51 protein-coding genes and 1 tRNA gene (1 of these 52 running past the window's edge) are annotated in these 57,671 nt (G+C 39.4%); 25 read left to right on the top strand and 27 right to left on the bottom strand.

Going from position 1 to position 57,671, the window contains the following annotated elements; all coding sequences use genetic code 11:
• The 4 genes from IL356_RS16180 to IL356_RS16165 all read left to right on the top strand — a co-directional run.
• Positions 1-2,156: the 3' portion of a SusC/RagA family TonB-linked outer membrane protein gene (locus tag IL356_RS16180; protein WP_205601251.1), read on the top strand. It extends 1,252 nt beyond the left edge of the window; only the last 2,156 of its 3,408 coding nucleotides appear in the window; its start codon lies off the left edge, out of view; its stop codon occupies positions 2,154-2,156.
• A gap of 16 nt (positions 2,157-2,172) precedes the next feature.
• The gene (locus IL356_RS16175; RefSeq protein ID WP_205601250.1) at positions 2,173-3,831 is read left to right on the top strand and encodes a SusD/RagB family nutrient-binding outer membrane lipoprotein; all 1,659 of its coding nucleotides are present in this window, start codon (positions 2,173-2,175) and stop codon (positions 3,829-3,831) included.
• Positions 3,832-3,969: 138 nt separating this feature from the next.
• Positions 3,970-4,866: a dihydrodipicolinate synthase family protein gene (locus IL356_RS16170; protein WP_121849619.1), complete on the top strand. Its 897-nt coding sequence runs from the start codon at positions 3,970-3,972 to the stop codon at positions 4,864-4,866.
• Positions 4,867-4,900: 34 nt separating this feature from the next.
• Positions 4,901-6,163 (top strand): hypothetical protein, encoded by a 1,263-nt coding sequence (locus tag IL356_RS16165; protein ID WP_121849618.1) that lies wholly within the window; start codon positions 4,901-4,903, stop codon positions 6,161-6,163.
• 2 nt (positions 6,164-6,165) lie between these two features.
• Here the strand turns inward: IL356_RS16165 and IL356_RS16160 are convergent, their stop codons facing one another.
• Positions 6,166-7,014 (bottom strand): AraC family transcriptional regulator, encoded by an 849-nt coding sequence (locus tag IL356_RS16160; RefSeq protein ID WP_121849617.1) that lies wholly within the window; start codon positions 7,012-7,014, stop codon positions 6,166-6,168.
• Positions 7,015-7,153: 139 nt separating this feature from the next.
• On the opposite strand from IL356_RS16160, the gene IL356_RS16155 reads away from it, so the two are divergent.
• Genes IL356_RS16155 through IL356_RS16145 form a run of 3 tightly spaced genes read left to right on the top strand, consistent with a single transcriptional unit; the run spans position 7,154 to position 10,573 of the window.
• On the top strand, positions 7,154-8,065 hold the full coding sequence (locus tag IL356_RS16155) for a dihydrodipicolinate synthase family protein (RefSeq protein ID WP_121849616.1): 912 nt from the start codon (positions 7,154-7,156) through the stop codon (positions 8,063-8,065).
• A gap of 11 nt (positions 8,066-8,076) precedes the next feature.
• Positions 8,077-9,579: a sodium:solute symporter family transporter gene (locus IL356_RS16150; RefSeq protein ID WP_121849615.1), complete on the top strand. Its 1,503-nt coding sequence runs from the start codon at positions 8,077-8,079 to the stop codon at positions 9,577-9,579.
• Complete coding sequence (locus IL356_RS16145) at positions 9,566-10,573, top strand: Gfo/Idh/MocA family protein (protein ID WP_121849614.1); 1,008 nt, start codon at positions 9,566-9,568, stop codon at positions 10,571-10,573. Before IL356_RS16150 ends, IL356_RS16145 begins: the two co-directional genes overlap by 14 nt.
• Before the next feature lie 12 nt (positions 10,574-10,585).
• Here the strand turns inward: IL356_RS16145 and IL356_RS16140 are convergent, their stop codons facing one another.
• Entirely contained in the window at positions 10,586-12,502 is a 1,917-nt protein-coding gene (locus IL356_RS16140) for an FG-GAP repeat domain-containing protein (RefSeq protein ID WP_225621531.1), read from the bottom strand.
• Between the two features lie 396 nt (positions 12,503-12,898).
• Here IL356_RS16140 and IL356_RS16135 point away from each other — a divergent pair, with 396 nt between their 5' ends.
• Both IL356_RS16135 and IL356_RS16130 read left to right on the top strand, forming a co-directional pair.
• Positions 12,899-15,100, top strand: coding sequence for a hypothetical protein (locus IL356_RS16135; protein ID WP_162987919.1), 2,202 nt, complete (start codon positions 12,899-12,901; stop codon positions 15,098-15,100).
• 29 nt (positions 15,101-15,129) lie between these two features.
• Positions 15,130-15,993: a glycerophosphodiester phosphodiesterase family protein gene (locus tag IL356_RS16130; protein ID WP_192466567.1), complete on the top strand. Its 864-nt coding sequence runs from the start codon at positions 15,130-15,132 to the stop codon at positions 15,991-15,993.
• Positions 15,994-15,998: 5 nt separating this feature from the next.
• Here IL356_RS16130 and IL356_RS16125 read toward each other — a convergent pair whose 3' ends face one another.
• Positions 15,999-17,954, bottom strand: a complete 1,956-nt coding sequence (locus IL356_RS16125) for a heavy metal translocating P-type ATPase (protein ID WP_121849610.1) — start codon at positions 17,952-17,954, stop codon at positions 15,999-16,001.
• Between the two features lie 42 nt (positions 17,955-17,996).
• On the bottom strand, positions 17,997-18,413 hold the full coding sequence (locus tag IL356_RS16120) for a Fur family transcriptional regulator (protein WP_121849609.1): 417 nt from the start codon (positions 18,411-18,413) through the stop codon (positions 17,997-17,999).
• Positions 18,414-19,151: 738 nt separating this feature from the next.
• On the opposite strand from IL356_RS16120, the gene IL356_RS16115 reads away from it, so the two are divergent.
• Both IL356_RS16115 and IL356_RS16110 read left to right on the top strand, forming a co-directional pair.
• Positions 19,152-20,279: a fatty acid desaturase family protein gene (locus IL356_RS16115; RefSeq protein WP_121849608.1), complete on the top strand. Its 1,128-nt coding sequence runs from the start codon at positions 19,152-19,154 to the stop codon at positions 20,277-20,279.
• A gap of 51 nt (positions 20,280-20,330) precedes the next feature.
• Positions 20,331-20,528 (top strand): cold-shock protein, encoded by a 198-nt coding sequence (locus IL356_RS16110; protein WP_121849607.1) that lies wholly within the window; start codon positions 20,331-20,333, stop codon positions 20,526-20,528.
• 222 nt (positions 20,529-20,750) lie between these two features.
• On the opposite strand, the gene IL356_RS16105 is transcribed toward IL356_RS16110, so the two are convergent.
• From IL356_RS16105 to IL356_RS16080, 6 genes are all read right to left on the bottom strand, one after another.
• Entirely contained in the window at positions 20,751-21,614 is an 864-nt protein-coding gene (locus tag IL356_RS16105; RefSeq protein WP_121849606.1) for a sigma-70 family RNA polymerase sigma factor, read from the bottom strand.
• Positions 21,615-21,706: 92 nt separating this feature from the next.
• A complete protein-coding gene (locus IL356_RS16100; RefSeq protein WP_121849605.1) occupies positions 21,707-21,901 on the bottom strand; it encodes a small ribosomal subunit protein bS21 in 195 nt (64 codons plus the stop codon).
• 363 nt (positions 21,902-22,264) lie between these two features.
• Complete coding sequence (locus tag IL356_RS16095) at positions 22,265-23,023, bottom strand: NYN domain-containing protein (protein WP_192466566.1); 759 nt, start codon at positions 23,021-23,023, stop codon at positions 22,265-22,267.
• Between the two features lie 53 nt (positions 23,024-23,076).
• Entirely contained in the window at positions 23,077-23,394 is a 318-nt protein-coding gene (locus tag IL356_RS16090; protein ID WP_121849603.1) for a hypothetical protein, read from the bottom strand.
• Between the two features lie 152 nt (positions 23,395-23,546).
• Entirely contained in the window at positions 23,547-23,726 is a 180-nt protein-coding gene (locus tag IL356_RS16085) for a hypothetical protein (protein ID WP_121849602.1), read from the bottom strand.
• A 1,786-nt stretch (positions 23,727-25,512) separates the two neighbouring features.
• A complete protein-coding gene (locus tag IL356_RS16080; RefSeq protein ID WP_121849600.1) occupies positions 25,513-26,499 on the bottom strand; it encodes a HEPN domain-containing protein in 987 nt (328 codons plus the stop codon).
• A gap of 144 nt (positions 26,500-26,643) precedes the next feature.
• Here IL356_RS16080 and IL356_RS16075 point away from each other — a divergent pair, with 144 nt between their 5' ends.
• The 3 genes from IL356_RS16075 (at position 26,644) to IL356_RS16065 (ending at position 27,796) form a co-directional block, all read left to right on the top strand.
• The gene (locus IL356_RS16075; RefSeq protein WP_121849599.1) at positions 26,644-27,051 is read left to right on the top strand and encodes a helix-turn-helix domain-containing protein; all 408 of its coding nucleotides are present in this window, start codon (positions 26,644-26,646) and stop codon (positions 27,049-27,051) included.
• Between the two features lie 89 nt (positions 27,052-27,140).
• A complete protein-coding gene (locus tag IL356_RS16070) occupies positions 27,141-27,323 on the top strand; it encodes a hypothetical protein (protein ID WP_121849598.1) in 183 nt (60 codons plus the stop codon).
• Positions 27,320-27,796, top strand: coding sequence for a nucleotidyl transferase AbiEii/AbiGii toxin family protein (locus IL356_RS16065; RefSeq protein WP_121849597.1), 477 nt, complete (start codon positions 27,320-27,322; stop codon positions 27,794-27,796). Before IL356_RS16070 ends, IL356_RS16065 begins: the two co-directional genes overlap by 4 nt.
• A 410-nt stretch (positions 27,797-28,206) precedes the next feature.
• Here the strand turns inward: IL356_RS16065 and IL356_RS16060 are convergent, their stop codons facing one another.
• Together IL356_RS16060 and IL356_RS16055 are read right to left on the bottom strand one after the other, a co-directional pair.
• Complete coding sequence (locus IL356_RS16060) at positions 28,207-29,460, bottom strand: site-specific integrase (RefSeq protein ID WP_121849596.1); 1,254 nt, start codon at positions 29,458-29,460, stop codon at positions 28,207-28,209.
• A 231-nt stretch (positions 29,461-29,691) separates the two neighbouring features.
• Positions 29,692-29,764 (bottom strand) — tRNA-Lys (locus IL356_RS16055).
• A gap of 120 nt (positions 29,765-29,884) precedes the next feature.
• Here IL356_RS16055 and IL356_RS16050 point away from each other — a divergent pair.
• Entirely contained in the window at positions 29,885-30,400 is a 516-nt protein-coding gene (locus IL356_RS16050; RefSeq protein WP_121849595.1) for a shikimate kinase, read from the top strand.
• On the opposite strand, the gene IL356_RS16045 is transcribed toward IL356_RS16050, so the two are convergent.
• Positions 30,392-30,889 (bottom strand): phosphoribosyltransferase family protein, encoded by a 498-nt coding sequence (locus tag IL356_RS16045; protein WP_121849594.1) that lies wholly within the window; start codon positions 30,887-30,889, stop codon positions 30,392-30,394. The genes IL356_RS16050 and IL356_RS16045 overlap by 9 nt on opposite strands.
• 56 nt (positions 30,890-30,945) lie before the next feature.
• Entirely contained in the window at positions 30,946-31,347 is a 402-nt protein-coding gene (locus tag IL356_RS16040; RefSeq protein ID WP_121849593.1) for an RNA-binding S4 domain-containing protein, read from the bottom strand.
• A gap of 74 nt (positions 31,348-31,421) precedes the next feature.
• On the opposite strand from IL356_RS16040, the gene IL356_RS16035 reads away from it, so the two are divergent.
• Positions 31,422-32,279 carry an FKBP-type peptidyl-prolyl cis-trans isomerase gene (locus tag IL356_RS16035; RefSeq protein WP_121849592.1) on the top strand — a complete coding sequence of 286 codons (858 nt, stop codon included), beginning with the start codon at positions 31,422-31,424 and terminating at the stop codon, positions 32,277-32,279.
• Between the two features lie 74 nt (positions 32,280-32,353).
• On the opposite strand, the gene IL356_RS16030 is transcribed toward IL356_RS16035, so the two are convergent.
• The 3 genes from IL356_RS16030 to IL356_RS16020 form a co-directional block, all read right to left on the bottom strand.
• Positions 32,354-32,944 carry an outer membrane beta-barrel protein gene (locus tag IL356_RS16030; RefSeq protein WP_121849591.1) on the bottom strand — a complete coding sequence of 197 codons (591 nt, stop codon included), beginning with the start codon at positions 32,942-32,944 and terminating at the stop codon, positions 32,354-32,356.
• Positions 32,945-32,991: 47 nt separating this feature from the next.
• Positions 32,992-33,945, bottom strand: a complete 954-nt coding sequence (locus tag IL356_RS16025; RefSeq protein WP_121849590.1) for a transketolase family protein — start codon at positions 33,943-33,945, stop codon at positions 32,992-32,994.
• A 78-nt stretch (positions 33,946-34,023) separates the two neighbouring features.
• A complete protein-coding gene (locus IL356_RS16020) occupies positions 34,024-34,899 on the bottom strand; it encodes a transketolase (protein ID WP_225621530.1) in 876 nt (291 codons plus the stop codon).
• Positions 34,900-35,111: 212 nt separating this feature from the next.
• Between IL356_RS16020 and tgt the strand changes: the two genes are divergently transcribed.
• The 7 genes from tgt (at position 35,112) to IL356_RS15985 (ending at position 43,212) form a co-directional block, all read left to right on the top strand.
• Positions 35,112-36,242, top strand: a complete 1,131-nt coding sequence (gene tgt / locus IL356_RS16015; protein WP_121850753.1) for a tRNA guanosine(34) transglycosylase Tgt — start codon at positions 35,112-35,114, stop codon at positions 36,240-36,242.
• The gene (locus IL356_RS16010) at positions 36,242-37,324 is read left to right on the top strand and encodes an LptF/LptG family permease (RefSeq protein ID WP_121849588.1); all 1,083 of its coding nucleotides are present in this window, start codon (positions 36,242-36,244) and stop codon (positions 37,322-37,324) included. Before tgt ends, IL356_RS16010 begins: the two co-directional genes overlap by 1 nt.
• Positions 37,325-37,351: 27 nt before the next feature.
• Positions 37,352-38,245 carry a DMT family transporter gene (locus tag IL356_RS16005; protein WP_121849587.1) on the top strand — a complete coding sequence of 298 codons (894 nt, stop codon included), beginning with the start codon at positions 37,352-37,354 and terminating at the stop codon, positions 38,243-38,245.
• Between the two features lie 49 nt (positions 38,246-38,294).
• Positions 38,295-39,248: an acetyl-CoA carboxylase carboxyltransferase subunit alpha gene (locus tag IL356_RS16000; RefSeq protein WP_121849586.1), complete on the top strand. Its 954-nt coding sequence runs from the start codon at positions 38,295-38,297 to the stop codon at positions 39,246-39,248.
• A 156-nt stretch (positions 39,249-39,404) separates the two neighbouring features.
• Positions 39,405-40,952, top strand: coding sequence for a replicative DNA helicase (gene dnaB, locus IL356_RS15995; protein WP_121849585.1), 1,548 nt, complete (start codon positions 39,405-39,407; stop codon positions 40,950-40,952).
• Positions 40,953-41,062: 110 nt separating this feature from the next.
• The gene (locus IL356_RS15990; protein ID WP_225621529.1) at positions 41,063-42,328 is read left to right on the top strand and encodes an asparagine synthetase B; all 1,266 of its coding nucleotides are present in this window, start codon (positions 41,063-41,065) and stop codon (positions 42,326-42,328) included.
• 83 nt (positions 42,329-42,411) lie between these two features.
• Entirely contained in the window at positions 42,412-43,212 is an 801-nt protein-coding gene (locus tag IL356_RS15985) for a hypothetical protein (RefSeq protein ID WP_121849583.1), read from the top strand.
• A gap of 54 nt (positions 43,213-43,266) precedes the next feature.
• Here IL356_RS15985 and IL356_RS15980 read toward each other — a convergent pair whose 3' ends face one another.
• The 5 genes from IL356_RS15980 to IL356_RS15960 form a co-directional block, all read right to left on the bottom strand.
• The gene (locus IL356_RS15980) at positions 43,267-45,462 is read right to left on the bottom strand and encodes a PepSY domain-containing protein (RefSeq protein ID WP_121849582.1); all 2,196 of its coding nucleotides are present in this window, start codon (positions 45,460-45,462) and stop codon (positions 43,267-43,269) included.
• Positions 45,463-45,468: 6 nt separating this feature from the next.
• Positions 45,469-45,966, bottom strand: a complete 498-nt coding sequence (locus tag IL356_RS15975) for a DUF2271 domain-containing protein (protein ID WP_121850752.1) — start codon at positions 45,964-45,966, stop codon at positions 45,469-45,471.
• A gap of 7 nt (positions 45,967-45,973) precedes the next feature.
• Complete coding sequence (locus tag IL356_RS15970) at positions 45,974-47,482, bottom strand: ankyrin repeat domain-containing protein (protein ID WP_205601249.1); 1,509 nt, start codon at positions 47,480-47,482, stop codon at positions 45,974-45,976.
• Between the two features lie 149 nt (positions 47,483-47,631).
• The gene (locus IL356_RS15965; protein ID WP_121849580.1) at positions 47,632-49,023 is read right to left on the bottom strand and encodes a hypothetical protein; all 1,392 of its coding nucleotides are present in this window, start codon (positions 49,021-49,023) and stop codon (positions 47,632-47,634) included.
• 19 nt (positions 49,024-49,042) lie between these two features.
• Positions 49,043-51,460, bottom strand: a complete 2,418-nt coding sequence (locus IL356_RS15960; protein WP_121849579.1) for a TonB-dependent receptor — start codon at positions 51,458-51,460, stop codon at positions 49,043-49,045.
• A 116-nt stretch (positions 51,461-51,576) separates the two neighbouring features.
• On the opposite strand from IL356_RS15960, the gene IL356_RS15955 reads away from it, so the two are divergent.
• A complete protein-coding gene (locus IL356_RS15955; protein WP_162987918.1) occupies positions 51,577-52,581 on the top strand; it encodes a helix-turn-helix domain-containing protein in 1,005 nt (334 codons plus the stop codon).
• On the opposite strand, the gene IL356_RS15950 is transcribed toward IL356_RS15955, so the two are convergent.
• Positions 52,578-53,375, bottom strand: a complete 798-nt coding sequence (locus IL356_RS15950) for an HAD family hydrolase (RefSeq protein WP_121849577.1) — start codon at positions 53,373-53,375, stop codon at positions 52,578-52,580. The two genes, IL356_RS15955 and IL356_RS15950, sit on opposite strands and share 4 nt — an antisense overlap.
• 102 nt (positions 53,376-53,477) lie before the next feature.
• Here IL356_RS15950 and IL356_RS15945 point away from each other — a divergent pair, with 102 nt between their 5' ends.
• The gene (locus IL356_RS15945) at positions 53,478-53,900 is read left to right on the top strand and encodes a secondary thiamine-phosphate synthase enzyme YjbQ (protein WP_121850751.1); all 423 of its coding nucleotides are present in this window, start codon (positions 53,478-53,480) and stop codon (positions 53,898-53,900) included.
• A 52-nt stretch (positions 53,901-53,952) separates the two neighbouring features.
• Here IL356_RS15945 and rplT read toward each other — a convergent pair whose 3' ends face one another.
• The 4 genes from rplT to thrS all read right to left on the bottom strand — a co-directional run bounded on the left by rplT (position 53,953) and on the right by thrS (position 57,207).
• Positions 53,953-54,297: a 50S ribosomal protein L20 gene (gene rplT / locus IL356_RS15940; RefSeq protein WP_121849576.1), complete on the bottom strand. Its 345-nt coding sequence runs from the start codon at positions 54,295-54,297 to the stop codon at positions 53,953-53,955.
• 85 nt (positions 54,298-54,382) lie between these two features.
• On the bottom strand, positions 54,383-54,580 hold the full coding sequence (gene rpmI / locus IL356_RS15935; protein ID WP_121849575.1) for a 50S ribosomal protein L35: 198 nt from the start codon (positions 54,578-54,580) through the stop codon (positions 54,383-54,385).
• 101 nt (positions 54,581-54,681) lie between these two features.
• Positions 54,682-55,230, bottom strand: a complete 549-nt coding sequence (gene infC, locus IL356_RS15930; protein ID WP_205601300.1) for a translation initiation factor IF-3 — start codon at positions 55,228-55,230, stop codon at positions 54,682-54,684.
• Between the two features lie 36 nt (positions 55,231-55,266).
• Positions 55,267-57,207: a threonine--tRNA ligase gene (thrS, locus tag IL356_RS15925; protein ID WP_121849573.1), complete on the bottom strand. Its 1,941-nt coding sequence runs from the start codon at positions 57,205-57,207 to the stop codon at positions 55,267-55,269.
• Positions 57,208-57,671: the final 464 nt, after the last annotated feature.

Raw genomic sequence — 57,671 nt, 5'->3', positions numbered from 1 at the left:
ACGTGAATGTTGTGCACAGTTACGCCGATAATAGACCAGCTTCCAACAGAGGTACGAATCCGCTTCAGGCCGCCTATAGCATTCCTGCTAACGTTAATATACTTGATATCAAAGACTACAAGCTACCGGGAACCGATATCTATAATTTTTCAGCTAATTATGAAAACCCATGGTTCTTGGCCAATGAGGTCAACAATAGCTATTCCCGCTTTCGGGTTTACGGTAATGTGGCCTTGGATTGGAATGCCTTTCCTGGTTTTAACCTTCGCACTAGCTATAACCTGAACAGTTTCAGCCAAACCCAAGAAACTAAAATGGCTCCGGGCTATACCCGTGAAAATAATAACGGAACCTATGGTATCGCAGAAAGTGAAGGCATGGAGACCAATGTTGACTTCTTGGCTTCGTACACCAAAGATTGGAACAAGTTTGACGTGACCGTATCTGCAGGGGGCAATTTAATGTACCAGCGGAATAGAGGTTTGAGCAATTCCGCTTTTTCAAGGGCCGGCCTCATCGTTCCTAATTTGTTTACCGTTGATAATATAGCGCCTACTTCTTTGAACTATTCCAGTTTTACTTCCGAAAGGGCAATTAACAGTGTTTATGCCTTGGCCAACATTGGAGTTTACGATATGCTTTATTTAGATGTTACGGCCCGTAACGACTGGTCAAGTACTCTACCGGTCGATAATCGATCGTATTTCTACCCCTCTGCTTCTTTAAGCTTTTTGGTGAGCGAGTTAGTGACTATACCAAAGGTCGACTTATTGAAACTGCGCGGTGGTTGGGCCCGTGTGGGTAACGATACAAGTCCGTATCAATTGGGCGCTTATTTCAATAATTCCGGTCAATGGGACAATGCCGTTCTCTACAGCGCGCAAGGTGGCTTAAATACACCTGATTTAGAACCTGAGGAAGCTACTTCCCAAGAGTTTGGGTTGGATTTGGCGATGTTTGGAAATCGCTTACGATTTGAGGGTACTTACTATACCGTAGAGAACAAAAATCAGATAGTACCTAACATACCGATACCCGGTTCTTCAGGCTATAACAGCGTTAGCATCAACGCTGGGGTCTTAGAGAGCAAAGGTTTTGAATTGGCCTTGGGCTTTACTCCCGTGCAGAGGGATGATTGGAATTGGGATTTAAATGTGAATTATACCACCAATGAATCTAAAATTCTCGCTCTCGCCGATGGTGTCGATTATATAGAATTCTGGAGTGAGAACAAAAGTGTCTCGCGCGGTTATGTGGCCAACCCCGCAACTGGGGAAGATGGTTTGGTAGGTAATATTTATTCCCCGATGATTAGAAGGGTAACCGATGAGAATTCACCCTATTACAACTACCCTTTATTGGGTCAAGGCGAAGATGCCGAATGGTTGGCAACTGAAGAAAGGGTGAAGGTAGGCAACTATAACCCTGATTTTGTGATGGGCCTTCAATCCAGTCTTTCTTATAAGAATTTTACTTTGAACCTTACTTTTGACTGGCGTTCAGGAGGGCAATACATGTCGCAAACATCCCGATATCTGGTCGAAGATGGCTATGGTCAAACATTGATAGACAATTTGGTCAATCCAGGTATATCTGAATTAGGGCCTGAAATGAAACAATGGGTACTCGATAATGCCGACAGATTGATTTATGGTGAAAACTTTCTTTCCATCGGTGGCCCGCCTGGTGATGGTGGTCTGGCCGAGAGCCTTGGTGGTAGAGTGGTTTACGATGGTATTTTCAATGCCGGTGTGGTCGGAACCCATGATGAGAACGGTAACTTTATTCTTGATTATGAAAATTTGGGTGACGTAGGAACCAATGTCATACCGTTTTCGGTCGGTAACCCTTGGGAGTTTGGTACCCCTCACATGTTCGATGCAGATTATATCAAGCTTCGAGAGATTGCTTTTGGTTACAACATCCCCTCAAAACATTTAGATAGAATAGGTATTGAAGATTTGAATGTTTCGCTCTATAGCAGAAATATCATGCTATGGACAAAAGATTCAGATTTCGGCATTGACCCTGAAAGAGCTTTTCAGGCTGAAACTGGCAGGGACAATCGAGGAACCCAGTTCAAACAGGGTATAGAAAGGTATAACGTAGAACCTTGGTTGGTTCCGATAGGAATCAAAATTGGCCTCACTTTTTAATTGATAAAACTTCACGATGATGTACAGAATAGCGAATAAGGTGGTCATGGGCATGGTAGGCATATGTGCTCTTATTTCATGCCACGGTCTTGAAGAACTGAACGAAAACCCCAATCAAATAGGGTCTGAGAATGTTGATCCCAATCTTTTGCTGCCGACGGTAATCAACGGGGTCGGTAAAAATGTGGTCAACCTTGGCTTTGGCGATATGGCCGGCGTTATGCAACACACACAAAAAGATGGCTGGTCAAGTGGGCACAATGCTTATGACTGGAGCAATGATTCGCATAGTTGGAATGGGTATTACAGCCTGCTTACGAATAATAAAACTATGATTGAAAAGGCGGAAGAGGAAAGTTTGGATTTTCATCATGGGGTAGGCTTGATAATGAAGTCTTACCTGTTCGGAATGATTGCGGATCTCTGGGGTGATGCCCCCTATACAAATGCGCTGAGAGGCGATGAAGGGGCAGAATTTTTTGATGCTGAATTTGATGCCCAACAGACGATTTATCAAGGAATACATTCCGATTTAAAGAAGGCTAATTTATTACTGAGTAATAGTCAAGACAGTTATTTCAGTATTCAGGCTGATCAAGATATTCTGTTTGGCGGTGATGTCGCCAAATGGCGAAAGTTTGCCAATTCATTGCTGCTGCGGTATTACATGCGCCTCTCTGAAAAGGAACCTGCCGTCGCAAGACAAGGTATTGAATTGATAGTTTCTCAGCCGCAGACCTATCCTCTGATTTTACAGGCTGCCGATGATGCCAATATGCCCTACATTGGTAATACTACGAACGATGCTTGGCCGACGAATACCAAATTTGATGCGGATCCCCAAGGTTCATACTTTAGGGTCAAGATGGCCAAAACCTTGGTCGATTTACTTCAAGATTTAGAGGACCCTAGGTTGGGTGTTTGGGCCAACTCAATAGATGTACCCTTAGTTTTAGATGAGGGTGCGCCCGACGGTACCGATTATGTTGATGAAGAGGGAAAGAGACACGTCTCGCAAGATATAGTGGATGCCTATGAAAACACAGTGGGCTTTCCCGTAGACTTTGATAGTTTGTACGTTGGTTTGCCAACGGCCTTGACTTTTGGAGCCTCTTATAATTTGAGTGAAGATGTCAATCAAGGTACGTTGAACCTTCATGTATCGCAACTGAACGATATTTATAAAGAAGCTAGTGGCCCTTTGCTTCAATCGAGACTTATGTCTGCATCGGAGGTCAATTTTATATTGGCGGAAGCCGTAACAAAAGGTTGGATTAGCGGTAGCGCTGAATCTTATTACAATGAAGGTGTCAAGCAATCGTTCGCTGCTTGGCAAATTGATGGGGCTTACGACGACTACATTTCAGGAGAGGCGACTTATGGTGGGGAAGATGATATCATTATTCAAAAGTGGATAGCAAGTTGGTCTGCGGCGACCGAGGCTTGGTTCGATTATAGACGTACCGGCCTGCCAGAATTGACAACGGGGCCAGCTTCAAAAAGAGCGGCGTTGCCCTTAAGGTTTTATTACCATATTGACGAAATCGATAACAACCAAAACTCTGCCCAGGCAATTGATCGGTTAGAACCTACTGAGTTTAAGGGTGATGATGCAAGTAATAACAGTGCATGGTCAAAATTTTGGTTACTACAAGGTACTGGCGAACCCTACTGATTATGAATTGGTTAGGGTGTTTTCGATATAGTGTAAAATTGCCCTTTATGGTTAAGATATAATGTGTTTCCTATAAAATTGTGGTAGTGTGCAAGCCTACTTTGGTCTTACTTTGGCCAAACACTAATCAAGCTTACTATGAAATATCCACTAAGAGGGGTTATTCCCCCGATGGTTACTCCCTTATTGGAAAACCTGCAACTCGATGTTGAAAGTCTCGAGAAACTGATAATGCATTTGTTGAATGGTGGGGTACACGGTATTTTTCTGTTAGGTACCAATGGCGAAGGGCCGAGTTTAGATTATGAGGTAAGAAAACAGCTAATTACCGAGTCTTGTAGAATAATTGCTGGGCGCGTACCGGTTTTGGTCGGTATAACCGATACCTCTTTTTCTGCAGTTATCGAAATGGCCGAACACGCCAAGAAGGAGGGTGCCGATTACCTAGTGTTGGCTCCGCCTTACTATTTTCCTATCTCACAAAGTGAAATGGTCGAATATCTTGAAAAGATAATTCCGCAGGTCGAATTGCCCGTGATCGTTTACGATATTCCTGTATGTACCAAACTCCATCTGTCTTTAGAAACGATTAAAAGTGCCAAAGAAATGGGCGCTTTTGGGGTTAAGGATAGCTCGGGCGACCTTGGCGCCTTGTATACGCTTATAGATGCCTTTAAAAATGAGCAGTTCTCGATTATTGCAGGGGCCGAACTTTTTATGTCAGATGTGCTGATGCATGGCGGACACGGCGTAGTGGCCGGTGGAGCCAATATTTTTCCTAAGCTGTTCGTAGAGCTCTATGAGGCTTCCATCAATAAAGACTTTGATAGTATTACGCTTTTGCGCCAACAAGTGCTTCAACTGCAAAATGAAATTTACGAGATTGACGATTCCCCAACCAAAAGTATTAGGGCCATTAAAAGTGCGCTCTCGCTGATGGACATTTGTTCGGATCACATGGTTCCTCCCTTAAGCGGATTCTGTCCTGAAAAAAAGAAAATTCTCGAGCAGCGTTTGAAGCAATTTGCGATTTAATATTTCCAGGGAACGGACCTAAGTGAAAACAACAATGAAGAATCATAACCTTATTTCCATACTATTTGTGGCCATTTCATTGGCTGTTGCCTGGGCTATTCGTGGTCAGTTTGGCCATGAGCAGGGTGCGGCTTGGGCAGGTGCAATTGGTGGTTCTGCTTTGGTTATAGCTTCAGGTCGTAGGGATTGGTACCAAAAAATGTTGGTGATTGCTTTGGCATCAGCTGTCGGATGGGGTGCGGGCGGTATGATCAGTTATGGTCAGGTAGTTGGCTATGGTCGGTCCGATGACTTTTTCAATGCTTATTACGGCTTGGTCATGCTCTTCGTTATCGGTGGGCTCTTCGGATTATTAGGTGGCGGACTTGTGGGATTGGTTTTGGATTCTACCAAAGAAAAACGTGTCAAATGGGGAAGTTTGATGGCCGAGATGACCGCCGGAGGAATTTTAACCTATTATTTTCTTGTTGAACAAATAGGTTTTAAGATGACACCGCCACGTTCAGAGGCTTGGGCGGTTATTCTGGGAGCCGGTTTGGCCATGATTTGGCATATGGCTCGTGAGGGTCGAAATTCTCCCTTGCGGGTGGCCTTTTTTGCTACATTGGGTGGCGGACTAGGTTTTTCGTTCGGTAATTTTCTTCATGTAGTCGGAAATGTAATGGAGATTCCTTTTAACATGTGGAATGTTATGGAATACTGCATTGGTTTTATGGGAGGTATGGGAATGGCCTACGGAGTTTTTACCTCAAAATGGCCAGAGCAAGAAGCTGGGCATGATAAGTTATGGGTCAACAAGTCGGCGCTCGTTTTTATAGTCGTTTTTATACCCCTGATTGTTTTTAGGGAGTCTCTTGCTTTTGGGCATATGCTAAAACGGTTGGGAGATATTGCCAATGCTGAAAAAGTGGCAAGTATAAGTACCTCGGTAGCGGCAATACTTCTACTAATTATGTCTTTATGGCTGTTTTATAAATTGAAATTTCAAGGGTACAACAAGGTAAAAGCCGGCTGGTTCATGTTTAGCTTGTTGCTAGTATACACCCTAATGAGCTATTTGGTAACGGGCATTTTGGCGGGTAATTCACCTATTAATCAACATCTCTACCTAGCCAATATCATTTTCCTTTTCTTTTTATATCAAAAGAAACTAAAACTTATCGATAGTGGTTCGTTAGAAAAACTTCCTCAAAAATGGGGGGTGGTAATTTTAACGACATTACTTTTTCTAGCCCTTTGTGCATTTATTGCCATTAATACCCATGGCGAATTGCCAGGATCTAATAATCGTTTCTGAAGCTATCGAAAATTCTTTCTGTAATCAGATGGTGTTTTTCCCATGCTTGCCTTGAAGTAGTGGTTAAAGTTGGCCAGGTTGTTATATCCACTTTCAAAACAGATTTGCGTGATTTGTTTATCAGTTTCGGCCAACAGCTTGGCAGCGATACCTACACGCACGTTTTTTACATACTCCATAAAAGTAAGGCCGGTCTTCTTTTTAAAGAAACGACAAAATGAGCTCGGCGCCATATTGAGAACATCGGCGGCATCTTCTAATTTTATGCCTTCCTGTATATTCTGAAATACGTATTCGTAGACCTTATTGACCTTCTCAATGTTTTTTGAGAATACAGAAGATTTGTTCATAGGGTTGGCCAGAATTTCACGCTCCTCAACCTTCAAGAGGTAACTGAAAACCTTCAATAGTCCTATAAAATAATCCAAGCCTTCGCTAGTAGAAAGCTCTCTTAAGGCCTCATGAATTTCTTGGTCATTTTCGGTCTTGAAGCGTACGCCTCGATTGGCCACCTTTAGTAGATTGACTACTTTTTCCAATTCCGGAATCTTGAAAAAGTTAGAATCCGCCACATTTTCCGAAAAGTGTGTAACGATGCAGGTAGCAGCTTGATCTTTTTCTGAATCTAGCAATTCCCAACAATGGGGTAGTTCAGGGCCAAGTAAAACCAAGTCGCCCTTTTCAAAGTTAGATATGTTGTCGCCCACTATTCTCCTGCCTTCGCCGGAGGTGATATAATTAAGTTCAAAGTTCTTATGCGAGTGAATTCTGGCGTTTGAAGACAGGGGAAGTTCCCTCGAAATGAAAGAATGGTTATTAGGAACGTATATTTTCTCGAAAACGAATTCCATATATAAACATATTTAACTCTTCTTATCAATATTACATAATTATTTCGAAATAGGGGTTAATATTATATATGATTTGTGTAAAATAATTGTGGTAGGAATATTCTTTATCGATTTTCTTTGTAAGACGTAAAATTGATATATGAAATTACACTTAAGGGGTATAATTCCTCCTATGGTAACCCCTTTAAAAGCTGATGGAAGCTTAGATGAAGAAGGGCTAAAAAACCTGATAGAACATCTAATAAATGGTGGGGTACACGGCATATTTTTATTGGGTACCAATGGTGAGGCGACAAGTCTGACCCATGATATGAGAAAGAACCTGATATCAAAAGCATGCCACTATATTGACAACAGGGTGCCCGTATTGGTAGGCATATCAGATACCGTATTAGAAGATTGTATAACCATGAGCGATTATGCAAAACAATGTGGCGCAGATGCTGTAGTTGTGGCACCGCCATATTACCTACCCATTTCGGAAGAAGAATTTCTCGATTTCATGCTGGAGTTGGTACCCCGATTATCACTACCATTCGTATTGTATAACATGCCCAGTTGTACTAAATTACATCTATCGGTCGATACGGTGGAGAAAATCAAAAGTCTAGGAGCTATAGGGATCAAAGATAGTTCCGGTAATCTAGGATACCTTCATGAATTAATTGAACGGTTTAAAGAGTCTCCCGATTTTGCAATTATTGCAGGCACCGAGTCTTTCTTATCGAGTAACATACTTCACGGTGGGCATGGCGCTGTTGCAGGTGGGGCTAATTTTTTTCCTAAATTATTCGTCGATCTTTATAATGCATCCATCAATGGTGAACTGTTGATGATCGAACAGTTGAACGAAGAGGTCAATAGGCTTTACGAAACTATCTATAATGTAGGTGCCCATAGTTCAAAAATTACAAAAGGCACCAAATGCGCCTTGGCGGTCATGAATATTTGTGAAGATCATATGGCACTACCATTAAAAAAGTTTAACGAAATTGAACGACATAAAATAGAGACTTACGTACAGCAGTTTCAACAGACCTTGGCAACTTAAATACACATAAAATGAATTATCAGCTTGGTACGGTAGACACCATTATTCTTGTTATTTACGGATTAATAATGGTGGGTATGGGTATCTATTTTCTACGAAAGACCAAAACCTCTGAAGAGTTCATGGTGGCTGGTATGGGCATACCTTCTTGGGCAGCGGGCATTGCGGTCATGAGCGCCTATACCAGTAGTATTTCGTACATCGCCGTTCCCGGAAAGGCCTTTGATGATAATTGGCATCCCTTGATATTTGCGCTTACTGCCTTGCCGGTGGCTTGGTTCGTCACCAAATATGTGATTCCGCACTACCGAAAGCACAAAATTATCTCGGTCTATAAATATTTAGAGGAGAAAATAGGGGATTGGGGCAGGGTGTACGCCTCTTTCTCTTTCGTTCTTTTTATGGTCGGTAGAACGGCGGTCATACTTTACCTTTCTTCTCTGTTGCTGACCTCGTTTGTCGATTTAGATATCAGAACGATTATTGTTTTAATTGGGGTTTTGACTATAGCCTACACCCTTATGGGTGGCATGGAAGCTGTTATTTGGACAGATGTTTTACAGTCGGTAATAATGATCGGAGGCCTTCTTTTTAGTGCCTACGTGTTAACCACCGAAGTATTTTCACAACCTGATTATCTTATTCAAAAAGCGTTCGACGACAATAAGTTTAGTCTCGGTGATAGTTCGTTCTCATTCGAGAGTAGAACTATTTGGGTGATGATTATTTATGGAGTTACGGAAAATATTAGAAACCTAATGGCCGACCAGAACTACACTCAAAAATATAGCGCGGTAGCAACGGAGGCCAAAGCAAAGCGTTCGGTTTGGATCGCTATGTTCATCTATTTGCCATTGACCGCTATTTTTCTCTACATAGGTACTACCATGTTTGCCTTTTATTCAGGAGGAGGTCATTTGTTAGATCCATCCATCACTAAAGGCGATGAGGTTTTTCCATTTTTCATAGCTACTGAACTTCCGGTAGGTCTCAAAGGATTGATTATTGCGGCGATTTTGGCAGCCTCTATGAGTACCGTTGATTCCGCTTTAAATTCATCGGCAACCGTCTTGTACCTAGATTATTTTAAAAGATATTTTAAGCCGAATGCTTCTGAAAAGGCAAGTATCGGATTTTTGCGATGGACGACCGTTGTATGGGGTGTGCTGGGTGTCGTTTTTAGCCTGCTATTAATCAATGCCGAAAGTGCTTTGGACATCTGGTGGCAGATTTCAGGAATTTTTGGAGGGGGCATTTTAGGGCTCTTTCTATTGGCCATTTTCAATGTACGGCCTAAGTTTTGGCAAGGGATCGCCTCTGTTTTGTTTAGTGTGCTTATCATTGTTTGGGGTACCTTTTTTAGAGATTTACCAACCTCGTATAAATGGCTGGAGTGCTCTATCGACCCCATCATCATTGGTGCTATCGCCACTGCCGGGCTTATTGCATTAGCTTTGATTTTTGTAGGTTTGAACCGACTGAACCATAATTCCCCCAAAATTGAAACAGAATGAAAATAAGGCTCTGAAATGGGGCGTGCTAGGTGCCGCTACCATTGCGATTGATCAAATAATACCAGCTTTGCTCGAAAGTGAAATCTGTGATCTTACGGCAATAGCTTCCCGTGATTTCTTGAAGGCCAAAGGGATTGCCAATCAATTTCATATACCCACTTATTTTGATAGTTACGAAAAACTTCTTGAATCTAATGATGTCGAAGCCGTCTACATTCCTTTACCGAATCATTTACACGTAAAATGGGCCATATTGGCTTTGAAAAAGGGTAAGCATGTGCTTATTGAAAAGCCTATCGGAATGACCGCTTTTGAAACTGATGAGCTTATTCAGGCATCAAAAGAGTTTACTCATTTAAAGGTCATGGAAGCTTTTATGTACAGGTTCCATCCGCAGTGGAAGCGGGTTCTAAATCTTCTTGGCGAAGGGGCTATTGGTGAGGTTCGATTGGTAGAATCTTCATTTTCATTTTTTGAGGATGACCCTAACAGTATTGTGAGCAGCAAAGAATGCGGTGGTGGTAGTCTGATGGATGTAGGGTGTTATCCTGTTTCGATAGCTCGTTTGATTTTTGGTGCAGAACCCATCAGTGTTATGGCAAATATGGATGTCGACACCCATTTAGATGTGGATTTAAGTACGAGTGGAATTTTAGAATTTGAACATGGGCGAGCCATTATTTACTCATCTATCCGGCAGTTTGAGAATCAAACGGTCAAAATTAGCGGTACGGAAGGAAAGATTGTGGTCGACGTACCCTTTAATCCATCGAAAGATGAACCAAGCAAATTGACCATTACAAGAAATCAGGGCAGCGCTGATTTATTCGTGGGTCCTTGCCACCAATATTTAGTTCAGGTAGAATCTTTTGCAAGGGCAGTTATAGATAATAAAGAAGTGCCAGTGTCTCTCTATGATTCTTTACGTAATATGAAGGTGATTGACGCTTTGAAAGAGAGTCATGAACAGCAGCGGAAGATTATATTGGAGTAGATTGCCATATTTTTAATCATTTTTCCAATAGTAGAAATAACCATCCTCGGCACCTAGCAGCAAATCGGGCTTTTGACCTCCATCCCAATTGACTAGGGTAGGGTCGGTCGAATGCCCTGCCAATTTTAAATCTGATAGGTCACCGTGAAATTTTAGATCGACCCTATCATTTTCTTGGCCCACATTTTCCCAAAGGGCTGCATTGATACCATTGACCAAAATATCGATATCGCCATCATTGTCCCAATCTCCGAAAGCTAATTTGCGTCGGCCACTGCTTCCATATTTTTTTTCGTTTAGCTGTATCGGGCCGTTATTCTGGTTGACAAGATTATTTTTGCGGTCAAAAGTGCCATTGACCGAATGAAAGATTCGTTTTCCGGGTTTCAATATTAGTTCGCCATCTTTTTTGTAGCGTTCAAAAAAGCTAAGGTACCCCTCAGTATCAAGCATTATCAGGTCGGTAAGCCCATCTTGGTTCCAATCGATGGCCGTTGGGGTAGTTCGCCATTGGGTGGCTAAACTATTGGGTAATGGATCCCACCAATACCAATCGGGTTTTGGGGTCTGGCTGCCCCAATTAACTTGTACGTGTTTTTCCTCTGATAATTTGGGCTTGCTTTGACTACCGATGTTTTTATACCATACCACTTTGCCCCATATAGAATTGACAATAAGGTCTTTCAATCCATCTCCATCCCAATCTTGAACTGAAAGAGTAGTGTAACCCCATTTAGCTTCGCAGGGCCCTTGAATGGAACCATTTTCTCCTGCCTGAATTCGTATAATTTCATTGTTGGACTCCAAAAGTCTTGGTGCCGCCCATTTCGGTGTATGGCCTCCGTCTAGATTTTCAATGAAAGCTATATAGCCTGCCGAGTTGCCACATATGAGATCTTCATCACCATCATTGTCCCAATCTGTACTAAAAGGTGATACCAAAGCGCCGAATTTTAGATGTTTTGCTTTCTGCTTAAAGTACTTGGGACTGTTAAAAACCGGCATGTGATTTTCAATTTTACCTGTATTTTCAACCCATGCTACCCGGCCATCTTCGTCACCTACAATAAGGTCAATATCCCCATCCTTATCCCAATCAATGGAAACAGGAAGAATCATTTCTAGATCCATAGTAATAACACCTTCGGTATTTTTTAAAAATTTACCTTCGGCATAAACTGGTTCTTCTCTTGTTCCGATATTTTCGAACCAGGTAAACCTATCTAAAAACTCTCCACAGATAATGTCGAGATCGCCATCATTATCATAATCATCAAAGTTGGGCGATGGTGCGCCATACACATCGATGGGCTTGCCACCTGCCATAATTTTATCTTTCAATTGGTAGGTGCCATCTCTGTTTTCAATTAAGTAAACATAACCGTGAAGGGGGCCGTTGGTCCACTCTCCTTTGTCATTAAAAGCATTGTCCCATCCGTAATCTTCACCATCTTGTATACCAACAACAATGTCGAGGTCACCGTCATTCTCGTAATCAACATATTTCCATTGATTGAAACGTATTTTATTGTGAAGCTTTTCGAAGGTATCGCTAGGGAAAAGCGAATCAGGTTGATTGGTAAAAGCGGATTTAAAATTCGTAAATTCCTTACCGGGCTCTAAAAACCTAGGTTCGCCATTAACATAAGATACTTGAACATGTCTGATAGGCTCATTTATTTTCACGGGCGGTTCAAAAGTCGGGAAAGCGCTACCGCTTTTATTTTCGAATAAGAAAAGACCATTGAAAGGTACATCGTTGCATGAAACCAGTAAATCCATATCCCCATCATTATCATAATCCATAGGTAACGGATTGGCCCATAAACCTACACCCAAATCTACCTCTAGCCCCGGATTGTTATAAAGTAACCTTTCAAATTTTGGTGAGGGACTCTCCATTTCTTTAGATGGTCTGGTTTTGGCCAAATAAAGTAAGATGAGGCAAATACTTAAAAGCGTTAGGGGCCGAGTGAGTGTAAGTGTCATGATTGATTTAATGGTAAAAAGTAAATATAAAGAAAGGTCTTTTGGTAACACTACACATTTTTGATCTATTCTAATGGAAAATTAACTTTTAAACATAGCGAGTTCTTTGAGTTAAGAGTTGAGTATCTATGATTTTAAGTAACCAATATCCGTTGAGATGATATAAATAATCAGATTAATAGGAGTTTTGGCGGTGCGAGGGAAGATTAATCCCATTTATATCTTGATGCTGACATTTTGCTAAGTTGTCAATATTCTATCTGTTTTTAATAAGAATGATGAAATCGCATTTGTGATGACTAAGTATTTTTATCCCTAACCAAACAACCATTCAAAATGTCAAAGTTTTTACTCTTCATGATGCTCTTAATGGCCGCAACTGGTCATTCACAACAATATTTGGATCAACCCTTTCTGCAGGATCAGGCAAAAAAATATATCCTGAACGACAGTTTAAAAGAGGAAGTGTTAATTAAAGTCGCTGCTGATCGCAACGGTTTGATTCAAGTGTTGGGCGATTCAGGACTTTTGCTGCCGTTCGAAAAATCATTGGTGAAAGATCAGCGGTACCGACCTTTGATCGATATGAATATTTTGGATTTGCAAGAAGCAAACGGCAAGCTATACTATTTATCAAGCAAAGAGGTTTTTACCAATGCTGCTGGCGGTACTTTTTATTTTGACCATGAAATGAATGAACCCAAATTGTTCGCTCTCGGTCAAAATGAAACCGTATTGGTAGTCTCTAAAAATCAATTGAAGATTTTTGAAAGCAAAGAAGTTATATGGGAACACCCTTTAAACGATATTTCAGTAAAAGAACTTTTATTTGATGCTAACCACAATAGATTTCTACTATTAACATCAAGTGCACTTTATGAAGTGCCATTGTCAAACTTAAGCTTCGAAAAAATCTTTGACGGCGAGACAATGAACACAATGACCTTTTTCAAGAATTCAATTTTGGTAGGTACTGATAATGGTGTAGTTGAACTTTCGGGAAGCCCTCTGAAAGTAATGAAGATTCAGTATGAACTGCCCAGTAATCATATAACCGCTTTGAAAGTAATAAATGATGAATTGTGGTACGGGTCGACTAATGGAGCATTTAAGTTACGTGCAGATGGAAAGTATGATTACTATGCATCTAAAAGATGGTTGGTCGATGATGAGGTATTGACATTAACCGAAGGTCCTGAAAACAGCGTACTGGTTTTGACTAGGGGTGGTTTATCGCAAATTATATTTCATCAAATGACTTTGGAGGAGAAGGCCAATTACTTTCAAAAAATACAAAGGGAAAGGCATTTACGGTACGGCCTTACCGCTAATTTATCTTTCCGGGAACCGGGAAATATTGCTACCGGTTATTTTAATGATAGCGATAATGACGGTCTTTGGACCTCGATGTATTTGGCAGGCGAGCTATTTCGATATGCCGTGACCAAAAGTGAAGACGCGAAATTAAATGCTTATGACGCTTTCGAAGCGATGGAGAGGTTGACAGATATTACCCCTATGCATGGTTTTCCGGCTCGTTCCTATGAGCGTGATGGTTATGAGGTAGGTTTACATGCCAACGGATTTTCTGAGGAGTGGTATCAAAAACATGTGAAGGACAACGGCCGTATCTGGCGATTGACGGATGATGAGAAATGGCGATGGAAGTCGACTACAAGTAGTGATGAGTCTTGTGGGCACTTCTTCGTTTATGCCCTATTTGCCGAATTGGCACCGGATAAAGAATGGCGAGATAGGGCTATTCATCAGATAAAGATTCAGACAGACCATATTATGGAAAATGATTGGTATTTGGTCGATTGGAATGGAGAGCCCACAGCATGGGGCCGATGGAACCCCAAATACGTAAACCAGTTTCCTATTAATGTGGGTGATAGAAGGCTAAACTCTACTCTTATTCTCGCATTTTTACAAACGGCATACCATTTTACAAAAGACGAAAAATATAAAAAAGCGGCTAATAAACTGATTAAGAGGCATGGTTATGATGAGAATGCCAACCGCCCAGCTTCGGTTATTGGTTTCGTTGAAGGAGAAGACTTAAGCAATAAATGGAACCACTCCGATGACGAAATGTACTTTTTGACCATACCGGCCTTTGTGAAATATTCGTTTGAAGAAGCCCAAAAAGCAAAACATTTAGAGGCAGTTAAAAGCCATTGGGAAATAGAAAGGTCGGAGAAAAACCCCCTTTGGAATTATTTGTTTGCCCTTTCGGGAGGAACTCAAATAGACTTTGAAGAGTCGGCATGGTGGCTTAGGGAGTTTCCGATGGATTTAATCGATTGGTCGGTGGATAATAGTCATCGAACAGACTTGAAAAAAATAGAACCTAATTTTAGAGGACAGACCTATTCAGAAGTACTTCCGCCCGATGAAAGGCCTTTGCACAAACACAACGGTGCCTATAGAAACAACGGAAATGGTGGAGGTAAAAGAGAATACGCTCCCTATATCTATTTGCTACCTTACTGGGCAGGGCGGTATGTTGAAGCCATTAGTGCCCCTCAAAACTAGAATTGAAAATGAGATCAGCTAATAAAAAAATGCTACTAAATTTGATACGATATTTCTTATTATTGGTCACACTCATTGCTGTGGCTTGCAAGAGTGCGCCACAAGCCAACTCATTAAAGAACATTCAAGCCGAATTTCAAGATTCGGCCTCCAATAAGGTTTTAGTTGCGGCCCATAGGGGAGCACATCTTGATAATTTTGAAAACTCCATAGCCTCGACCCTTAAATGTATAGAATTAGGTGTTGATATTGTTGAGGTCGATGTTAGAACCACCAAAGACGGTCATTTGGTATTGATGCACGATTCAAGTGTTGACCGAACTACTAATGGCAGTGGAAAGGTTGAAGATTTGACCTTGAAACAAATTCGAAGCCTACGCCTGAAAGACCCCAGTGGTAAACTAAGCAAAGAAACGGTGCCCACCTTTGAAGAGTTTTTACGAGTAACGAAGGGCAAGATAATGGTCGATATTGATATGAAAACCGATAATGTAGAGGGGATAGTCAGTGCCTTAAAAACAACGGGTACTTTGGATGAAGTTTTCTATTTCGATAACGATTACCACCAATTGAACAGGGTAAAAGAGTTACATGCCACAGCCCAGATTATGCCACGGGCCTATAGTTTGCAGATGGTCGATTCGGCAATAACCCAATTCTCGCCACCTGTTGTACATATAGATGATAAATTCTATACGCAGGAAGTGGTTGACTTTATAGAAAAGAAGCAATCGAGGGTTTGGATCAATACGTTAGGAGATTTAGATAAGGAAATAGCTAAGGGTAATGGATTGGTAGCTATAAAAGAAGCTGTTCAATACGGTGCCAATATCATACAAACTGATGAACCGGAAAAACTTTTACAACTCTTACAAGAAAACGGACTTAGATAACTTAATTAATCGTCCCAATTCATTCGTTGTAATCTAACGGCGTTCAAAATTGCCAAAAGTGCGACACCCACATCGGCAAAAACGGCTTCCCACATAGTCGCCAATCCTCCGGCGCCTAAAGCCAATACCAAGGCTTTGACCCCAAAGGCAAGAAAGATGTTTTGCCAAACGATTTTTCGGGTCGATTTGCCAATTTCAATAGCCTGTGCAATTTTCGAGGGTTGGTCGGTCTGGATGATTACATCTGCTGTTTCTATGGCCACATCGCTTCCCAATCCGCCCATGGCCATACCTACATCACTGGCGGCAAGAACCGGGGCATCATTAATACCATCACCAACAAAAATGGTCTTTAGGTTTTGATGGGTCTTTAATTCTTCAATAGCCTTTAACTTGTCTTCGGGTAGCAATTCGGCTTTTGCCCAGTCAACTTCTAATTCATTGGCCACTTTTTGCGTAATGGAATTTTTATCTCCAGAGAGAATTCCGATTTGGGAAATACCACTCTTTCTTATCTTTAGAATAGCACTTTGTGAATCTGCTTTTAATTCATCGGCAAGTGTTATGTATCCAGCAAATTGTTGGTCTATTGCTACCAAAACCAAAGTTTCAACAATATCTTCGGTGTTGAGGTTTAATTTGATTTTACGCTCTTTAAACAGTTCTTTGTTCCCAACAAGAACATGTTTGTCTTCTATGGTTCCTGCTAGGCCCTTTCCAGCTATTTCTTCGACATCCTTTACATCGGTAAATTTTATATTAGAGGGATATTCGTTTATCGCTTTTGCAATGGGGTGGGTCGATTGGGCTTCGAGCCCCTTGATGTAGGCTATCAATTTATCCTTTTCTATCAATATTGGCTTTATTTCCTTCACCTTGAAAACACCTTTTGTGAGTGTACCTGTCTTGTCAAGTACTACGGCATTGGTTTTCGTGATGGCATCTAGATAGGAAGCACCCTTAAAAAGAATACCGTTTCTTGATGCGGCCCCCAATCCACCAAAGTATCCCAAAGGAATTGAAATGACCAAAGCACAGGGGCATGATATGACAAGAAATATGAGAGCACGATAAAACCATTCTTCAAAAACATAATTCTCAACAATTACGTAGGGCAAAAAGGTGAGCGCTACCGCCAAAAAGGCGATGATTGGGGTGTAGACTCGGGCAAACTTTCTAATAAATAATTCCGTTTTAGACTTTCGTGCAGTTGCATTTTGAACTAGGTCAAGAATGCGGGAAATGGAGCTATTCTTATATTCTTCTGTAGACTCCATTTCAATGACCTGGTTTAAATTGATACTTCCGGCATAGAGTTTTTCGCCTTTGTCAATATTTCGTGGTGTACTCTCTCCTGTAATGGCAGCGGTATTGACCGTTGCTCTTGATGAGAGCAATCGACCATCCAACGGAATTTTTTCACCTACCCGAACCTGAATTTTTTCGCCAATAGCCACTACTTCTGGGTTGATGGAAGTAAACCCTCCGTTTCTGTACACCAATGCCTCTTTGGGTCGCACATCTAATAATGACTGAATATTGCCCCGGGCTTTTTTGACCGCGGCTTCCTGAAACAATTCTCCGACTGAATAAAATAACATTACCGCCACACCTTCTGGGTATTCCTTAAGAGCAAAAGCACCTATGGTAGCGATTGACATGAGTGAGAACTCGGTAAAAAGTTCACCTTTTGCGATATTTCTCCACGCAGATTTTAATACCGGCCAGCCAACAGGTACGTAGGCTATTAAATACCATATGAACTTTAACCAGCCTGAGAAAAAAGACAGCTGAAAATAATCTAATAATATGCCCATAATAAGCAAGGCGAAACTGAATAGGGCAGGGGCGTAGATCTTCCATCTATTTTTATCGGACTTGTCGTTGAGGGTATGACAGCCATCGTGCGAACAGCATGAACTGTCATTTGAGAGGTTACTTTCGGAATTTGCAATTTTCATAGGGTTGCAAGTACTTAAAATTAAGTATGCAACGGAAGTGCATTAATTCTGGCTGCACTTATCGCAAATGCCTTTAAGAACCATATTGGCATCATTGGCAATGAAACCTTTGGGTAAGTTAAGCGGCGGTATTTTATAATCGGTCAAACAAACCGTCTCATCACATTTATTACAATGAAAATGCAGATGTAGGTGCCTTTCAAGGTCGCAATTACAACCCTCTTCACAAAGGGCGTATTTACTAATACCGGTGCCATCATCAATCTGGTGTACGATTGAATTTTCTTCGAAGGTCTTCAGGGTTCGGTACAGTGTGGTTCTTTCAGCCTTGGAAAAAGAAGCTTCAACATCAGATAATGTTGCGGCGGCCTGTCTATCGGCGAGATATTTAAATACCAACAATCGCATGGCAGTGGGCCGTACTCCTTTACTTTCAAGAAAATCTTCTATTTGGGCCATAATACCTAAAAAGTCACATTCTCATTTGGTATGATAAAGATACTACTTGAAAGGTGATGAAATGACCAGAAGTAAAGGAAGTATTATAAAACAAAAAACCTTTCCGATTTCGGAAAGGTTTTTTCTGGTGACTTGGCTGGGGCTCGAACCCTCAGCTTTCAGCTCCCTATATATCAGCATCCTGCAAAAATTCGCATCTCTTGTTGACGATTTGTGAACTTCTTTCAGTTAATCTTTCCTTCGGTATTCAAATATAATTAAAGTGGCGAAACTGATTAATTGCCCGATTAAAGTTAATATAGGCCATAATTAAAGATTGACTACTCCTCATCCCCACTTAGTGATGAACTTTTACGAAATCAAACATACAAGTTGTGACTTTCATTAAAACACGTATTAGGATTCTCAAGTAAAATTTAATCAGCGCCCTCTCGATTTGTTTAAACTTTCAAAATACTTATTTTAAGTAATCAACGTATAATTAGGGTATTATGTTTATATGTAGTACCTTTATAAGGTTAAAATTCAGATAGCCCAAGTCAATTTAGTCTTCAAGGATTTTTTATTTATTTTCAGCTCTCTTCTTTTAATCAACGTCATAGTTAAATATTTTAAGTCAAACGTTTTAAGTATGGTGACGCCTCTATGGATTTGAACATTCCAATAAATGTTCCAACACATGGATAGTACCTCAACATGCCGAGCTGATTACGCTTAATTATAAGCCCATTGTACCGCATGAGTGAACCATATCCCAATAAAATTAGTAGCAACGACAAGCCAAGTTTTTCAAAAAATTTGAATTCTGACTTTTCTAGAACTTTGAGAAGAAGAGTTAGTTCATACTTTAAAACCAATAACTTAAGTAAACATGCGAATATGAGTATGGTTGTAAAGACTATACTGATGCTTACAATATTTTTCGTTCCATTAATTTTGATTAACACAGGAATCATTACTTCTGCATTACTACTATATTCTCTTTATATATCAAGTGGAATCGGAATGGCAGGAATAGGAATGGGTATTATGCACGATGCCATTCACGGTTCTTATTCGAAAAACAAAAAAGTAAATACCTATCTTGGTTATACAATGAATCTTATAGGTGGGAATGCCGCTATTTGGAAAATCCAACACAATGTACTTCACCATACTTACACTAATATAGAAGGGGCGGATGATGATATCAACACTCCTTTTTTCCTTAGATTTTCCCCACATACCAAAAAAATCGGTCTGCACAAGTTCCAATATTTGTATGTATGGTTTTTTTATGGCCTTTCAACCATCTCCTGGATAACTACCAAAGATTTTATTAGGCTCGATCGGTATCGGAAAATGGGATTTTTTAGCAAATCAAATAGTTATAAAAATGCACTTTTAAAAATTATAGGTTGGAAATTGATATATTATTCTTACGCCTTATTTATACCATTAATTGTAGTACCATTATCCCCGTGGATTCTTGTTTTAGCCTTTTTGAGTATGCACTTTGTTACGGGACTATTGATAAGTATGGTATTTCAAGTGGCTCATATTATGCCGAGAGTAGAATTTCCATTACCAAATGAAAATGGTAAAATTTTGAGTGACTGGGCATGTCACCAGTTGGCCACAACCACTAACTTTTCCCCCAAGAGCCGAGTTTTTTCGTGGCTTATTGGAGGATTGAACTATCAAATTGAGCATCACTTACTACCAAATATCTGTCATATTCACTACAGAAAGATTTCAGGTATTGTTGAGTGCACTGCCAAAGAGTATGGGATTCCTTACAATACAAAAAAAACATTTTATTCTGCTCTCGTCGACCATATGGGGCTTTTGCATGAATTGGGTAAGGTACAACCCGTTCCCATTTGATAAAGATCTGATCATAAACGTTAAATAGTAATTAATTTTAAAATTAAAGTAATGAAAGAAGGAACAGTAAAATTTTTTAATGAAGCAAAGGGGTACGGATTTATTCAACCGAATGATTCCAATGGTGATGTATTTGTTCACCAATCAGGTTTGATAGATAACATTCAGGAAAACGATAAGGTCAAATATACACTAGAAATGGGCCAGAAGGGTATGAATGCCGTAAACGTCGAATTATTGGATGAATAGATTAGACAAGCAATAAAATATTTAAAAACCATCTTTATAGGATGGTTTTTCTTTAAGGTGACTTGCTATATGTAGTTGAGTGAACCGGTAGTAAAATCCTGCATCCATTATCTTTAGAGTTCGAATATATAGTTATTCGATTGGCGTTTATGATGAAAGCATGGAGAAAGAAAATAAATTAAATGCATTCGAATTCATTTTTGGCCATTGCATTTTCGCTAGTTAAATATAATCTCTCAAAAGGTCAATTCTTGAAGAAGCCCGAAGCCTTGATAAAGCTCGAATTTTAATCTGTCTCACCCTTTCTGGTGTGAGTTTTAACCTGTCTGCTATCTGCTCCAATCCTAATGAATCTGAAATCCCGATCCCATAAAACATTGTAATGATAAAAGTCTCACGCGTAGATAGTTTTGTAAGCATTCTTTCTAATTCAGCTCTTAATGAAAGGTTGACCATCTGTTTCTCCGGACTTTCAAATTCATCGGATGAAATGATGTTATATAAATTCCGCTCTTCCATGCCATTTATCAAAGGCTCATCCATCGAAAGATGCCAAGAAGTGTTTCTGGAGCATATTTGAATATCATTTAAGGGATAATCAAGTATTTCCTCTATTTCTTCTACTGTTGGTTCTCTCTGATTATTCTGTTCAAAGATGCTCGAAGCTACCTTAATCCTATTTATTGCATTTATTTTGTTCAGGGGTAATCTTACCAATCTGGATTTTTCGGTTAGTGCTTGCATTATTGATTGGCGAATCCACCATACTGCGTACGATATAAACTTAAAACCACGGGTCTCATCATATTTCAAAACGGCCTTGACCAAACCTAGGTTGCCTTCATTGATTAGGTCATGCAATGGGAGACCACGTGATTGATATTTTTTGGCAACCGAAACCACAAATCTTAAATTGGCACAAACCAGATTATCTAGGGCTTTTTCTTCACCGTTTCTTGCACGTATGACCAATTCAATTTCTTCCTGATCTGAAATCATGGGAATTCGACTGATATCGTTTAGATATTTGTTGAGCGAGTTAGTATCTCTATTGGTTATTCGATTTGATATGACCAGAGGTTTCATACAATAAATATTTTATTTAGAAAATACTATTATCGCACCCCACACCAATATAAGTATCGAAAGATGGAACCTATAGTAATTACTTGCTATTCTTATTCTTCTTTATTTTTATGATATTCGTTTTGATAAATGGCCTTCGCCAATTCCAATCTTTTCTTTTGCGATTTTTTGGTAAACTCTTGGTTTTGCTTCAAGTTTCTATTTTGCTTGGTACTCTTTACCTTATAACGATAGCGTTTTAACGCCCTATCTATGTTTTCTCCGGGAATAATTCTAATAATTAGCATAATCTGAAATTAGTCTTGTATAAATAAGTCCATTGCAAAACATATCTTGCATTGAAATTTTAAATGACGAGATGAAATAATCTGTGGATTATTGCACTTCGTTTAAGTATGGATTTGGCTTAAGATTCAAGCAAAAAATAACTAAAAAGCGACTCCGGGAAAGTGAATTGGAAAAATTAGAGAGCTTTCTTTTTTTATTTAAGGATTGTATTCAAACATCCGAACCGTGTTTGGTAAAGGAATGAATTTAAAATGAGACTATTCAGGTTTTAGTGACTTATTTAAGTATTTTGTGGTTAAGTCTGAAATTTTTTTATTGAAATAAAAAAGAGGGAGAAGCTAAATTTATGTTTTAGGAGTAATTTAACCGCTTATTCGATTTTTTATATAAATATGGCCGTTTTGGTTATCACCGGTTTTTCTAATTTCGATATCAAAAATATCTGTTTGCTTGATGAGGGGGTATAGTTTGGAAAAACCATAATTTCTTGGATCGAAATCCTTTCTTTTTTTTATGATATGATTGCCCAAAACCCCTAAAAACACCCAACCGCTGTCATCTGAAACTTCTTCGATACTCTCCTTGAGCAAATTAGTCAGATCTTGGTCGATTCGTCCAACTGCTTCATCTTTTGGTTTATTTTTGGTTTTTATTTCTTCCTTCATTAATGTGTCAGGTAGAATATTATCCCGCTTAAGAATTTCTATATAAACAAATTTATCACAAGCTGTTATAAATGGCTTCGGTGTCTTTTTTTCACCAATACCAATGACATACATGGCCGCTTCTCTAAGTCGTGTTGCAAGCCTGGTAAAGTCGCTATCACTAGAAACAATACAAAAACCATCAACCTTTTCGGAATATAATAAATCCATTGCATCGATGATTAATGCACTATCTGTAGAATTTTTACCCTTGGTATAACTGTATTGCTGAATTGGAGTGATAGCGTTTTCCAAAAGTACTTTTTTCCATCCCGAAACACCTTTATTGGTCCAGTCTGCATAAATTCTTTTGATTATGGGGTTCCCGTATTTTGCAATCTCATCGAGCATTTCCCTTATATTTCCATAAGGCACGTTGTCCGCGTCTATCAATACGGCTAATTTCCTTTCTTTCATTTTACTAATTGGAATTTTTATAATTTATGTTTTGTAAATATTATTAGGAGGGATTAGAGACTACCATTAAAGGACCCTCTTTTAACGAAGACGAGACTAATTTTCGCCGATATGGGTAACCGAATAAAATATTCGATGCAAGTTTCCAAAAAATCCGTTTCCTTATAGTGCCGGTAATTCTCCATTAACGAAAGAGCTTCCTCGAGAACACTTCGCTCAACAAGCATTTCATTTACATTATCTTTCTCACTCTCAAAAAATCTTTCAGCTCCTAACAATCTGAAAATTATATCGGCATCTATATCTCTAGAGTTTCTAACAAGAGTTGTTATAGAATTTTCTTTATAGATTGCCCTAACCACGTAGACCATAAACAAAGTATTTAATCAACTAGATTACCTGTTTTCGATTTGGGCTTAAGCATTCGGAAAGCAGAAAAGAAAATGCTAAAGGATTCTGTGAAGTTAGGATATTCTAGATCTCAATTGAGAATTTATTTACTTCACGAAAAAGTATAGAAGAATTACTGCACTTGCTCGATTTTAACCATCGCCTTGGCCATAATTAGCGCATTTATCATTGCAATTTCCTTAGAATAACCGTGTAGTTTAATCATTCCATTGGCTAGCCGATGTACTTTATCCAAAAGCAAACTTTCCAAATCAAATTGTTTTATAATTTCATCGCGATTTATAATATCCATAAGAAATTAAATTGGGGTGTGTAATTAAAAAATGAGAATGAAATACAAAAAGTTTTAAATGATTTAGTTCTTTTTTGAGTTCCAATGAACAAGAGAGATCCAGTCTTCATTTATGGTAAAAAGTCGGGAATAACTAATCGCTCTAGAGTTTACTTGATTACTCGATACTTGAGTACCATCTTTGCGCAAATAAAGTTTATTTGAATTAATGCGAGTTGCTATTTCAAGCGCCGTTAATGGAATACGTGCATTAATTAGTATCGTTTCCATGACATCATGCAATTTTCTGTTTTTCAGCATTTTATCTATTTAATGGGTTGTAAAATTTCTTGGAAAACGATTTTGAACTTATATCTATTGTCAATCCAAAGGATATCATTTTTTCCCGAGCACTTAAAATAAATTGAATAAATTAATGGAAAGCTAACTATTCTAGTAAGGTACGATATTAAATTTGATTTAAGTTAGTTTAATCTAATTATAACTTGGTAATTTTAATTATGATTGAAACTGACCTTCAGGTTTTTACACATGTAAAATTTTCTTATTCTAATTCTTCAAGCATGTAATCCCCATAAAATCTCATTTTTTTTTGCTTAAACCTGAAAGTTAGCTACGGTAAAGCTACAAGAATTGTTATGCTCACGAAGGCTTAGATTACTATGGTTGAAGAATCTAATAGTTCCAATTATTGTTTAACCAATCTGATATTTGTGTCGTTTTAAAGGGTCTTTTTTATTATCCCTTTTAGTAAATTCTTTTACTAGAATAGCTCATTTCGGGAGAGGGTTACAGGTCCTGTAGGTAATCCTCCATTTAAATTGCTTTCAAATAAAATATTTATAGAATGTAATTGACAACATTTATGAATGCCAATGGGCTCTGGCTATATTAATATTAAAAGACATCAATTAACCACTGGAATATGGATTTCAAAATCCCAAAATAATCTAGAAGTGTTAGCATAAAATAAAGTATAAAAAATATAGCTAATATCCACCTTCCAAACCTTGTGCTAAACAACCAAAGTCTAGGGTTGTTGTTATCTCTATTGGGGGACATCGTATTAAATTAGAAAAGAGGTGTATCCATGAAATGAAAAATTTTAAAAAATAACCAAATAGGCTATTCAATATACATTATAAAATAGAGAATAAGTACATGAGAAGTATTAAATGACTAACTAGATTATAGTTCCAATTGTCTAATATTTTTAAATTTTTAAGTCTTCTACTTAATCTTTGAAGGTTTTTATTTTCATTGGTAAAATTATTTTACGTGCAACACGTGAATTGATACCATTTTAGTTTTGAAAATTTATATATATAGCCGACTGGTAACATTAGGATATATACGTTTTCGGAATGATTTTTAGTATAAGTGATGATAAAGCAAAGTGGTATGTGTTTATAAAAAAAATTGTTCCGATTTTATAAAAAGTGTTGAACCATCCGTCAATTTTGAATTTTAATTTCTAACTATCGTAAATGGCTTTTCATTTGAATTTTACTTTGTAAAAGAAGAAGGAAAAGCAAGAGGATAGCACGCTGGCGCGTGCTAGTGATAGTCCATCTCATTGTAAACCCCTTGCAACAAGGGGTTTGGAGGCTTGTTGGAGAATATCGGCACAAAGTTTTTTAATGGAAAAAGGCTATCAGGCCTTGTTTTGTGAGGAACTTTTAATGGAAAAATGGTCTTTTAAGGTTTTAGATAGTAGAGTAGTTCATTTTTGAACACCCATCGATAGTTCCTTATCAATTTCTTTTTATTGGTGCTCAAATCAATTCTACTGACCATTTGTTTGCAGGTCCTTTAGTTCTTGCACCTTTTCTATGAACCTCAGATGTTCAATTTCTATTTCCCTTAACCGTTGCCTAATCGATGCCTCGATTAAATTTCCCTGTGAACATTTATCATTTTGCTTTTTTTGAGGCAATCCGGTTTCATCACCTTCGATACGTATTCTGCAATTTTCATAGTGCCTGTTGAATATGGCTTCCATACTCCGGATGAAAATTCTCAGTTCCCTTTGGATGGAAATTATTTGGGCCCTGTCAATCTCGAATTCGTTCCCGTATCGGGCCACGCTATAGGAATGCTCCAATATCAACAAAAGTTCGTTGTTCTCCATATCCATGGTCTTGGGGAAGGGCCGTAGTGTAGGGAAGTACCTTTGGCAGTAGTTGATGTGGCTGATGATGCTATGGGTCACCCTAGCCTTCCCCATGCACATACGCTCCAAGAAACGGAACCCCAGTTCAAAGGCCTGGTGCATGTTGAAGGTGGCGATGGCATGGTTTCCTTCCCTGATAAGGATATCCGCCGTATGGGCAAAGGTTCCCACCTTCTCCATTTCGGAAGCCCGGTAGCGGATCGCCCTTTTAAGGATATTCCCTAGGTTCATCTCTGGATAGTCCAATAGGTTGCCGCCCTCGGAACGCACAAAGACGGTATGGCCAAGGCAGCAATGCTCCAAAAAATAGAGGGAGCCACGGGAAAGGGCCATCTCCGACTGTTCCTCTGTATAGATGCGTATCCGAAGGTTTGGATGGCTCTTGCCCTGTTTGGCCAACCAAGAAAGGACTTCATGGGGAATGGGGTCGTTATCGACATCTGCAATGAAGGTGAGGATGTGGTACGTTAAATTACCTTCCCTTTGTTCCTTGGAGAGAAAGACGGCATCGATGGTGATCACGTTCAGTATGCTATCTATGAGCCTGGAGAGTTCCTCCTTTTCTGTATAGATTTCCGGTATGTTCTTATAGTATTGCATGGCATTGTCAATTAAGGGGTTATAGATTTAAATCCCATATTAAGTCCATGTTTCCGTGTAGCCCACCAAGTGCGGTTGTATTTTATCGGAAGCGATTTGTATTTTACAATCGGATTATTGTGGGAAACACCCTATATTTGGTATATGGAGACAAAGACCAGGAACAACCATATCGGAAGGAAGATCAGCAGGATTAGAGAGCTAAGGGGAATGAAACAGGAAACCTTGGCCGAACAGTTGGGCATCAGCCAACAGGCGGTATCCAACATCGAGAACAGCGAAAAGGTGGAGGATTCGAAGTTGGGAGAGATAGCCAAGGCTTTGGGAGTCACCAAAGAAGGTATTGAAAACTTTTCGGAGGAATCCATTTTCCATAACATTAACAATTTTCATGACAACAGTGTAAACAATGGCCCATTAAACAATTTCCACTGTACTTTCAATCCTTTGGATAAATTGGTAGAAGCTTATGAAGAAAACAAGAAGCTTTATGAACGTCTTCTTCAAGCTGAAAAAGACAAAGTTGCCTATTTGGAAAAGCTAATCAAATAGATTGTTTTAGGTTGCAATAATTCCAATACTTTACAGGCCCTTGTTAATTTGAAATATCTTTATATCATAGAGCGGTAATATATAGGCAAATGCAAGTTCAATTTCGTACCAAAGATGAGGCCAATATGGAACAGGAAAGGGATTTCTTGGCACTGTCCCCTACAGAGCGTGTCTACAGTTTTTTGGATTTGATGCAGAACATACATAGGTTTCCCACGAAGGCCAAAGAGAGCCATGATAATTTCATTATCCAGATAACCACTGGAAAATGAGACAATGGAAAGATGATATTGACCTTTTCTTGGAAATGACCAACAAGCACGGGGTTAGGATGCTCATGGTAGGGGGTGGGGCAGTCAATTTTCACGGCCACCAAAGACACTCTGCGGATGTTGATTTTTGGATAGACCCAAATGAGGACAATTTCAAAAGGCTGGTAAAGGTATTCAATGATATGGGCTATGAGATTGAAGATTTACCCTTAGAAGTGAAGAAAGGTCAACAAAATATTTCTATTAAATTCTCTCCTGTCGATCTTAACCTTGAACTGATTACAAATTTTTCGGTTAACAAAAGTTTCGACCAAGCCTACGAAGCTGCCGAAGAAGCGTGGTTGGAGGAGCGCCCAAATCTAAAATGGAAAGTGCTCAACATTGACGATTTGATTACCAGTAAGCTTAAATCGGGAAGGCCCAAAGATTTAGCCGATGTTCAAGAGCTAAAAAGAATTAATAATATAGATTGATAGGTAAAATCCTATCCAATTACCGCCCAAGAATTAAAGTTAAATAAAAACCGTTACTGCACTCTTAATCGATACACGCTTATAACTTGCCTAGCGAATTGATTAAGTATTCCGCAAATCTAAGGGCATCTCCATGGGTAATATACTTTTGTTCCTCTACTATGTGCTTACATAGAATTTAGCTAACAAGAGATTTTTTAAAAAATATTAATCAGACTTACCGAAGAAATTTGATAGTTGCTATGGTAATTATGTATATCTACCATTTCTAATGGGAATGTAGGTTGCACCCTATCCGGATTTTAACTGACGTTTATCTTTCCGAACACTACAAAATCCGAATAGGAACCCTGTGCAAAAGTTTAAAGGTAAGATTTGGGACTTGCAGCTCTCCACTGCGCTCCGTTCGCTTACTTTATAATTTCTTTTACTTTTTCGTTTCTGAGCTTGTTTCGAAGTTTGAGCATGTCTTCACTAATTTTCTTCTTGAGGACCCTTGCATAGATTTGGGTAGTGGCCAATTTGGTATGCCCCAACATCTTCGAAACTGTTTCGATGGGAACACCATTGGAAAGTGTAACGGTCGTTGCAAAAGTATGGCGGGCCATGTGGAAGGTCAGGTTCTTTTTAATTCCGCAAAGGTCCGCTACCTCTTTTAGATAACTGTTGAGCTTTTGATTAGATATCCTGGGGAAAAGGGTATTTAATAACTTGGTTTTGGGATGACCAAGATATTTATTGATAAGTTCTAGCGATATGTCCAATAAAGGTAGTTCGTATAGATTTCCGTTTTTATTTCTCTTTGCTGAAATCCATTTGTTTCCATCGATTCCTATTTCAATATTCCTTGCCTTAAGATTGACGATATCTCCATAGGAAATTCCAGTGTGGCAACTAAAAAGAAATAAGTCTTTCACTATATCGAGCCTTTCGCAATGGGGTTTTAACTGAATGATTTTCTGAAGTTCGTCCTGATTTAAAAACTCACGCTGCCTTTTTTCCATACTGGGTTTGAACCTTATGAAAGGGTCATTTTGAATCCATTCCAATTCAATCGCCAGCTTGATTTGTTTTCTAAAGCGTTGGATGTGCTTCATCACGGCATTATTGGCAATGCGCTTTCGATAATGCTTTCTTGGCTGATACGTGCGCAAATAGCTTTCAAATTGAAGCAGAAACGAGTAGTTCAATTCATATAACGGATAGTCGCTCTTGCCGAACTGCTCGCGGACAAATTCAAGTATGTATTTTTGATTTGTCCTGTAATGGCATAGGGTTTTTGAAGCAAGCTTTTCGCGATTGGTCGTATTGTGAAAATTAAAGACGTCACTTAAATAATAAGCCTTTTTGTTTTCTCCCAAGTAACAGGATTTGATCTTTTCCACTGAAATGAAACTTCCATTGGACTTGAGCTCACGATAAAGCTGGAATAGGTCGGTCTTGACCTCTTCCAGATATTCGTTGATCAATTTTGAGGAAGTATTGGAACCCTTTGCACGCTGTTTTTTGGAATCCCATCGGTTGATATCAATCTTCTTTTTAAGGCTTATGTTGGCCTTTTGACCGTTAAGGCTTATTCGAACGTAAAGGCCTGCCTCATTATTGGCATCCGCCCGTTGCGCGTACTGCCAAAAAAGAATGGAAAATGTGCTAGTCGATCTCATAGAATTAGGTTTTAGTTAAACTGTTTTCTACGAAAGTCAAATCAACCAGTAAGAGGCTAACCGTCAGGGCGTTGGGTCGTTAAAATATGTTGACGATTTAAAAACCCAATGTTGACGATTTGTGAACTTTTTAAACCATTTTAAAGCAAAATAAATGATGGCTTAAAAAATGCAAAATCCTGCAAATCAGACGTTTTGCAGGATTTTGATTTAGTTTGGTTTCCCAAAAAGTGACTTGGCTGGGGCTCGAACCCAGGACCCTCTCCTTAAAAGGGAGATGCTCTACCAACTGAGCTACCAAGTCATTGCTTTGTTGCTGGCTTAGTGCCTTAAAGCGGGTGCAAATATAAGGCCTATTATTAATTAATCAAGGGGAAATAATGATATTTTTGTTTTTTATTGAATTTTAAAATAAATCCAAATTATGAAAATAGTCCTCCTAGGATATATGGGTAGTGGAAAATCGACTGTAGGTAAGCAACTTGCGAAAAATACAGGCATGAAATTGGTCGATTTGGATCACGAAATTGAGAGGAAAGAAAATTTAAAAATACCTGAAATTTTTGCCGTAAAAGGAGAAATCTATTTCAGAAAAAAGGAATCCGAGGTGCTTTTAGAGCAGTTGAACGAAGAAGAAAATGCCATTATATCGCTAGGAGGGGGCACACCTTGCTACGGAAACAACATGAAAATAGCTCTTGAGGCTTCCGAAAGTGTGATTTATTTAAAAGTTTCTATACCCGGTCTGGTACAAAGACTTTCAAAAGAAAAAGAGTTAAGACCTTTAATTAAGAATATTCCTGATGAAGAACTGCCTGAATTTATAGGGAAACATCTGTTCGAAAGAAACATTTTTTACAATCAAGCAAATTTGGTGATTGAATGTGATGGTAAATCGCCTGAACAAATTTCTGAAGAAATCGAAAGTAGATTAGTCTAGATAAACCATATCGTTTTTTGCCTGGAACTTTACGTGTACGTGTTCATGTAGCGATGTTGAAAGGGATATGCCTTTGAAATCGGCCTTTACAGGATACTTTTTGTGGTTTCGATTTACCAATACGGCAGTTTTAAGTCTTTTTAGCGGGGTTTTCAAAAAGTGGTGCACCCCATAAATGAGGGTGGTGCCAGAATTGAGAACATCGTCTACCAATACGACGGCTTTGTCTTTATATTTTTCTTCCGGTAAAGAAGTTGTAACACCGCTTTTTAAAGGGTTTTCCTTGTCCATAAAAACCGTGCACAGCGTAATTTCCAAGTCGGTTATTTTCTTTAGTACGGTTTGTATTTTCTTCGCAAAATTGAGACCTCCACCATCGATTCCTGCAATAACAATTTCTTGCTCATCTACGTTGGTTTCGTAAATCTGATAAGCAATTCTCTGTATGGTATGTTGTATTTGCTGATGTGAAAGAATCTTATTGTCCATGAGAGTTATATTTCCATTCAAATATATAGAAGATACATTTAACTGGGTTAGGTAAATTATAGTTCGTCAAAACCGTTTTTTATAGTATCGTCGGTATCATCGAGGTAGTCATCAATATCTCTGCGATCTTTCTTGGTAGGTCTTCCGGTGCCTTTTTTTCTATAATAGTCTTTACTTTGTTTTAACAGCTCGCTATGGGCAAAAGCTTCCTTCGGGGTAGTATCCTTACGATAAATGTCAACCAATTTGGCACCTACCCGACTTTCAGGAATATCCAACACGGTCAGCTGATAATCAATCTGGTTCTTTCTCACAATAATCTTATCCATAGGATAGACTTCACGAGAAGGCTTCACGGCCTGGCCATTAATCTTTATCTGCCCTTTCTTGCATGCGGTCGAAGCAATATTCCTTGTTTTGAAATACCGGGTGCTCCATAGAAATTTATCAATGCGCATAACCAAAAATCTTTGTTAAGTGCTCCTGCAAAAATAGGGGAAAATTGTATCTTGCCGCCCTTAAAGACAGATAGATGATAGTGAACCGAATTATTGTTCTTTTAGGCTTTGTGGGTATTTTATGTTCATGTAACAATGATGATGATAATACGCAGTCCGTTGAACCACCGAGATTCTTAAGTGAAGTTTTGGCCGAAGATGAGGCTGAAATTCAGGAGTATCTTAAAACACATTATTATAACTATGAAGATTTCGAAAGCCCATCTGAGGACTTCGATTATAAAATTGTTTTAAAGGAAATTCCGGAAGACGACACCACTAATATTCGACCCTTGTCAGAATTCGTAGAAACATTAGAAGTTAAGGTTCCTTCCAGTTTTTTTCTTATAGAAGGAGAGGAAGAAACCGTAGTTCATAATCTCTATTATGTGATTGCCCGACAAGGTATTGGTGACGCTTTAACTGTTGCCGATTCTGCTTATGTAAGTTATCAAGGTCAATTGCTTTCGGGTGATATTTTCGATAATTCTCGAGTCAATTCTCCCTTATGGTTCGATTTGGCAAATCTTCAAGTACCATCTTCTTCTATACTTACAGGTACAGCAGCAAGAGGATTTGGAGAGGCAGCGAGTTTATTGAAAGGTGGCGGTGAACCAATCTTGAATGAAGATGGAACTTATTCTGTCGATAATTATGGTGTTGGATTCTTTATCTTTCCATCAGGTCTCGGTTATTATAATATTGCACGTTCGGTAATACCTTCTTATAGTCCTATGATTTTCACAATGGATATGATTGCTGTAAAAGAAACTGATCATGATGGTGATGGCACCCCCTCAATGGACGAGGATAGTAATGGAGATGGATATCTTTACAATGATGATACTGATGGTGATGGTCTACCAGATTATTTAGATGCTGATACCAATTAGTTAAATACGAATTAAAAACATAAAAAGCCCCGACTGAACTCAGTCGGGGCTTTTTAATATCATTTTCTCAGTACTTATATCTTCAGCGACAAACTAACAATTAGCTGGTCTGGTCTGGCATCAATTCTACTAGGCCCCACGTTGGTGATATTTGTATTGATGAAAGTGGCTTCGTTATCATTAAAACCTCTTTCGTATCTAATGTCAATACCCAATCTTCCGAATTCAAGTCCCGCTCCTAAATTGGCACCTACAGTAAAATCGTTTTCAATATCGTTGATTCCGATACCATCAAATTCGGTATCGAGAATGTATTGAAAAGCCGGTCCCGCAAAAACATGTAAAGGACCAATAATCTTAACACCTACTAACAAAGGCGCATCTAACTTGCTAATATCGAATTTATCACCTTGGTAGTCCGACTTGGTTTTGGTATAAACCAACTCGGGCCTGAAATAAAGTCGACTTATGCCGATTTTTCCATAAAGCCCCAAATGATAACCTACATTACGGTCTGGTTCCCGGGCGGCGTCACCTATAGACTCAAAATAGTCGCCATTGGCACTATAGTTAAGCCCCCCTTTGATACCAATACCTGAAGCACTTTGTGAAAATGCAGCAAAGCTAGCCATAGCCAAGACTGCGGTAAGAATTGTTTTTTTCATAGTTCTCGTTTTAATACGTTGACAGCGTATCAAAAACGATACCACTATCACTTTCTTTTCATTACCTTTAAAACGGCCTCAACAATTGCTTTATTGTTAAGCCCGTATTTCTCCATTAGCTGTTCCGGTGTACCACTTTCACCAAAAGTATCTTGTGTAGCGATGAACTCCTGGGGCGTAGGGTGCTGATTTGCAAGTACTCTGGCGATACTTTCACCAAGACCACCGAGATAGTTATGCTCTTCACAAGTGACTATGCAACCTGTTTTTTTAACTGATTTTAACACAGCTTCCTCATCCAAAGGCTTGATAGTGTGAATGTTGATTACCTCTGCAGAAACGCCTTGCTCTTCAAGTTTTTCAGCTGCAATAAGTGCTTCCCATACCAAATGACCCGTAGCTACAATCGTTACATCGGTACCTTCGTTAAGCATTAACGCTTTTCCTATTTCGAATTTCTGGTTTTCAGGTGTGAAATTGGCAACCTTTGGTCTACCGAAACGTAGGTAAACCGGTCCTTCATATTCGGCGATAGCCAAAGTAGCCGCTTTGGTCTGATTGTAATCGCACGGGTTGATGACGGTCATGCCCGGAAGCATTTTCATCAAGCCTATATCTTCAAGAATTTGGTGGGTCGCACCATCTTCACCTAAAGTAATACCTGCGTGGCTAGCACAGATTTTCACGTTTTTGTCTGAATATGCGATCGATTGCCTTATTTGATCATAAACACGACCTGTTGCAAAGTTGGCGAAGGTACTGGCAAAAGGAATTTTACCACCTATGGTCAGACCTGCCGCGATACCCATCATATTGGCTTCTGCGATACCCGTTTGAAAGAAACGGTCAGGATTTTCATCTATAAAAGGTTGAATTTTTAGGGATGCAACCAAATCGGCACATAATGCTACCACATTCGGGTTCGTTCTGCCTAATTCGGTCATGGCGGCACCATAACCACTTCTAGTATCGTTCTTACCTTGATCTATATATTTTTTCATATCGTTGCCTGATATTCCCCATCAGGGAAAAGTTTTTAATCGTTTTAAAATAGTGAGCTTACTGTCGGTAATCGTAAATTAATAATCACCTAAAGTGACAGGGTTTTGAGATAAGGCATTTTCTAATTGCTCATCATTGGGTGCCTTACCATGCCAAGCATGCGTATGCATCATAAAATCAACACCGTTACCCATCATGGTATCTAGCATGATACAAACGGGTTTTCCCTTGCCTGTTCTGCTCTTGGCTTCTTGAAGCCCTTTAATAACCGATTTCAGGTCGTTACCTTGCTCCACTTCTACCACATCCCAACCAAAAGCCTCGAATTTGGCTTTGAGGTTGCCCATCGGTAAGACTTCTTTCGTTGGTCCGTCGATTTGCTGACCATTTCTATCAACTGTCGAAATTAGATTGTCTACCTTCTTTCCGGCAGCGTACATGATTGCTTCCCAGTTCTGACCTTCTTGTAACTCTCCGTCGCCATGTAGACTGAATACGAGGTGTTTGTCACCGTTCAGTTTTTTGGCCTGTGCGGCACCGATAGCGACCGACATACCTTGGCCAAGAGACCCTGAAGCCACTCTTACACCAGGTAAACCTTCATGGGTGGTCGGATGCCCTTGTAAACGTGAGTCGATTAATCGAAAAGTACCTAGTTCTTCAATAGGAAAGTATCCCTTTCTTGCCAAAACACTATAAAAAACGGGAGAAATATGACCGTTGGAAAGAAAAAAGAGATCTTCGTCCTTACCATCCATATCAAATTCATCCTTTAGCTCCATCACCTCATTATAAAGTGCGACTAAAAATTCAGTACAGCCCAAAGACCCGCCCGGGTGGCCCGAATTAACGTTATGAACCATTCTCAGGATATCTCTTCTGGTCTGTACCACAAGGTCCTGTAATTCTTCTAATTTTGCCATTTTAAATTGTTCGTTAGTAGTAAGTTTCAAAAGTAAACGCAATCTTTTGGGTTTACAAATTGCTCTATGGATATTTTCATGACTTTTTGTGAAATAAAGGCCGGAAAAGGGTGATTACTTGAGGGGATGAGATAAGTGCAGGTAAAATCATGGTTAGTAGTAGCCGAACAGGAAGAACTTTATTTTTTCGTTAAGGCAATTATGGTAGGTAGTTGATTATCTTTGCCCGCATAATTAAAGGTTTGAAGTTTACATTACATCATAAAGACCCGCAAAGTAAGGCGAGGGCCGGAACCATGGTCACCGACCATGGTGCGATTGAAACCCCGATTTTTATGCCAGTGGGTACGGTTGCTTCCGTCAAAAGCGTGCATCAGAGAGAATTAAAAGATGATATCAACCCCGATATTATTTTAGGGAATACCTACCATCTATTCTTAAGGCCCAAAATTGATATTCTTAAGAAGGCCGGCGGGCTGCACAAGTTCATGGGTTGGGACCGGAATATCTTGACAGATTCAGGAGGTTATCAAGTTTACTCTTTGTCAGGCAATCGTAAAATTAAAGAAGAAGGGGTCAAGTTCAAATCACATATTGATGGGTCGGTACACCTTTTTACCCCTGAACGTGTAATGGAAATTCAAAGGGTCATCGGTGCCGATATCATTATGGCATTTGACGAATGCACACCTTACCCATGTGATTATAAGTATGCCGAACGATCCATGCATATGACGCATAGGTGGTTAGAGCGCTGTATTACGCATTTGAAGAAGACACCTTTTGAATATGATTATGCGCAAACCTTTTTCCCCATCGTTCAAGGTTCAACATATTTAGATCTTAGAAAGCGCTCCGCTGAGTATATTGCCGGGATAGAAGCAGAGGGTAATGCTATCGGCGGGCTGAGTGTAGGCGAACCTGCAGAAGAAATGTATGCAATGACCGATGTAGTTTGTAGCATTTTACCTGAAGATAAACCTAGGTACCTTATGGGCGTGGGTACTCCTATAAACATACTTGAAAACATTGCTCTGGGCGTAGATATGTTCGATTGCGTAATGCCAACGCGAAACGCAAGAAACGGTATGTTATTTACCGCCTACGGAACCATCAATATTAAAAATAAAAAGTGGGAAGACGATTTTTCTCCCATCGATGAAATGGGCATTACTTTTGTTGATAAAGAATACACAAAGGCTTATTTGAGGCATCTTTTTGCGGCCAACGAATATCTTGGCAAGCAAATAGCGACCATTCACAACCTAGGGTTTTATATGTGGTTGGTTCGCGAGGCAAGAAAACATATTTTAGAAGGTGATTTTCTTGATTGGAAAAATCGAATGGTCAAACAAATGGATAATAGATTGTAGTGCTAACCATTCTAGATAAATATATTCTTAAACGATACCTCGTCACCTTCGCAGTGATGATCTTGCTGTTTATTCCCATTGGAATAATGGCGCACCTTGCTGAACAAATCGGAAAGATGCAGGCCAACGAGGCACCTTTGGATGAAATAATTATCTATTTCGGAAACTTTACAATTTATATAGGCAGTCTTCTTTTTCCTATATTTCTCTTCTTATCTATTATTTTCTTCACCTCTAAACTGGCGGGCAATACTGAGATTGTCGCCATTCTTAGTTCAGGTGTTTCGTACTCACGGTTTTTGCGACCCTACATTATTGGTGCTTCTATCATTGCCATTATTATGTTCATTATGGGCATGTTCGTAGTACCGTCGGCAAGTAAAGGGTTTAACGAATTTAAGTACAAGTACTTAAAAAAAGGCAAGCAAGATCGGGTAACCAATAATATTTTTACACAGCTAAACAAAAATGATTTTATTTATGTGAGTAGTTTTGACCCGGCACGTCAAATTGGTTACAATTTTACTTTTGAGCGTTTTGATGAAAACAACGAATTGGAATTCAAGATTTCAGCAGCCAATATTCGGTGGATCGAGAAAGACAGTTTGTATCGTTTGACTACCTATAATAAGAGAAAATTATTGAAGGACACTGCTCTGGTGGAGACTAAAAGAAGATTGGATACTCTATTTACTTTTGAAATCGGTGACCTTACTCCTGTGTCTTACGTGGCCGAAACCAAAGATATTTTTGAACTTAATCGATTTATCAAAGATCAAAGGGCCAAAGGCGCCTCTAATATCAATGCCTACGTATTGGTGAAATATAAACGTTGGGCGCTTCCAATAACAGCCTTTATTCTGACCGTTATCGCGGTTGCGGTTTCTTCGGTCAAAAGAAGGGGGGGTATGGGTGTAAACCTTGCCTTCGGTATCATAGTGGCATTTATCTATGTGTTTTTTGATAAGGTGTTCGGTACCTTGGCCGAACAATCCGGTTTTTCTCCCTTATTGGCAGTATTACTACCTAATATTCTATTTGGTGTTTTGGCCATTATCTTGCTTCAGAAAGCGAAACGATAAAGATTCACTAAAACCGTTGTATGTTATATGCAGCCCAAACTAAAAAACTATTTGCACCTGCACCTCATTGTTTTTATATGGGGTTTTACAGCTGTATTGGGTAAGCTTATAAGCTTAGATGCACTGCCGCTGGTATGGTACCGAATGTTAATGGCCTCTGTATTGATCCTTGGTTTTATAGGGGCAAAAAGGTATCGTTTGAAGGTTACCAAGAAAATGCTCATTTCCCTCATATTTACAGGTATCATAATTGCTTTGCATTGGGTAACGTTTTTTGGTGCTATTAAGGCCTCTAACGTATCTGTGGCTCTGGCAACAATTTCTACAGGTGCATTTTTTGCTGCCTTGATCGAACCTTTATGGTACGATAGAAAGATAATAGGGTACGAAGTGGTTTTCGGCCTCATTGTTATTCTGGGCCTATACCTAATTTTTAATGTAGATACCAGTTATTCACAAGGTATTATATTGGCACTCGTATCGGCACTTTTAGCGACTATTTTTTCAATGATGAACGGCCAATTGATTCAAAAGGAACGTCCGTCGGTAATCTCTTTTTACGAATTGACAAGTGGGGTAATCTTACTGACCATGTACTTAGGTTTTAAGGGTAAGTTGACTTCCGAATTGTTTCAAATATCAGTTTCCGACCTATTTTATCTTTTTATATTGGCCTCAATATGCACGGCTTATGCCTTTATTGCATCGGTAAAGCTTTTGAAGCACATAAGCCCCTATACGGTAATGCTAACGGTCAATCTAGAACCGGTGTATGGCATTATTCTAGCTTTTGCCATCTTTGGTGAAAGCGAGAAGATGGACCCCATGTTCTACGTAGGGGGGTCTATTATTATCGCCACGGTGATTGCCAACGGAATTCTTAAAAACAGGAGAAGGATCGGCAAACCTGCTATCGAATAAGCTTATAATGTTATATATTTGCCCATCAAATTAAACGACTACTACTTATATGGAATATCTCGATTTTGAACTCCCGATCAAAGAACTTGAAGAGCAATTAGACAAGTGCATGGTAATTGGCGAGGAGAGCGATGTAGATGTAAGCGAGACCTGTAAGCAGATAGAAAAGAAATTAGCTGAAACCCGTAAGGATATCTACAAGAACCTTACCGCTTGGCAAAGGGTTCAGTTATCAAGACACCCGAACAGACCTTACACCCTTGATTACATCAAGGCTATCTGCGGAGATACTTTTCTTGAATTGCACGGCGACCGTAATGTAAAAGATGACAAAGCGATGATTGGCGGTCTTGGCAAGATTGGCGATCAAACCTTTATGTTCATTGGCCAGCAGAAAGGCTACAACACGAAGACCCGTCAATATAGAAATTTCGGTATGGCCAACCCTGAAGGTTATAGAAAAGCCTTAAGGTTGATGAAATCAGCCGAGAAATTTGGTATACCTGTAGTAACATTTGTTGATACACCCGGTGCATATGCAGGTATTGAGGCAGAAGAGCGGGGGCAAGGTGAGGCCATTGCAAGAAATATTCTCGAGATGACCCGTTTACAAGTACCGATTCTGGTTTTCATTATCGGAGAAGGTGCTTCCGGAGGTGCTTTGGGTATAGGCGTCGGCGATAAAGTTCTTATGTTGGAGAACACATGGTATTCCGTAATTTCCCCTGAATCGTGTTCTTCGATCTTATGGAGAAGCTGGGAGTATAAAGAGCAAGCTGCGGAAGCCTTGAAATTAACTGCTACTGATATGAAAAAGCTGAAATTGATAGATGAAATAGTAAGGGAGCCAGCAGGAGGTGCACATGCCAATCGTGATAAGACCTTTACGACCGTCAAGAACAAAATTTTATCACATTATAAACAGCTTGAAAAGTTATCCCCAAAGGAATTGGTCGATAGCAGAATGGAAAAATATGCACAAATGGGAGTTTTTAACGGATAAAATACCATTTTAGCAAGCTCAGAAAAATCTGGAGGTTTTAATCTCCAGATTTTTTTTGTTATCAACACAAAGTCGTAACTTATTAACACCCAATTGTGAATGACCTGTGGATTATAGTTCAGGGTATGATACAGTTATTTGTATATTTTCGTAGTCATGGAAAAAATTAACCCGGTAATCGGTAGAAAGATAGATAAATCGACCCTTATCAACTTAGAGCGAGGTAAAATTCCTCCACAATCAGTTGATTTAGAAGAAGTTGTGCTTGGTGCAATGATGATTGACAAAAAGGGTGTTGATGAAGTCATCGATATTTTACACCCCGATGTTTTCTATAAAGACGCCCACCGGTTCATATATGAGGCGATATTTAAACTCTTCGAGGGATCGGAACCGATTGATTTATTAACCGTTTCGTCTCAATTAAAGAGAGATGGCCGATTAGAATCTGCAGGGGGTGATTTTTACCTAATAAAATTGACCCAAAAGGTAGCTTCTTCGGCACATATTGAGTTTCATGCGCGTATTATTCTCCAAAAGTTCATTCAGCGCAGTTTGATAAAAATTTCAAGTGAAATTATTGAAGAGGCCTATGATGAAAGTACCGATGTTTTTGATCTCTTGGACAATGCGGAAGCAAAACTCTACGATGTCACTCAAGGTAACTTAAAAAGATCGGCCGAAACTGCTCAAAGTTTGGTGATTCAGGCGAAGAAAAAGATTGAGGAGATATCAAATAAAGAAGGCTTGAGCGGTATTCCGTCAGGTTTCGATAAATTAGATAAGCTTACTTCCGGTTGGCAACCAAGTGATTTGATTATCGTTGCTGCAAGACCTGGTATGGGTAAGACCGCCCTTACCTTATCGATGGCAAGAAATATTGCCGTAAATTCAGATATTCCCGTGGCATTCTTTTCTTTGGAGATGTCATCGGTGCAATTAATCACTCGTTTGATTTCTTCTGAAACGGGTCTTTCGTCCGAAAAGCTTAGAACGGGCAAATTGGAAAAGCATGAATGGGAGCAGTTGAACGTAAAGGTAAAAGCCTTGGAAAAGGCGCCATTGTTCATTGATGATACTCCATCATTATCCATTTTTGACCTAAGGGCCAAGGCGCGTCGTTTGGCATCTCAGCATGGCATTCGTATGATTATAATTGACTACTTACAGTTAATGACCGCAGGAGGAAGTCAAAAAGGAGGTAACCGTGAACAGGAAATATCGACCATTTCCCGTAACCTAAAGGCGTTGGCAAAAGAACTGAACGTACCGGTTATTGCACTTTCCCAGTTGTCAAGGGCAGTTGAAACAAGAGGAGGCAGTAAGCGTCCAGTACTTTCCGATCTGAGGGAATCTGGGGCAATCGAGCAAGATGCCGATATTGTGTCTTTCATCTACAGACCGGAATATTATAAGATCGATGAATGGGATGATGAAGAGCGTAGCCCGACCCAAGGTCAGGGAGAATTTATAGTAGCCAAGCACCGTAATGGGGGCCTAGAAAATATACGATTGAAGTTTATCGGGCAGCTTGGTAAATTCGATAACTTAGATGATTTTGATTCCCCATTCGAGTTTCAGTCTAAGATGAACGATGAAGATGAAAACCCATTTGCAACCAAGAATTTCCCAAGTGCCGACCAGGCTTTTGGCAGTTCAATGAACAGTGGGGGTATGCCAGACGATGATGATGTTCCATTCTAAATAGGTACAAATATGCTATCTCAATTGATAGCAAGAGGCATTAACAAATATCTAACGGGCTAACAGCCCGTTTTCTTTTATCTTTGAATAAGGTCCGTTATAAATGCCCAATGCCTAAACATTTTACTACGCTTGTTATTTTCTTATTTATATGGATGCAGATGCACGCCTCGGCCATATTAATTCCTATGGATGTCGAAAGCCAAGATAACCACTTGAAGGCCTATGGGATCACCTATTGGGTATTGAGCAAGCAACAGAAAGTTCAATGGCTCTTAAATTATCGGGGAGGCTCCTTCTTATTACCAGATGGAGATATAATTAGAAAAGAATGTCAAATACGCGGTGTTTCGTTTGAGATTTTATCTGATGATCAAGTAAGCGGTATTCTCGATGAAGTTAGTAGCCCTTCTCAAAATAAAGAAGCTGTAATACTTGAAAAGGCTCCTAAAATTGCGGTTTATTCACCGAAAGGAAATCAACCTTGGGATGACGCCGTAACCATGGTTCTTACCTATGCCGAAATACCTTATGTAACGGTTTATGATGAAGAAGTGTTGGACGATAAATTGGCTATTTATGACTGGCTTCACCTTCATCACGAAGATTTTACTGGGCAATACGGTAAATTCTACGGGGCCTACAGAACAGCACCTTGGTATATAGAGCAAAAAAAGGAGGCAGAAACCTTGGCGCAAAAGCTTGGTTACAGCAAGGTATCTGAAGAAAAGAGTGCTGTGGCCCAAAAAATAAGAAACTACGTGATTGGAGGAGGTTTCATGTTTGCCATGTGTTCGGCCACCGATAGTTTTGATATTGCACTTGCGGCCGAAGGAGTCGATATTTGCGAGCCTATGTTTGATGGAGACCCTTCCGCACCAAACTATCAGTCGCAGCTCGATTTTACGAAAACATTCGCATTTGGCAATTTCACCTTAGAAAGAAGCCCACTTAAATATGAATTCTCATCTATAGATATGACGAATAAACGAGGCAACGTACCTAAAGAGTCAGATTATTTTTCTTTAATGGATTTCTCTGCTAAATGGGATCCTGTGCCTACGATGCTATGTCAAAACCATACCGCTTTGGTAAAAGGTTTTATGGGCCAGACGACCTCTTTTTCGAGAGAAGAGGTGAAGCCTACGGTTCTAGTTTTAGGAGAAAACAAAATCAATGGAGAGGCAAGATATATTCACGGCATAAAGGGAAAGGGTTTCTTTACTTTTTACGGAGGTCACGATCCAGAGGACTATCAACATAGGGTAGGGGACCCAAAAACGGAATTGGAGCTGCACCCTAACTCTCCAGGCTATCGGTTGATTTTAAATAATGTGTTGTTCCCGGCTGCAAGAAAGAAAAAGCAGAAGACATAAAAGTATCTTTGGGTTTGAATGAATACTATAGTGTAAAAGACTTTACTGATCGATTAAGTATGATTTGATGACTTTTAAATAGCATGAAACATAACTTTCATCAGTTTAGCTTGGTACTTTTTTTAGGCTTTGTTTCTTTTATGGGTTTCGGTCAAGCGAACGAGATTCGCCTATATGGCAGAATAGCAGCTAATAATACTGATGTAGCAGATATTTTAGTCGTAAACAAAAACACCAAAGAATCTACAATAACGGACGCTTCTGGATCTTTCTCATTGGAAGTAAACTTGTCCGATGTTATTCAATTTACAGCGGTTCATCTTCAATCTAGAGAAGTAATTATTTCAGATTATATTTTTGGGCAAAAGTTTATAATTGTTGAGTTGACGGAAAACGTTATAGATTTGGATGAAGTTACCGTAACACCCTACAATCTTTCAGGAAAACTTAGTTCAGATTTGAATAGCCTTAATGTAGAGGGTCAATTTAATTCTTCAGACATTCGACTTCCTAATGCTGATTTAAAATTACTATCACAGGAAGAACGACTTCTTTTAGAGGCTGATAGAGGTAAATATATTCGATATTATGGTACTTCGCTAGTTATCAATACCCATAAGATTATAAATCGTCTATCAGGTAGAACCAAAAAACTGGAAGACCGACTGAAAAGGGAAAAAGATCTTCAGATAGAGAATGAAATTGTTGCCAAATTTTCAAAGCAAACTATTGCCGAGGGCCTTAACTTACCATCTTATCAAGTAGATGGCTTTCTTACTTATTGCCTTTTTCAAGAAGACTTTTTTAAAGTCTCAAAAATGGACGCGGAAGAAATGTGGAAGTACCTCGAGTCGAAGAGAGATAGTTTTAGAAAGCTGAATTAATTATGAGTACTGCGACTGATGTTTATTAATTGCAAATACCTGTAATAGAACAGTTTAATAGCAATCCATTTTAATCTGTCTTTTGTTTTGAAAGTGGCTTAAGTCTTTACCAATGTAATTGCTGCAAATAGATCGTAATTCTTGTAAAACCTCTTTTTGCATGGCAATAGACCCGCATATCATGATAGTTCCGCCTTTTTTTAGCACTTCAATAAAAAGCTGCTTGTCTTTTTCTATCAGGTGCTGTACGTATACCTTTTTATCCTTTTCGCGAGAGTAAGCCGTCTTGAAATGGCTCAGTTTGCCTTCCTGTATAGATTTTTCAATAAAATCTTTGTACAGACTTAAAGAGTTGGGGGTTCTTGCTCCCCAATAGAGATGTAGCTCTTTCTTTTTACTATTCTCAGCTATCATTCCTAGAAAAGGGCCAATCCCTGTTCCCGTGGCGATTAAAATGGTTTTTTTTGAGTTTTTCGGAAAGTGGAAATTTCTATTGGGAACCACTTTGGCCGTTAAATCTGCTCCATCTTCTAATTGGTGCAGATAATTAGAGCAAAGTCCGTTCGGATGCCTTCTAATACTGATGACCAATGAATTGTCCGATAACTTTCCAAGGGAATAGAGACGTTCTCTTTCTCCTTCTTTTGGTATTACAGAAAGTAAGTCTCCTGAAACCGGTTTGGCTCCATTGAGGTTTTTTAGGTTGAGCAAAAAGGTTTCATCCGAGGGTAGTTCGTCTTTATGCAAAACCCTAAAGGTTGATGGGGGAAGGGAGTTGCCCACAATTTTAGGTTTCTCCAGACGTATATCCATCTCCTGTAATTGGCTCCACTCGGTACACCAATTTTGAAAAGCCTCAAAAGACTGGTCGTTTACTGTGGAAACATCCATTAAAGCTGTGGCCTTGTCTAGTTTTTCTAACTGTTGATGCGCATCATAGGCGAATTGACAAAAATGGGGGTAGGCCGTAGAACCAAAGCCTACTGTAGCAAATTGAAATTTTTGACTTTGAGACTTTTTTGCCAATAGCTGCATGAATTTTTCGGCCGATGCTGGTGCTTCTCCCTGACCGTAAGTGGCGGTAATAACAATTAATTGCTTCATACTTTTAAAGCGATCATAATCGTTCATCATCGCTAGAAAGCAAGAATAATTCTTGTGTAATAATTTTTTCTGTAGTTGCTCGGCAAATTGTAGGGTAGTTCCTCCTTCCGTTCCCACCAGAATAACAAATTCCGCATCGTTCTTTGAAATCTTGTTTTTAATTTTTGTTTTCGGGCGTTTAAAATAAATAACAAAACCTGTGACAATCAAGAAGGGAATGGCAAGACTACCAGCGCCCAGTACTATCGCCCAAAGAATGCTTCCTTCAGCTGTGTGCAGTACGGTTGCCCAAGAAGAAATGATATTGACCATCGGAAATTGGGCTTCCGCCAATATTTCGCCGGTGTATTGGTTGACATAAAGTTCACGGTTCTTCAACCGTATGATATAATAGTCTTCAACAAATTCTGAGAAGGGGTATTCAAGCTCTCGTAATTCGCCAAGTTTAATTTTTTTGAAAAGCTCAAAATCATTTAATGATAGAGAGGGCATTTCATTAAGATTGTCATAATCAACTTCAAGGGAAACGGTAGGCTCAGGAATGATTTCAAATCGCAATAGAGATAAATAAACACCTGTAATTGCTAGAAACAGAATAGGGATCAGTGTTATTCTTGAATATTTGACATGATGGTATTGTGAAAAGTTTTCTTTGACTATGGGCGAAAAGAATTTCGAGAAACCACCTTGTCTTTTGGCAATTAAAACAATGCCGGTAAGCGCAATTAAAAAGAGAAAAAACGAAGCCAGACCGATGAGTAGTCTGCCAGGGGATTTTAAAAATAATGATCGATGTAGGTTAGTGGAGAATTGAAAAATCGGCTTTTTTTCAATCGGTAATCCTAAATTTTCACCCGTAAAAGGATTAACGTAAAAATCTTGATTTTTACCTTCCGCAATAGAGGAAACCTTAAGAAAGCCATTTCTATCTCGTGTGATAGCAACGACCTCTTCATGGGTTTGGTTCAAAGTAGACAGAACCTCTGCCAATGACAGCTCATCGGCACCGGAAACATGATAAGGTTGAACTTTGTTGTAGATAGGTTCAACAGCTAAGATGATTCCGGTAACCGAGGCTATCAATAAAAATATTGAAGAACAAATAGCAAATAACAAATGGCTATACCGCCAAACGGATACCAGCATATTCGATTATCGATTTGGCACCATTCGTATGTAGCGTATGTAACCAGAACCGTCTACTTTTTCTTTAATAGTAGCCGTATTTAAGGGCACTTCAGCGTCAACCGCATAATATTCCTGATTTTCGACGGCCGACTCAAAACGTACCTTATAACCCGAATCTAGCTGTGAAGAATCGAAGCCTAAAGAAATAATGTTTCTTTCACCATTACCAATAGTTGCTCCGGTTACCCCATCAACATTTTCATTGGATCCGTGGCTAAATTTCCACCAATTTTTTAAATCAGGAAACCATTCTTTGTCATCACCTTGTATATATAGCGTCTTCACATAGTTACCATCTGGATCAATCAATGATACCACTACGTAGGCTTTTTCACCTGTATAGTTCATCATTTGAATCATACATTTATAGCTTACTTCGGCTGGTTTTACAAAACCGGACAAACCTACGGTCAAAGTAATTGCAACAACCGCTATCGTAAACCTGAGATAGAGATTTTTCATGTTCATTCTAGTTTAAAAATTCGAGATTGACCTGGTTCTTTGTCAATAGTTCATTTTCGCTTGCCAAATCATGAGCCGTTTCACCAAATTCGGTGGTCGATTTGGCATCGGCTCCTTTTGATAAAAGGTATTTCAAAATCTCAGCATTTTCCGTTTTCATGGCAGCATAGTGTAAGGGTGTATTACCATCTTTATCTTTAGCATTGATGTCTGAACCAAAAGAACTAACCTCTTTCAAAAGCTTTAGGTCATTCTTGGCGACGGCTAAGTGCCATATAGAACTATCATCTGCTTGGCGAGTTTTGAAATCGAATCCTTTGGCTTTAAGAGCTGCTACTTTTGATTCAAAATCGCGTGGTTTACCACGACCATTGAAAAGATAATAGGCTAGATTATTTCCGTCGTTGTCCAATGTGTTGACATCGGCACCTTTAGAGATTAAATAATCGGCCACATCAGAGCTATTTCCTTCAATCGCAATAGCTAATGGGGTTTGACCGCTTTTATTTTTTTGATTGATGTTATTCGTCTTTTCGGCAAAATAGGTAACCACTTCCAGTTTGTTTCTTTGGGCAGCATTCAACAAAGCAGTGTTTCCTTCTTCATCTACCGCATTAGGGTCAACACCTTTTGCAATGAAATAATCGAAAATTTTGGTGTCGTCAGAAGAACGAGATAAATTGAGCAAAGGTGTAGTGCCGTTACTAGAGGTAACGTTCGGATCGATTCCTAGACCTTCTAAGTATTTAAAGACTTCGAGGCCGTTGCTCGATCCCCTACCTCCTCGGCTAGCGAACAGAATCGCATTTTCTTTGGTTTCAGGATTTGCTTTTGTAGAAACCCCCTTATCTACCAATTGCTTTAAAATTTCAATATTTCCTCCTTGGGCAGCTATACTGAAAATACCGTTACCGTGGTCGTCGGTAGAGTTTAGGTCTAACCCTTTATCAACAAAATAATTGATCAAGTCTAGATTTTTTGCCCTAGGTGCAGCGACCAAGAGAATATTACGGCCATCATGATCTTTCTCGTTTTTCAGGTCGGCCCCATTGGCAATCAGAAAATCATAGATTTTAGTATCATCTTGCCCTGTTGCAGCGGTAAACTGTGATAGAGAATAACCATGGGAATCTTTAAGGTCCATTTTGGCTCCTTTACCAACTAGATATTCCATAACCTCTAAATCTCCACGGGATGCAGCCCAGAAAATATAGGTACGGGAATCATGGGTTCTCTTATTTACATCATTACCCTTGTCTATCAAATGGGCAATGGTGGTAACAGGGTTGCCAGCGAAAATAGCATAGGTAACCCCATCGAAACCACCTCTATTGGCTTCTGTAATAGAATTGCCTTGGGCTATTTTAGAATCAATATCCGAAATACTTGGTTTTGACTTCCAATAGTCTTGATCGAGAAACTGATTCTCGTTTCCACCAGGTTGCGCTAGGGAAGAAGAGACCGATAACATGGAAACAGCTCCAATAAAAAAGGCCTTTAATGTTTTAGTTTTCATTTTCTATAAGATTTTATTGAACGGATAATCACTCTTTTAGCTTCTTAGAAAAAAGTTCGGAGTTGAATATACTCTTTATTTAGATTAATTCAATAAAAGAATTTCCACGGATTTTTCCATGGAAATTCTTCTTAAAATATTCAAACGAATTACCAAGCCCCTATAAAGTGGCTACCGGTAGCATTTACCAATTCGGCCCCTTTAGTTACTAAACCTGTTTCGGTATCTACAACATAAATATTACCGTCTTGCCCAACAGGCGCTTGCGTTAAGTAAATTTCATTACCATCAACTGCAAAACCTTGATATTGGAATAGGTAAAAATCTGGATCGTATGGTATCTCATCTATAAGAGTAGCGGTCTGTGCATTTAGGTCAACAAGGGCGAAAAAGCCTTGTGCACCGGCGGCACCTTCTGCAGAACCAGCATGACGGTAAGCCAATACGGCTTTGCCATTGGCTGCTGGTCTCCAGGCTAGAATATAAGCTTCCTCCACGCCAAGAGCGTCATCTAGATTGAATACATATGAATCATCATACTGATTATCGGCTCCGATTTTTAGTATATGAGAACCTTCAGGGTCACCTTGGTTTGCCTGGTAAACATCACCATTGTATTCGAAAGCATTGATGCTACGATATCCATTGGTATTACCATGACCTACAGTGGAGGTAATAACGGTCGGATTGGTCAATGAAGGATAATCTAAAACAATTGTCTTAGACCCTAAGATAGCACCTTCTCTATCGCTCTCAACAGTAGCAGGATCCACTTTGCTCAAACGCGCACCGATGTAAAGCTTATCGCCGGCAGCGTTCAAAGTAGGCATATCGATTCTAGAGATGTAATATCCATTCGATTCTTCCTCTTCCGTTAAAGGCACGCTGTGCTCTTGAAATTCAATTATTTGAGAATTTACCAAATCAAGGGTTACAATACCCATGGTAGCCTCTGTTCGAACGTAAGTATCATCTGTAGCATCTTCAGCCGTACCATTGTCATCAATGACATGTTCGGTAGAAACATAAACGGCAGCACCTGTTTGGTCTCCGTCAAATAACTTGATCCATCTCGGGGCAGAACCAACGTAAGGTTCTATACTTACATTTGTACCCTCTTGTGTAAAGGTCTGGCCACCTTCAACTTTATATTTTGTATAGTTACCACCAGTATCACCTGCGTAGCTAATGTTAAAAATAGTATTACCATCTTCAGAAGCCTGTAATCTGGCCGTTCTATTTGATGGCACTGTAAAACCGTTATTAAAAGGGTCTATTGAAACTGAAGGATCTTTGGCATCGGTGCTACTAACAGAATAGATCAATGTTCCTCCATTACCATCACCTGGATTTTCTCCCATTTGCGCTCCGGCAATGGTAATCCATCTAGCTTCTTCCTCTTCTTCAGGGTCTGGATCAGTCGGTGTTTCTCCATCAGGTTCAGGAGAAGGAGAGCTATCATCGCTACTACACGAAGTCATGAGGCCCAAAGCCAATAATAGTATGGCGAAGGATTTAAAGTTTAAGAAATTCCGTTTCATATTAGGTATTATTAAGAGGTTAAAAATTATTGATTATGTAATTTAATTTTAGATAAAATGCCCTACCCGGTTTTTGCACCGATAGGTTGTCATAAACCGGTTTGTCGAATATATTTTTGACGTCAAAACTCATGATAACCTTTTTGTTGGGGAACGTGTAGCTAAGACCAAAGTCTTGAGCAATTTGTTCAGGAATTCTAAAGAATTCATCACCAACAGTATTTGTTCCCCTGATATTCAGGTATGAAAATTCGTCGGTGTAATAGATGTTGTAAAAGAGGTTTAAGCGTGATTTTCTTTGTAAAAAGTCTTGGATAGAGTAGCGCAATCCACCATTCATGGTAAAGAAAGGGGTGTTAGGCACATCTATTTCAACACCCTGATTCTCTATTAATAGCTCAAAGCGTGAGAAGTTGAAGTTTAGTGCTAGATTGTTGTTAAAGCTATAATCTATTTGCGCATCGATTCCTTTTGAAGTTCCGCTTCCTTGATTAACATACAGTATAAGCTCTTCATCTACGTTCAAAGATGATTCGATAGGCAAACCAATTCGGTCTTTAATATTTCTACTGAAAAAATTTGTAGAAACGGTCAACTGGTGTTTTCTGAAATTGAATGCCCCTAATCGGAAGCCTAGATTGTAATTGTCGCTTTGCTCAGGCTTGATAGTGGGGTTGGCAACTACGTTATCACCATCATTACCGAAGATTTCGGTTTCGTTCGGTAAACGAATGGCCTTTTCAGCAGAAGCTAAAAGGGTTATGTTAGGTAAAATAGCATAAGAAGCGGCAAAACCGTAACCCTCATTCGTGGTAGTACTCTTTACGATGTCATCAACAATAATATTATTACCGTCGGGTCCCGTGGCAATCTCCGGATCGATGCTTACCGTCTCTTGTTGGTAGTACTTGCCGAAGAGACTAGCCCTGAATTTATTCTGGAAGGCATTTATTTCATAAGTCAGGGCATATATATTTTTAGTTAAGTCCCTGTCTCCTGTGAATGTATTTTCTAAAACGGATACAAGGGCATCACTGTCCTCCCTGTCGATAGAGCTATACACATGGTTCAACAAAAATTTATGATGTTCATTTATGGTGTAGTTCAACCCACTTCTAATAGAAGCCACATTTCTTTTAATGGTAGCTAGAGTAGGTCCTCCTTCCTGTTGAGAATCCCAAGTATATTGAAATTCGTTGCCCCTAAAATCGATGGCTCTCTCACCGTTCCAATTATAGGCCCAAGCAACCGTGTCATTAACAATTCGATTACGTTTGCCGTACAGGCCGTGTATGTTCAAATCGAGACCTTCGGTAAAAAGATCCTTTTTCTGGTAAGTAATATTGGCAAGCGTTGCATCAGACTCTAAAAATCGGTCCTTATACGGGCGGGAGGTCATAAAGGCCCCATGCTGAACCTCTTTAAAATCATCGGAAACCGTTAAGCCGACTAAAAATTGATCCGCCCACTTGACATTGGTATAACCAATTTGGGCGATGCCCCCTGTTGAACGATATGCGTCATTGAACCGTCTGGCAGTTACCGGGGTTTCAACACCTCCAAGACCTGCGACAACGACTCTTCTTCCCCAAACCTTGTAATTATTATCGGAATAATTATTAAAAATAGAGGCTTTAACCGTGAAGCCAGATTTATCGAAACGATATACCCCATTAGCATTAGCCTGAATGGTATTGAACGAACCGTATGAAATAGAGGCGTTAATATTGTTCTTGGCTTCGCTATGAAGTTCGATGTTGATGGCTCCGCCCAAAGCATCATCTGCCAAATGCCCAGGAACCACACCTTTGTAAACCTCAATTTGCTTAATCATCGAAGGTGGTATACTGTTTAAACTAAATGATGAGCCATAAACGGATATTGGAATACCATCAATAAAAATTCGTACCGCACTTCCTGACAAACCGTTTAAGCTATATTCAACATTAGAGCCTAAACCACCGTTCTGCCGAATTTTTACGCCGACCGTCGTATTTAACAATTCATTGGTTTGAATGCTACGGATGCTAGCCTCTTCGGTCTGCACGGCACTAACGGCGAAACCTTCTGTCTCAATAATCGTTTTTTGAGATTTACCGTTTACCGTAACTTCGTTCAGGTTTTCAACATTCTCTTGAAGGGTGAAATCAATTCTAATGTTAAGGGAGTTTTCTGTTATTTCAACAGTTTTCGCCCGTGTACCATAGCCAATGAACGATATGACCACTTTGTGCTTGCCCGTCGGAACTTTTTCTAAGAAGTAGTTGCCGTTTAAATCGGTCAATACCCCTACTTTCAAACCTTCTATCGTAACGTTCGCAAACGATAAGGGTACACCTGATTCATCTTTAACATTGCCCGAAATAGTTCCTGATGTTTGTTGTCCGAAGACTGATAAGGCGGTTAAGAACAGAAACCATGAGCATAAAGTTTTCATAAGCAAGCACACTCTTTTTATTGAGATTTAATCTAAATAAACTAGTTTTGCAAAACTAAAGCAGGGTTTCACCGGTGAATACCGCAAAAAGAAGTTTTACCTACGCAAAAGGAATTATGGAAACAATTTTTAAAAGTGATGTATTTAAGAATAGAATCTATAGGCGAAAGTATCGTAAAGACTTTCTTTCTGACGAACTCATCGAGAATACGGTTACTGTTGATACACCCGATGTGTCGGGAATCATTCGAGAGCTGAATCTGAATGGAATTTTTGTTTTTTCTAAACATATGAGCTCGGCAAATGGCTATAGCTTTGATGTGAGCAACAACTTTTCAGTTTTTAAATTGCATTTCGAGATCAGTGGTAATTATAGCTATTTTCCTGAGGGGCATACAGAGCCTTTTGTACAAATTCCTAACTACCATTATAACATGTTTTATTTGCCTCATATAAAAGGTCGCCTTGATTATCAAGGTGCTCCCCGTAGAACGTTTGAGGTTATTTTTACATTAGATTTTGTGAAGAGAATAGCAGGTAATGATTATAAACAGTTTTTACAAAGGGTAAATATCGCGGTAGAGAAGGGAAGACCTTATATTTTTTGGGAGGAAGCCAGGCCAATCTCTCCAGAAATCGGTAAGGTTTTAGAAGATATCATTTCGTGCCCGTACAAGGGCGAGATTAAAAGAAACTATTTACAATCAAAAATAACTACCCTTTTAATCGATTTGCTCATTGAGGCAAACGGAAAATATCAACCAGAGCCGAAAGTTGTTTTACCGGCGGCCGACCTTGAAAGTCTGGGTAGGGTAGAGAGGTACATCAAATCGAATTTGAAGAAAACCATACGAATAGCCAAGCTTGCAGAAGTAGCCGGATTCAATAGTTCAAAGCTCAAAAGAGACTTTAAGATGGTATATGGTACCACCATATTCAAATACATAACGAGGCTAAGAATGGAAAGGGCCAAATTGAAAATACGCAAAGAGGGCCTTTCAGTGGCCCAAGCAGCCTATGAGGTAGGTTACACCAACCCCCAACACTTTACCAGCGCCTTCAAGCGCACCTTAGGCTACCTGCCTAGTAACTTAAAAAAATCAGGAAAATCTTTTAATTAGTGGGCTAAAAGCTTTTGCAGAACTGATTCAACACCAAAATCGTCATTGCTTTTAGTACTGTATTTTGCAGCCTTTTTGACATTGGGGTGGGCATTTTCCATAGCAAAGCTAAAATCGGCAAGGGCCAGCATTTCCAAATCATTATTGTAGTCGCCAAAAACCATGGTCTCGTCAGGCCTAATATTGTTGAGTTCCTGTACTTTTTGCAGCGCATAGCCTTTATGCGCATCGGGGCTCGATACATCAACCCAGTTCTCACCGGATACTTTAACTTTTAACTTTCCTTCAAGATGAGAAACAGAAGGGTAGATATACTTTTCAGAACTGATATGATGGTAGATGGCAATCTTCAGAATTTCACCATCAAACTCAGATAGATTATCTAGTAATTCGTATTCAGTATAGTATTCTTTTAATTTGTCTTCGAACTCTTTTGAATCATTACGTATGTAGGCCTTTTGGCTTCCGCATAGCACAGGATGTATATTTTCGACCGATTCTAAAATGGTTAGTACTTCTTGCTTTGCATCTTGGTTCAATGGGGTGGAAACCAATATTTCATCGTTCTGAACGGCAAAACCACCATTTTCGGCAATTACAATAATATCGTTCTTTATCGGCTCGAGCTTATCAATAATGCTATGGTATTGCCTTCCGCTGGCAGCAACGAATAATATACCACGTTTTTTAAGTTCGTCAAAGAGATCAAAGAAATGGCTGCTTACCTCGTGGTTCGAGTTAAGTAAAGTTCCATCCATATCGGTTACTACCATTTTAATTCCTGACAAATCCATATAATCCAAATTTTGAAAGCTGCAAAGGTATTTGTTATCGTTGGATAATAGCTTAGATTTATGAACTTTTACGATTTGTTGACAATTAAGAAAGGTACGTTCATGAAATTTTTTCAAAAGCAAATCGCTCTCAAAGCCAGAGAGCGGGGTTTCCATTTGGTAACCAATGAAATTGTAAACTCGTTACCCGAATTGAAGGAAATTGAGAAGGGTATGCTTCAGGTATTCATCAAGCATACCTCTGCAAGTTTGACTATTAATGAAAATGCCGATCCTACGGTACGTACCGATTTTGAGAGCCATATGAATCAAATGGTTCCGGAAAATGCTCCTTATTATATTCATACTTATGAAGGCCCTGATGATATGCCGGCCCATATCAAAAGTTCACTTATGGGGGCTTCTGTACAGATACCCATCACCAAAGGTAGGTTGAATTTAGGTGTTTGGCAGGGTATTTATCTCTGTGAACATCGCAATGGTGCCTGGTCGAGAAATTTGGTCGTCAGTGCTTTTGGGATATAAAAAAATCCGGCTCGCTAGAACCGGATTATAAAGTGAGATAAATACTTAACAATTATTTTACCTTTTCGACTATCGCTTTAAAAGCTTCTGGGTGGTTCATGGCCAAATCTGCCAATACCTTTCGGTTCAGCTCGATTCCGTTAGCTTTTACCTTACCCATGAATTGTGAGTATGACATACCGTGCAAACGGGCACCCGCATTGATACGAGTAATCCAAAGTGCACGAAAGGTTCTTTTCTTGTTTCTTCTATCGCGGTATGCATAAAGCATTGCTTTTTCTACCGCATTTTTGGCTACCGTCCAAACGTTTTTACGTCTTCCGAAGTAGCCCTTGGCTTGCTTCATCACCTTTTTTCTTCTGGCTCTAGAAGCAACTGCATTTACTGATCTTGGCATAACTTTTAAATTTTTGTAGCAGGCGGTGCATTACGCACACTTTGAAAGGCCCGACTCCATGGTTAATAAATTACCTCTTGAACAATTACTTTAAACACAATTGTTCTTTCACACTACCTTCGTCCGATTTGTGAACTAGTGTACTGTGAGTCAACTTAAGCTTACGCTTCTTAGATTTCTTTGTAAGAATGTGGCTCTTAAAAGCGTGCTTTCTTTTGATTTTGCCAGTACCTGTTAGCTTAAATCGCTTTTTGGCACTAGACTTTGTTTTCTGCTTAGGCATCTTTTCCTATTTATTGATTATCTCACTTTTCATGCTAAACGCCGCCCAAAATAAATTGAACAGCGTTCAGTATTTTCTATAGTTTCGAGCAATAGCCCGAATTATTTCTTAGTCTTAGGGGCCAAGAACATGGTCATTCTTTTACCCTCTAATTTTGGCATTTGTTCAACCTTGCCAAGTTCTTCAAGATCTTGGGCCAGTCTTAATAAAAGAATTTCACCTTGATCTTTATATACTATTGAACGCCCTTTGAAAAAAACATAGGCCTTTAGCTTGGCACCGTCTTTTAAAAACTTTTCGGCGTGTTTCTTCTTGAAATCGTAATCGTGGTCATCGGTGTTAGGCCCGAACCTGATTTCTTTTACAACTACTTTAGAAGCTTTGGCCTTCATGGCCTTGTCACGTTTCTTCTGTTCGTAAAGAAACTTTTTATACTCCATGATTTTACACACAGGTGGCTCTGCTTTGGGAGAAATTTCTACCAAATCAAGACCCATTTCTTCAGCTATTTCGCGTGCTTTTCTTATGGGGTAAATACCTACTTCTACATTGTCACCTACCAACCTCACTTCCGGAGCGAGTATTTTTTCATTGATATTATGCGGATTCTTGTTCTCCCTCCTAGGTTGTGGCCGAAATCTTTTTCTTATTGCTATGACTTAAACTTTTTAATTAAACTTAATTTTTTAAAACGACTTTAAGGTACTATTTATTTCTTTAGATACCAAGTCTGCGAAACTTTCGAGGCTTATCGATCCCAAATCTTCACCACCATGTTTTCTCACGGAAATGGTATTTGAGAGTTCTTCATTTTCTCCTACGATCAGCATAAATGGCAATTTGTTCATTTCTGCCTCCCGTATTTTTTTCCCTACAGTTTCGTTCCTGTCATCAATGAGGGCGCGAATTTCGTTATTTTCCAAAGAATTTAAAACTTTTTCCGCATATTTTTCATGTTTCTCGCTCACTGGCAGTACTATAGCCTGTTCAGGAATCAGCCAAAGCGGGAAATTTCCACCGGTATGTTCCAACAATAAAGCTATAAAACGCTCCATACTTCCAAATGGTGCCCTATGGATCATAACCGGTCTGTGAAATTCGTTATCACTACCCTTATAGGTAAGGTCAAATCTTTCCGGTAGGTTGTAATCTACTTGAATCGTTCCTAGTTGCCATTGTCTTCCGAGGGCATCCTTCACCATAAAGTCTAACTTCGGACCGTAAAAGGCGGCCTCTCCTTCCTCAATTATATAATTAAGCCCTTTCTCCTTTGCCGCGTTGATAATGGCGTTTTCCGCTTTCTTCCAATTTTTGACCGAACCTATATATTTTTCGGGTGTGTTCAGGTCTCTTACGGAAACTTGGGCGGTAAAATTTTCAAAACCTAAAGAACCTAATACGTATAATGATAAGTCAATAACATTTTTGAACTCTTCATCTAATTGCTCAGGGGTGCAAAAGATATGGGCATCATCTTGGGTGAAGCCCCTAACACGGGTTAAACCGTGCAACTCACCACTTTGCTCATACCTGTAAACGGTTCCGAACTCTGCATATCGCTTGGGCAGCTCTCTATAGCTAAAAGGTTTGTTTTTGTAAATTTCGCAATGGTGCGGGCAGTTCATTGGTTTTAGCAAGAACTCTTCATCTTCCTTAGGGGTATGAATGGGTTGAAAACTATCTTCACCATATTTTGCATAATGCCCAGAGGTAACATAAAGCTCCTTTTGGCCAATATGTGGTGTAACCACCATTTCATAGCCAGCTTTCTTCTGTGCCTTCTTTAAAAATTGCTCTAAGCGTTCTCTTAAGGCGGCACCTTTCGGAAGCCAAAGCGGTAGACCTTGTCCTACTTTCTGCGAAAAGGTAAACAATTCCAATTCTTTGCCGAGCTTTCGGTGGTCTCTTTTCTTGGCCTCTTCTATCATGGCCAAATATTCGGTCAGTTCTTTCTGTTTCGGAAAAGAAATACCGTAAACCCTTGTCAACTGAGGTTTATTTTCATCACCGCGCCAATAGGCTCCAGCGACGTTTAAAATTTTAATAGCCTTTACTATGCCGGTATTGGGTATATGGCCCCCTCGGCACAGGTCGGTAAAAGTATCGTGATCGCAAAAAGTAATAGAGCCGTCTTCAAGGTTTTCGATTAGCTCTATTTTAAACTCGTTGCCTTCTTCTTTATAATAGTTTAAAGCATCGGCTTTTGAAACCGATCTCATTTTAAAATCGTGTTTGCCCCTGGCAATTTCCAAGGCTTTCTTTTCTATAGCTGCGAAATCTTTTTCTGAGAGGGTGTGTTCTCCAAAATCGACATCATAATAAAAACCATTCTCTATCGCAGGCCCAATTGTCAACTTTATGCCAGGGTATAGTTCTTCGAGGGCTTGGGCAACTATGTGCGATGTTGAGTGCCAAAAGGCTTTTTTTCCTTCAGCTTCGTTCCATGTATATAAGGTCAATGTACCATCTTCGTGAAGAGGGGTGGCCGTTTCTACTACCGTATCATTGAATTTGGCCGATATAACGTTGCGCGCTAGTCCGGCACTTATGCTGAGGGCCACGTCCATAGGAGTGCTGCCACTTTCTAATTCTTTAACATTGCCGTCTGGAAGAGTAATTTTAATCATGCTTTTTTGATAAATAGGTGGCAAAGATACTATTCCCTTATTAGGCGTACAATATATGTTGATTTGGTTTTGCAGATTTATGATGGAGTATTGTTTTGTGTAAATGGATGTTGCATTTAAAGCGGTATGTAGAAGGAATCCAGGGTAGCGGTAATTGTTTATAAGGGTGATAACGGTTTTTTAGTAGGGTGATGAGTGATTTATAGAGAGTGTTTTTTGGTTGCCAAAATATGAGGAAGTGTTTGCGTAAACTAAATATTAGAATTATATTTAATGCCCTTTTCTAATAAAGCATTTTGTAAATCATTAATTAATAGGCGATTGTAAAAAGTTGCAAAAAAACTGTTGTGGATTTAAAAAACAGTGTTACATTTGCAGCCCCGAAACGAGATGGTCTCGTTGGGGCGAGGGTTCCTTTACATACTGGGTTTTTGATGCGGGAGAGGTTTCGAAAAAAAAATTTC

Source organism: Euzebyella marina (assembly GCF_014855515.1).
Classification (GTDB): domain Bacteria; phylum Bacteroidota; class Bacteroidia; order Flavobacteriales; family Flavobacteriaceae; genus Euzebyella; species Euzebyella marina.
Note: the sequence above shows the minus strand (reverse complement) of the source record. Positions and strands in the feature narration are given on the sequence as shown.

Bases quoted from the DNA above. Each gene is read 5' to 3' on its own strand.
- IL356_RS16175 (WP_205601250.1), top strand. From the start codon at position 2,173: ATGATGTACAGAATAGCGAATAAGGTGGTCATGGGCATGGTAGGCATA.
- IL356_RS16170 (WP_121849619.1), top strand. From the start codon at position 3,970: ATGAAATATCCACTAAGAGGGGTTATTCCCCCGATGGTTACTCCCTTA.
- IL356_RS16165 (WP_121849618.1), top strand. From the start codon at position 4,901: ATGAAGAATCATAACCTTATTTCCATACTATTTGTGGCCATTTCATTG.
- IL356_RS16160 (WP_121849617.1), bottom strand. From the start codon at position 7,014: ATGGAATTCGTTTTCGAGAAAATATACGTTCCTAATAACCATTCTTTC.
- IL356_RS16155 (WP_121849616.1), top strand. From the start codon at position 7,154: ATGAAATTACACTTAAGGGGTATAATTCCTCCTATGGTAACCCCTTTA.
- IL356_RS16150 (WP_121849615.1), top strand. From the start codon at position 8,077: ATGAATTATCAGCTTGGTACGGTAGACACCATTATTCTTGTTATTTAC.
- IL356_RS16135 (WP_162987919.1), top strand. From the start codon at position 12,899: ATGTCAAAGTTTTTACTCTTCATGATGCTCTTAATGGCCGCAACTGGT.
- IL356_RS16130 (WP_192466567.1), top strand. From the start codon at position 15,130: ATGCTACTAAATTTGATACGATATTTCTTATTATTGGTCACACTCATT.
- IL356_RS16125 (WP_121849610.1), bottom strand. From the start codon at position 17,954: ATGAAAATTGCAAATTCCGAAAGTAACCTCTCAAATGACAGTTCATGC.
- IL356_RS16120 (WP_121849609.1), bottom strand. From the start codon at position 18,413: ATGGCCCAAATAGAAGATTTTCTTGAAAGTAAAGGAGTACGGCCCACT.
- IL356_RS16115 (WP_121849608.1), top strand. From the start codon at position 19,152: ATGAGTGAACCATATCCCAATAAAATTAGTAGCAACGACAAGCCAAGT.
- IL356_RS16110 (WP_121849607.1), top strand. From the start codon at position 20,331: ATGAAAGAAGGAACAGTAAAATTTTTTAATGAAGCAAAGGGGTACGGA.
- IL356_RS16105 (WP_121849606.1), bottom strand. From the start codon at position 21,614: ATGAAACCTCTGGTCATATCAAATCGAATAACCAATAGAGATACTAAC.
- IL356_RS16100 (WP_121849605.1), bottom strand. From the start codon at position 21,901: ATGCTAATTATTAGAATTATTCCCGGAGAAAACATAGATAGGGCGTTA.
- IL356_RS16095 (WP_192466566.1), bottom strand. From the start codon at position 23,023: ATGAAAGAAAGGAAATTAGCCGTATTGATAGACGCGGACAACGTGCCT.
- IL356_RS16090 (WP_121849603.1), bottom strand. From the start codon at position 23,394: ATGGTCTACGTGGTTAGGGCAATCTATAAAGAAAATTCTATAACAACT.
- IL356_RS16085 (WP_121849602.1), bottom strand. From the start codon at position 23,726: ATGGATATTATAAATCGCGATGAAATTATAAAACAATTTGATTTGGAA.
- IL356_RS16080 (WP_121849600.1), bottom strand. From the start codon at position 26,499: ATGCAATACTATAAGAACATACCGGAAATCTATACAGAAAAGGAGGAA.
- IL356_RS16075 (WP_121849599.1), top strand. From the start codon at position 26,644: ATGGAGACAAAGACCAGGAACAACCATATCGGAAGGAAGATCAGCAGG.
- IL356_RS16070 (WP_121849598.1), top strand. From the start codon at position 27,141: ATGCAAGTTCAATTTCGTACCAAAGATGAGGCCAATATGGAACAGGAA.
- IL356_RS16065 (WP_121849597.1), top strand. From the start codon at position 27,320: ATGAGACAATGGAAAGATGATATTGACCTTTTCTTGGAAATGACCAAC.
- IL356_RS16060 (WP_121849596.1), bottom strand. From the start codon at position 29,460: ATGAGATCGACTAGCACATTTTCCATTCTTTTTTGGCAGTACGCGCAA.
- IL356_RS16050 (WP_121849595.1), top strand. From the start codon at position 29,885: ATGAAAATAGTCCTCCTAGGATATATGGGTAGTGGAAAATCGACTGTA.
- IL356_RS16045 (WP_121849594.1), bottom strand. From the start codon at position 30,889: ATGGACAATAAGATTCTTTCACATCAGCAAATACAACATACCATACAG.
- IL356_RS16040 (WP_121849593.1), bottom strand. From the start codon at position 31,347: ATGCGCATTGATAAATTTCTATGGAGCACCCGGTATTTCAAAACAAGG.
- IL356_RS16035 (WP_121849592.1), top strand. From the start codon at position 31,422: ATGATAGTGAACCGAATTATTGTTCTTTTAGGCTTTGTGGGTATTTTA.
- IL356_RS16030 (WP_121849591.1), bottom strand. From the start codon at position 32,944: ATGAAAAAAACAATTCTTACCGCAGTCTTGGCTATGGCTAGCTTTGCT.
- IL356_RS16025 (WP_121849590.1), bottom strand. From the start codon at position 33,945: ATGAAAAAATATATAGATCAAGGTAAGAACGATACTAGAAGTGGTTAT.
- IL356_RS16005 (WP_121849587.1), top strand. From the start codon at position 37,352: ATGCAGCCCAAACTAAAAAACTATTTGCACCTGCACCTCATTGTTTTT.
- IL356_RS16000 (WP_121849586.1), top strand. From the start codon at position 38,295: ATGGAATATCTCGATTTTGAACTCCCGATCAAAGAACTTGAAGAGCAA.
- dnaB (WP_121849585.1), top strand. From the start codon at position 39,405: ATGGAAAAAATTAACCCGGTAATCGGTAGAAAGATAGATAAATCGACC.
- IL356_RS15990 (WP_225621529.1), top strand. From the start codon at position 41,063: ATGCCTAAACATTTTACTACGCTTGTTATTTTCTTATTTATATGGATG.
- IL356_RS15985 (WP_121849583.1), top strand. From the start codon at position 42,412: ATGAAACATAACTTTCATCAGTTTAGCTTGGTACTTTTTTTAGGCTTT.
- IL356_RS15980 (WP_121849582.1), bottom strand. From the start codon at position 45,462: ATGCTGGTATCCGTTTGGCGGTATAGCCATTTGTTATTTGCTATTTGT.
- IL356_RS15975 (WP_121850752.1), bottom strand. From the start codon at position 45,966: ATGAAAAATCTCTATCTCAGGTTTACGATAGCGGTTGTTGCAATTACT.
- IL356_RS15970 (WP_205601249.1), bottom strand. From the start codon at position 47,482: ATGAAAACTAAAACATTAAAGGCCTTTTTTATTGGAGCTGTTTCCATG.
- IL356_RS15965 (WP_121849580.1), bottom strand. From the start codon at position 49,023: ATGAAACGGAATTTCTTAAACTTTAAATCCTTCGCCATACTATTATTG.
- IL356_RS15960 (WP_121849579.1), bottom strand. From the start codon at position 51,460: ATGAAAACTTTATGCTCATGGTTTCTGTTCTTAACCGCCTTATCAGTC.
- IL356_RS15955 (WP_162987918.1), top strand. From the start codon at position 51,577: ATGGAAACAATTTTTAAAAGTGATGTATTTAAGAATAGAATCTATAGG.
- IL356_RS15950 (WP_121849577.1), bottom strand. From the start codon at position 53,375: ATGGATTTGTCAGGAATTAAAATGGTAGTAACCGATATGGATGGAACT.
- IL356_RS15945 (WP_121850751.1), top strand. From the start codon at position 53,478: ATGAAATTTTTTCAAAAGCAAATCGCTCTCAAAGCCAGAGAGCGGGGT.
- rplT (WP_121849576.1), bottom strand. From the start codon at position 54,297: ATGCCAAGATCAGTAAATGCAGTTGCTTCTAGAGCCAGAAGAAAAAAG.
- rpmI (WP_121849575.1), bottom strand. From the start codon at position 54,580: ATGCCTAAGCAGAAAACAAAGTCTAGTGCCAAAAAGCGATTTAAGCTA.
- thrS (WP_121849573.1), bottom strand. From the start codon at position 57,207: ATGATTAAAATTACTCTTCCAGACGGCAATGTTAAAGAATTAGAAAGT.